The following is a 56,325-nucleotide window of genomic DNA, read 5'->3' as shown; positions in this document are numbered from 1 at the left end:
CAGGATGGCGGGGCGGGTCCGGTTGCGAGGGACGCCGTAAACCCGTCCATGGGGGCTTGGCCGCGGCTTGCTCGTGTGCGCTGTCCTGCGCACACGGCAAGACCGGGGTTGGGCGTCCTGCCCAACCCACCCGAGGCATGCCTCGGGCCCATGCGGCTCACGCCCCCGCAACCGGACCCACCCCGCCTTCGACAGATTCCTGCTGCTGTTGGTGGGTGTCGACCTTGGTCGACACGGGATCGGATCCCGTTGCTACGCAACGGGCTCTGACCCCGATTTACGCTCGATGGGGTCGGATCCGTTTTCCGTTGGAAAACGGATCCGACCCCGCGCGCCTCAGGCGCCGGTCGCCACCGGGCGGCTGCTGTCGCTGACCCAGCCGCTCCAGGAATCGGCGTAGATGCGTGCGCCGGACAGACCGGCCGCTTCCATCGCCAGCAACAGGTGGCAGGCGGTCACGCCGGAGCCGCACATCAGCACCACCTGCTGCGGATCACGGTTGCCGATCACGCCCTGCAGTTCGGCGCGCAGTTCCTGTGCATCACGCAGGCGGCCGTCGGCGACGTTCAACGCAAACGGACGGTTGACCGCGCCGGGCACGTGGCCGGCGACCGGGTCCAGCGGCTCCACTTCGCCGCGGAAGCGCTCGCCTGCGCGTGCGTCGACCAACCAGCCCGGCGCGTGCTTCAGGCGTGCGCTGATTTCCTCGGCATTGGCGATCTGGGTGGTGTCGAAACGGCCCGGGTAAACCGGCAGCGCGGTCACCTCATCCTGCCCCGTCGCCAAGGGATGCCCTGCGCCCTGCCATGCGGCGATGCCACCATCAAGCACGGCCACCTTGCTGTGCCCGAACAGGCGCAGCAGCCACCACAGGCGCGAGGCGGCCATGCTGCCATCGCTGCCGTCGTAGACCACCACCTGGGTGTCGGGACCGATGCCCCACTGGCCCAGTTTCGCGGCGAAGGCATCGCTGTCCGGCAGTGGGTGACGGCCGTGGCCGCTGCGGGTCAGATCCGACAGGTCCCGATTGAGGTCGGCATACACCGCGCCCGGAACATGCCCCGCCAGATACTGGCCGTTGCCCGCCTGCGGATCGGCCAGCGAGGAACGTGCATCGACCACGCGTACGGCGGTACTGGCAGTAGCACGTGCATCGACCACGCGCACACCTTCGCCCAACACTGCGGCCAGGGTGGCGACATCGACAAGCGTGGTCCACGGCGGATCAATCGGCTTCATTGCACTTGCTCCAGGCGGCGACGCAGGTTGTAGAGGATGGCGGCGGTGGCGCCCCAGATGCGCTGGCCGGGCCAGCCATATTCGAGGACGTGGCGGACGCGGCCGCGATGATTGATTTCGACCTGGTGCAGGTTGTCGGCTGCCATCAGGTAATCGAGCGGCACTTCGAACACTTCGGCCACTTCACTGGGCTGTGGCACCGGCACGAAATCCGGATCGACCACGGCCACCACCGGCGTGACGCGGTAGCCGGTGATTGTCACAAAGGGATCGAGATAACCCAGCGCCTGCACCTGGCCCGGCGCCAGTGCGATTTCTTCCTGGCTCTCGCGCAGCGCGGCCGCCAGTGCATCGCGGTCATCGGGTTCGGTGCGGCCACCGGGGAAACCTACCTGGCCACCATGGGTGCGCAGGGTTTCGGTGCGACGGGTGAGAATGACCTGTGCGCCGTTGGCGCGCGGCACGATGCCGGCCAGTACGGCGGCTTCCACCGGGGGCCCGGGCGGCAGCAGATCGATCAGTTCACTGCGGTTCCAGCCGTCGCCGGCCGGCGGCTCGGCCAGTGGATGCAGCGCGCGCATCAGGCGCTCGTGATCAGCCAGCGAGCCGCGCAGTGATTGCTGCAGCTGTTCACGCAGAGGTTGCACGCGATGCAGGATGCGGCTGCGTTCCTCGTTGCTCATCGACGACCACCGCGCGATCTCATCGATATGCCGCCCGCAGCCGGTGCATTGCCGGTGCGGATCCAGCGTGCACACTCCGATGCAGGGACTTGCGACAACACGCGCCGTTTTTTCCATTGTTTGCACCCGGCAACAGTAGCGCGATTACGCTGGATTTGCGCGGGGTCAATATGCAGTGCACGGAAGCGTCGCGCTCCGCGCAAACAAAAACGCGCCGGTGGGATCACCGGCGCGTTTCGTTTACCGCTTCGATTTACTTGACGCTGACCAGCTTGATCTCGAACTGCACAGCCACGTTCGGCGGGAACGGGGTGCGCGGGTCGGCACCGTAGGCCTGGTCCGGCGGCAGGGTGACTTCCCACTTCGAGCCAGCCGGCATCTGCAGCAGGGTCTCGCGCATGGCCTTCATTTCGACTTCGCTGACCTTGATCGACGGAATCTGCTGGGCCGGGCGGGCTTCGGTCGGGCGCTGGCCGTACGGGAACGGACCGGCCACTTCCAGCTGCACGGTGCTGGCCTGGGTCGGCTTGGCGCCCTTGCCGGCTTCAATCACGCGGTACTGGACGCCGCTCGGCAGGGACTGCACGCCGGCCTTGGCCTTGTTCGCCGCGATGAACTGATCGCTCTTGGTCTTGTTTTCGGCAGCAGCCTTTTCGTACTCGGCCTTGGCAGCCTGGGCACGGCCCTGCTCGCGCTTCTGGAACGCTTCAACGGCCGGCTTCAGCTGGTCGGCGGTGATCGCCGGCTGCTTCTTGGCGTAGGCGTCCTGCAGACCCTTCACCACCGAGTTGATGTCCAGCTGCTCACCACGACCGGTCAGCTCCGCCAGGTTGTTGCCGTAGTCGTAACCGAAGTAGTAGCTCAGCTTGCCCTTTTCGGACGAGACGTCCTGGGCGAAGGCATTGCCCGTCAGGGCCAGGGCCGCGACGGCGACCGCGATAGAACGCAACTTCATCAAACAGTTCTCCAGGGGTGGTAACTCAGGGACGTTCTGCGCCGCCCTGAGGCGACGGGTTAGGATAACGGGCACAACGTGTAACCGCTACTCACGATGCAGGCTAAGACCCGTCTGCGTTGGCGGAGTTCAATCTCACTTTTTTTTAACGTTTCAGGAGTTTCCCCGTGGCCGATGCCCTGATCGCTGTCGCCGACGACGGCGCCATCCGCACCGTGACCGTCCAGCGCCCGGACAAGCTCAACGCCTTGAATGCCGCGACCCTGCAGGCGCTGACCGAGGCTTTCAGCGCCGCCGCAGCCGACCCGGACGTGCGCGTGGTGGTGCTGACCGGTGCCGGTCCGAAGGCTTTCGTGGCCGGGGCCGACATCGCCGAGATGAACACACTCAGTGCGGTTCAGGGACGTGATTTCTCCCTGCTCGGCCAGGCCCTGATGCGCCAGATCGAGCGCATGCCCAAGCCGGTGATCGCACGCGTGAACGGCTTCGCCCTGGGCGGCGGGCTGGAGCTGGCCATGGCCTGCCACCTGCGCATCGCTGCCGATACGGCCAAGGTCGGGCAGCCGGAGATCAACCTCGGCCTGATTCCCGGCTTCGGCGGCAGCCAGCGCCTGCTGCGCCTGTGCGGCCGCGCCGCCACCCTGGAGCTGTGCCTGCTGGGTGCACCGATCAACGCCGCGCGTGCGCTGGAACTGGGCATCGTCAACGAGGTGGTGCCCGCCGATGCGCTGGACAACCGTGTACAGGACATCGCGCGCCAGCTGGCACGCTCGGCCCCGCTGGCCCTGCGTGGCCTGCTCGACGCGGTACACGTGGGTGGCGAATGCAGCCTGGAGGCTGGGCTGGAGTACGAAAGCGCGCAGTTCGGCCTGCTGTTCGCCACCGAAGACATGCGCGAAGGCACCAGCGCCTTCCTGCAGCGCCGCCCGCCGGCCTTCCAGAACCGCTGACGCCATGGCATCCCGACCCAACCCCGCGCAGCTGTTCGCCCGGGTCCAGGCAGACGATCTCGATGGCGCCCTGCAGGCCGGTCTCATGGACTACGTCGCCCGTGCCGGCGACGAACAGCTGCTGCCCGGCCACCCGGACCTTCCACGACGCCTGCAGCAGGCCCAGCAGCAGCTGCACGCGGCCTGGGCCGCACGCGAACGCTACCGTGCCCGTGCCGTGCGCCTGGCGCGCCGCGAGGCCGAACGCGATGCGCGACGAACGCCAGCCCCGGCGCCGGACGTGAAGCCCGCCCTGCCCCCGGCCGCCGCCGCGATTCTCGCCCGGGCCAAGGCCCGCGCCACCGGCAAGGAGCAGTAATGGCCGCTGCGAAGAAGACCCCGCGCGCGCCGGCGCGACGCGGTGGCAGCATGCCGCGCGCCGACGTGGTGGAGATGTTCACCCGCCTGCGCGAACTCAATCCGCACCCGAAGACCGAACTGGAGTACAGCTCACCGTTCGAACTGCTGGTGGCGGTCGCGCTGTCGGCGCAGGCCACCGACGTGGGCGTCAACAAGGCCACGCGCCGCCTGTTCCCGGTGGCCAATACCCCGGCAAAGATCCTCGCGCTTGGCGAGGACGGGCTGAAGCAGTACATCGCCACCATCGGTCTGTTCAACGCCAAGGCGAAGAACGTGATCGCCACCTGCGCGATCCTGCTGGAGAAGCACGGCGGTGAAGTGCCGCGCGATCGCGATGAACTGGAAGCGCTGCCGGGCGTGGGCCGCAAGACCGCCAACGTGGTGCTCAACACTGCGTTCGGTGAGCCGGTGATGGCGGTGGACACGCATATCTTCCGCGTCTCCAACCGCACCGGCCTGGCCCCGGGCAAGAACGTGCGCGAAGTGGAAGACAAACTGGTGAAGGTGATTCCGGCCGAGTTCCTGCTCGACGCGCATCACTGGCTGATCCTGCACGGACGTTATGTGTGCAAGGCGCGCAAGCCGGATTGCCCGGGCTGCGTGATCGCCGACCTGTGCCGGTTCAAGGAAAAGACCACGGCCGAGGCGTGAACGCGTTCGTGGTGTGACAAAACAAGGACGGCGGGCACAGGGCCCGCCGTCTTTGCTTGTAGACAAGAGTGCTTCAGGAAATCAGAACGACAGGTCGCCCCAGACGCCGAACTCCTTGGTCTTGTCGTTCTTCTTGTCGCTGGCGTTGGCCAGGTGCGTGTACTTGTACACGGTCGACAGCTTGAGGTTCTTCATGACCGGGAACTCGACGCCGACGTTCCAGTACTTGTCGCTCAGGGTCGGGTCCAGCGTCTTGCTGACGTCGGTGTCATCGTAACGACCGAACACGTTGATGCCGCCGTCGGTGACGCGCACGCTGCCCCACACCGACCAGCCGCTGGTCTTGTCGGTGGCAACGGTCATCACGTTGTTGAGGTTCTTGGCCTGGAAGTACTCGCCACCGACGCGGAAGTCGCTGCTGGCGTAGGCCACCATCGCATTGGCGCGGGTGTAGGTGTTCTCGGCGCTCTGGATGTCGGTTTCCTTGCCCAGCTTGCCACTGTAGCCACCGACGGCAACCACGAAGTTCTCGTTCGGGGTATAGGCCGCGCGGCCTTCCACGTCCATGCCCTTGCTGCGGGTCGGGTTCTTGTAGCCGGCGCCGGACACAACCGAGACCGCGTAGTTGAAGTTGTTGCCCAGGTTGCCGAAGCCATGCAGGCCCCAGTCGGACGAGTTGCCGTACTTCAGGCGGTCGGTCAGGGTGTTCTCGACATAACGCATGCCGTAGAACTTCTCGACGTACGGAATCCACGGCATGTCGGCGGCACCGACGCGCAGGTTGAAGGCCGGGTCGAAGCTACCCTGCACGTAGGCCTTCTTGACGAACAGTTCGGTGTTGCCGATGGCCGAGCTGTACTGGAAGTCGGTGGTCAGGTTGGCCGACCAGATGTCGTTGAACTTGTGGTCGACGGTCAGGTAGAAGCGCTTGACGTCCAGACCGGTGCCGCTGGCGGCGGTGTCCTTGCCGTTGCTGGTCTTGTCGATGTTGGTCAGGTCGAAGAACATGCGACCGCCGATCTTGTTGTCATTGACCAGCTTGGCCAGCTTGTCGACGCTGGTCTGGGTCTTCTGTGCACCTTCCAGGGCCTGGGCCTGGGTGATGTTCACTTCGGACTGCGCATCGGACTGTGCCTGCAGCGCCTGCGAATCGTTCTGCAACTGCTGGACCTGGGCCTGCAGGGCAGCGATCTGCGCCTGCAGCTGCTGCAGCTGTGCCTGGGATACGCCCGTGCTGGCGGGAGCTGCGAAGGCGTCGGCGGAAACCAGACCGAGGCTTGCAACGACCGCGGCGGCGAGCAAATGGGAACGCATTTTGGATTTCTCCAGAGGGTTGGAATGGCTTGGGCAGAACGCCACGCCGGCAGGCCGGTCAAGCGTTTTGCGAACATTCCGTTAAAACCATGACAGCCGAATGACAACCTGAGCACCAACCACAGATTTCTTCGTGCGGTCATGCGTACGACTCATTTGCCGCCACATGCTTGTCGATCCCTTGCGGCATATGGCGTCACGTATCAGCGTCCCGGCCCGGGCCGACCGCCGCGCAGCGCTCACCTGCATTGATGGTTTCGTGTGGATGACGCGGCATCACTGCGGAATGCCAGGCCGGGATGGCATTGACGACCACAGCGGGCAGTCCATCAGCGACATATAGAACGTGATCGCAACCGGGCCACGTCCGTCTCCGGCGCATGGTCATCACGTTGCCCGCAGCACTCAGAACCTTCACGCCCCTGGCTGTGCGGGCGCCGGGCAGCGCTGTAACGGTTGCGTCATACAACGGTCCCTGCGCTGTCATCGAACCGTTATGGAATGTGCGCCGGGCGGGTAACCCCGCATCCCAATCAACCCAGGAGCCACCCCGTGATCCACGCCTTCAAGTCGCGCGTTGCCGTTGCCGTCTTCGCAGCGTCGTCCGTGTTCGCCGCCAACGCCGCTGAAATCACCGGCGCGGGCGCCTCGTTCATCTACCCGGTGATGTCGAAGTGGTCGGCCGACTACAACGCCGCCACCAGCAACAAGGTCAACTACCAGTCGATCGGTTCCGGCGGTGGTATCGCCCAGATCAAGGCCAAGACCGTTGATTTCGGCTCCTCCGATGCTCCGCTGAAGCCGGAAGAACTGGCTGCTGCGGGCCTGGCGCAGTTCCCGTCGGTGATCGGCGGCGTGGTGCCGGTGGTCAACGTTGCCGGCATCGCCCCGGGCGCGCTGAAGCTGGACGGCACCGTGCTGGCCAACATCTTCCTGGGCAAGATCAAGACCTGGAACGACCCGGCCATCGCCGCGCTGAACCCGGGCGTGACCCTGCCGAGCGCCAAGATCACCGTCGTGCACCGCTCGGATGGCTCGGGCACCACCTTCAACTTCGTCAACTACCTGTCCAAGGTCAGCCCGGAGTGGAAGAGCTCGGTCGGTGAAGGCACCTCGGTCCAGTGGCCGGCCGGCATCGGCGGCAAGGGCAACGAGGGCGTTGCTGCCTACGTGAAGCAGATCAAGGGCGGCATCGGCTACGTCGAACTGTCCTACGCGCTGCAGAACAAGCTGTCGTACACCGCGATGAAGAATGCCGCCGGCCGCTTCGTGCAGCCGAGCGACGCCTCGTTCGCCGCCGCTGCCGCCAGCGCTGACTGGGCCAGCGCCAAGGACTTCTACCTGGTGATGACCAACGCCCCGGGCGCCGAGTCCTGGCCGATCACCGCCACCAACTTCATCCTGGTGCACAAGAAGCCGAAGAATGCTGCCAACGGCAAGGCCACCCAGGAGTTCTTCCGCTGGGTCTACAAGAGCGGCGACGCCCAGGCCCGCCAGCTGGATTACGTGCCGCTGCCGGACAGCCTGGTCCGCCAGATCGAGACCTACTGGTCGCAGAACCTGAAGTAAGCAAGCGCGTTCCCCCGCAGGAACGGGATCGGCGGGTCCTCTCTCCCCCGCCGATCCCACCCGGGCGCGAGATCCTCGAGATCTCGCGCTCTTCTTGTTTTTGGGGGTTGGTCGTGAAGAGCGCTGCGCCTTCGCTGATCCGTGGGGAAGTCGGTGGGCCAGGGCGTGCAGGACACGCCGTAAACCCGTCCCTGGGGGCTCGGCCACGGCATCCATGCCGTGGACGGTCCTGCACGCCCTGGCCCACCGCCTCTGGACGGATTCAACGGGGGCGCGGTGGGGTCATGAAAGGCAGGAGCAAAGGCAGGAGTGTTTGTAGAGCCGAGCCCATGCTCGGCTGCTTCTGGCCTGGCCTCGCGCGCAGCTGAGCATGGGCTCGGCTCTACCTTGCGCCTGCCGTCATACCGGTGCGCAGATCGGGGGTCTCCCGGCTCCTGCCGGGTCGGCGCCAACCCCGTGAAACCCTTGTCAGAACGTGATCCAGGACACCTCTGTCATGGTCGTAATACGGCTGTAACAAAAACATCATTTCATAGCCGCATCCGCCGACGACGTCGGCTCTTCCCCGCTATGGAGTGACCATGAAACTGCACTCGGCCGGCCTTGCCGCCCTTTCCCTGGCCATCGCCCTGGGCCTGTCGGCCTGCGGTGGCGACAAGCAGGCCGCGCAGCAGCCGGCTGCCGACGGTGCCGCCGCCCCGGCCGCTGCCGGTGCCAAGGTGACCGCCGAAGTGTCCGGCGCGGGCGCGTCCTTCATCTTCCCGCTGGTCTCCAAGTGGTCGGCTGACTACAACGCCAGCACCGGTGCCAAGATCAACTACCAGTCGATCGGCTCCGGTGGCGGTATCGCCCAGATCAAGGCCGGCACCGTCGACTTCGGTTCCTCCGACAAGCCGCTGAGCAGCGAAGAGCTGGCCCAGGCCGGCCTGGCCCAGTTCCCGTCCGCCATCGGCGGCGTGGTGCCGGTGGTCAACATCGAAGGCCTGGAAACCGGCAAGCTGCGCCTCAGCGGCGCCCTGCTGGCCGACATCTTCCTCGGCAAGGTCAAGACCTGGAACGACCCGGCCATCGTCGCCGCCAACCCGGGCGTGAAGCTGCCGGACGGCAAGATCACCCTGGTCCACCGTTCGGACGGTTCGGGCACCACCTTCAACTTCTCCAACTACCTGTCCAAGGTCAGCCCGGAGTGGAAGAGCAAGGTCGGCGAAGGCACCTCGGTGCAGTGGCCGGACGGCGTCGGTGGCAAGGGCAATGAAGGCGTCGCTTCCTACGTGAAGCAGATCAAGGGCTCGATCGGCTACGTCGAACTGGCCTACGCGCTGCAGAACGGCATGCCGTACACCGCCATGCAGAACGCCGCCGGCAACTGGGTCGAGCCGAGCGCGGAAACCTTCGCCGCTGCGGCTGCCAGCGCCGACTGGGCCAGCGCCAAGGACTTCAACCTGGTCATCACCAACGCCCCGGGCGAGCAGGCGTGGCCGATCACCGCCACCAACTTCATGCTGATGCAGAAGCAGCCGAAGGACGCCAAGCGCAACCAGGACACCCTGGCCTTCTTCAAGTGGGCCTTCGAGAACGGCCAGGCCCAGGCCAACGAGCTGCACTACGTGCCGCTGCCGGCCGAACTGGTCAAGCAGATCGAGGCCTACTGGGCGACCGACCTGAAGTGATGGACACGACGGTGCCCGCCCCGAGCGGGCACCGCTTCTTCCACGCCGTGCCGCCCCGCCCCTTCCTGGCCCTGCCGTCCCCATGAATGCCATCGCCCAGCCTGTAGCCGCCCCGTCCACGCGTGATGCGCGTGATGCCCGCAACGACAAACTGTTCCGATGGGTGCTGGTCGGCACCGTCATCTTCGTCCTGATCGCGCTGGCCTGCGCCGCGCTGTCGATGCTGTGGGGCGGCCGCCATGCCCTGCAGATGCAGGGCCTGAGCTTCTTCTTCTCCGCCGACTGGAATCCGGTCGAAAACAAGTTCGGCGCCCTCGCTCCGATCTACGGCACCCTGGTCACCGCGGTCATCGCGATGGTCATCGCCGTGCCGGTCAGCTTCGGCATCGCCTTCTTCCTCACCGAAGTCGCGCCGCGCTGGCTGCGTGGCCCGGTCGGTACCGCCATCGAACTGCTGGCCGGCATTCCCTCGATCATCTACGGCATGTGGGGCCTGTTCGTGCTGGTGCCGGTGATGACCGAGTACGTCACCCCGTTCCTCAACGAGACGCTGGGCGAATGGCCGATCATCGGCCCGATGTTCCAGGGTCCGCCGCTGGGCATCGGCATGCTCACCGCCGGTTTCGTGCTGGCCATCATGGTCATTCCGTTCATCTCCTCGGTGATGCGCGAAGTGTTCCTGACCGTGCCGACCCGCCTGAAGGAATCGGCCTACGCGCTGGGCTCCACCAAGTGGGAAGTGAGCTGGGACATCGTCCTGCCCTACACCCGCTCGGCAGTGATCGGCGGCATCTTCCTCGGCCTCGGCCGCGCCCTCGGCGAGACGATGGCAGTGGCCTTCGTGATCGGCAACAGCGTGCGCCTGTCGCCGTCGCTGCTGGAACCGGGCACCACCATCGCCGCGCTGATCGCCAACGATTTCGGCGAAGCCACTGAAACCTACCGCTCGGCCCTGCTGCTGCTCGGCTTCGTCCTCTTCATCGTCACCTTCGTGGTGCTGGCCATCGCCCGCCTGATGCTGATGCGCCTGTCCCGCAAGGAGGGCAACTGATGTCCACCACCGCTGATTCGCTGTACCTGCGCCGTCGCATCGGCAACGTCGTTGCGATCACCGCCTCCTGCGCCACCGCCCTGTTCGGCCTGTTCTTCCTGGGCTGGATCCTGTTCACCCTGGCCTCCAAGGGCCTGGCCGGCATCAACTGGGATCTGTTCACCAAGATGACGCCGCCGCCGATGCAGGAAGGCGGTCTCGCCAACGCCTTCTTCGGCAGTGCGGTGATGTGTGCGCTGGCGATCGGCATCGGCACCCCGCTGGGCGTGCTGGCCGGCACCTGGCTGGCCGAGTACGGCAACGCCCGCAAGGCCGGCACCGTGGTCCGCTTCGTCAACGACATCCTGCTGTCGGCCCCATCCATCGTGCTTGGCCTGTTCGTCTACACGCTGTACGTGATGCAGACCGGCGGCAACTTCTCGGCGTTCGCCGGTGCACTGTCGCTGGCCTTCATCGTGCTGCCGGTGGTGGTGCGCACCACCGACGAAATGCTGCGCCTGGTGCCCTCGCAGATGCGCGAAGCGGCCCTGTCGCTGGGCATCCCGCAGTGGAAGGTGATCGTGCAGGTGCTGTATCGCAGTGCGTCGGCCGGCATCATCACCGGCATCCTGCTGGCGCTGGCCCGCATCTCCGGCGAGACCGCACCGCTGCTGTTCACTGCCTTCGGCAACCAGTACTGGAACAACAACATCTTCCAGCCGATGGCCTCGGTGCCGGTGGTGATGAACCAGTTCGCCGGCAGCCCGTATGAATCCTGGCAGGTGCTGGCCTGGGCCGGTGCCCTGGTGCTGACTGTCTTCGTGTTGCTGGTCAGCCTTGCCGCCCGCGGCATCCTGCTGCGCAACCGTATCTCCCATGACTGACCTTTCCGTGGATAACGCCATGAACGACCTTTCCAACGCCGTGCCGATGCAGCGCATCGCCGTGCCGTCCTCGCACGAGAGCCTGCACACGCCGTCGCCGGTGAAGCTGGCTGCGCGTGGACTGGACTTCTACTACGACAAGTTCCATGCCCTGAAGGGCATCAACCTGGAGATCCCGGAAAAGCGCGTGACCGCGCTGATCGGTCCCTCCGGCTGCGGCAAGTCGACCCTGCTGCGCATCTTCAACCGCATCTACGCGCTGTACCCGAAGCTGGAGGCGCGTGGTGAAGTGCTGCTGGACGGCGAGAACATCCTGTCGCCGAAGTACCCGATGAACCGCCTGCGCAGCAAGGTCGGCATGGTGTTCCAGAAGCCGGTGCCGTTCCCGATGACCATCTTCGAGAACGTGGCCTACGGCATCCGCCACCACGAGAAGCTGAGCAAGGCCGACATGGCCGACCGCGTCGAGCAGGCACTGCGCCAGGGCGCACTGTGGGACGAAGTGAAGGACAAGCTGGGGCAGAGCGCACTGGGCCTGTCCGGTGGCCAGCAGCAGCGCCTGTGCATCGCCCGTGCCGTGGCCCTGCGCCCGTCGGTGCTGCTGCTGGACGAGCCGACCTCGGCGCTGGATCCGATCTCGACCAGCCGCATCGAGCAGCTGGTGGAAGAGCTCAAGCACGAGTACACCATCGTCATCGTCACCCACAACATGCAGCAGGCCGCGCGCGTGTCCGACTACACCGCCTTCATGTACCTGGGCGACCTGATCGAGCACGACCGCACCGAAGTGATCTTCTCGCAGCCGTCGCAGCGGCAGACCGAGGATTACATCACCGGTCGCTTCGGCTGAAACGTCAGTCGACAGACAGACAATGTCAGTCGAGCATGGCTCGACTCTACAAATCACGCCAGCCAGGCATGGCCTGGCTCTACCCGGATTGCAGACCATGAATCTTCCCAACGACCACATCGTCAAGAGCTACGACGAAGAACAGCAGCGGCTGGTGGCCGAAATCGTGCGCATGGGCGAGATGGCCGTCGCTCAGCTCGAAGCGGCGATGGACGTGATCGAGAAGCGCGACGAGAACGCCGCCCATCGCATCATCGCCAACGACGAAGCGATCGATGCGCTGGAGCAGCAGATCAGCCATGACGTGATGCGCCTGGCGCTGCGTGGGCCGATGGCGCGCGACCTGCGCGAGATCCTGGCCGGCCTGCGCATCCCGGCCGACATCGAGCGCATCGGCGACTATGCGGCCAACGTTGCCAAGCGTTCGATCGCGCTGGGCAAAGTGCCGCCGCTGCCACAGATCCAGGGCCTGCGGGCGCTCGGCCGCCTGGCCGCGCAGCAGGTGCGCCGCGCCATTGCCGCCTACCGCGACAACGATGCCGACGCTGCGCTGGCGCTGCGCGAGGACGACGCCCGCCTGGACGCGCAGTACACCGCGCTGTTCCGCGAGCTGCTGACCTACATGATGGAAGACCCGCGCAACATCACCCCGTGCACCCACCTGCTGTTCATGGCCAAGAACCTGGAGCGCGTGGGCGACCACGCCACCAACATCGCCGAGAACGTGTGGTTCCTGGTGCACGGTGAGCAGCCGCTGCCGCCGCGTGAAAAACGCGACGAGACCTCCAGCACCGGCCAGCCCTGACGCTGCACTGCAACACCGTAGTTGACTCCAAGGTGGCCGCTGTCCTGGTGACAGCGGCCTTCTTGTTTCTGGGCATTCCGGCAATTCATCCACGCATGGCGTGGATCTACCGGAAACCGTGTTCCCCTTCTGTAACAAACCTCACGAAAATTTGAGGTCTTGGCGAGGATTCGTTGAGTAGGATCGCTGCACCATCGCTTCCACCGGCAACCCTGCCGGCGACCCGGGCAACCGCCCACACCACCCAGGAGCACCACCGATGAGCAGTTCCAACAAGACCCTGTCCCTGCTGACTGCTACCGCCCTGGCCGCCGGCCTGGGCATGACCGCCAGTGCCTCGGCCCTGAGCATGAGCGACCTGGCCCAGGGCTATCTGGTCGCTGGTCAGGCCGCCAAGGCCAGCACCGATGCCAAGGCAGCGGACACCAAGATGGCCGCGGACGCGACCAAGCACGCCGAAGGCAAATGTGGTGCCGACGGCAAGAGTGCCGAAGGCAAATGCGGCGCCGACAAGGGCAAGGCCGCCGGTGCTGCGGCAGGCGCCAAGGCCAAGAGCGGCGACAAGAAGTCGGCCGAGGGCAAGTGCGGCGAAGGCAAGTGCGGTGCCAAGCACTGACGTCCGCGCCAGCGCCGTCCACCTGCGGTCGCCGCTTCGTGCGGCGGCCGCCGGGTTGGGGCTGCGCCGGGCGCTGCTGCAGGATCTGCGCGATGCGCCGGCCGGTGACTTCGACTTCCTCGAATGCGCGCCGGAGAACTGGATCCATGTCGGTGGTCCCGCCGGGGATGCACTGGCCGAACTGGCGCAGCGCCACCCGTTGAGCTGCCACGGCCTGTCGTTGTCGCTGGGCGGCAGCGCGCCACTGGATACGCAGCTGCTGGAACAGGTCGGCCAGTTCCTGGAAAAACACCGCGTGCCGCTGTACAGCGAGCACCTGAGCTACTGCAGCGACGACGGGCACCTGTACGACCTGCTGCCGATTCCGTTCACCGACGAAGCCGTGCGCCATACCGCCGCACGCATCACCCACGTGCAGGACCTGCTGGGTCGCCGCATCGCGGTGGAGAACGTGTCCTACTACCTGGCGCCGGAGCCGGCGATGGACGAACTGGCCTTCACCAATGCCGTGCTCGCCGAAGCCGACTGCGACCTGTTGCTCGACGTCAACAATGTCTACGTCAACGCCTGCAACCACGGCTACGATGCCGACAGCTTCATTGCCGGGCTGCCCGCAGAGCGCATCGTCTGCCTGCACGTGGCCGGGCACCTGGACGAGGCACCGGACCTGAAGATCGACACCCATGGCAGCGCGGTGATCGACCCGGTCTGGGAGCTGCTGGCGCGTACCTACGCGCGCATCGGCCCACGCCCCACCCTGCTCGAACGCGATTTCAACTTCCCCCCGTACGCCGAGCTGCAGGGCGAACTGCAGACCATCCGCCGCCTGCAGTCCAGCCATGCCGGTATCGCCCATGGCTGATACCTCCCACACTCTGCGCGCACAGCAGCATGCGTTCACCGCACACCTGCGCGATCCGCAGGGTGTGCCACCGCCGGTCGGGCTGGAGCCACGCCGGGTCGCGGTGTACCAACGGCTGCTGTTCAACAACCTGCTCGGCCTGTTGAGCAACGGCTTCCCGGTCTGCGTGCGCCTGCTCGGCGAACCGGCCTGGAGCGACCTGGTGCGCCACTACTTCGCCACCCATCGCTGCCAGACGCCGCTGTTCACCGAACTGGCCGCCGAATTCGTGCAGTGGCTGCAGGCACAGCCGCAGCTGCCGCACCCGGCGTTGGCCGAGCTGGCCCACTACGAGTGGGTGGAAACCGCGCTGTACCAGCTTCCTGCCAAGCCGCTGCCGGCGCCGGGCAACATCGATCCGCTGCAGGTACCACTGCAACGCTCGCCGCTGGCGTGGCCGCTGCTGTACCAGTGGCCGGTGCACCGGCTGGGCGCCGAGGATGCACCGACGCAGCCGCCCACCGAGCCGACCGGCCTGCTGGTGCGCCGTGAGGCTGACGGCGAAGTGCGCTTCGCCGCACTCAGCCCGCTGGCGGTATACCTGCTGTCCAGCATCGGCGAACAACCCGGCCTCGATGGACATGCCTATCTGCGGCAATTGGCCGCCGCGCACGGCCTGGCTGAGGAGGCGCTGGCCGAACCCGGTGCTGCACTGCTGCAGCAGTTCCTGCAGGCCGGCGTGATCGGCCCGCTCACAGCCCCTGGCTGACGCCCCTTCCCCCCGGAGAACCACCGATGAACCTTCCGACCCTGGCCGCCGCGCGCGGCCAGCTGGACCGTCTCGCCCCCTGGTTGGCCCCGCTCGGCCTGCGCCTGCTGCTGGCCTGGGAATACTTCGAATCCGGCCGCGAAAAGCTGCACGGCCAGAACTGGTTCGCCGACCTGCAGGACGCTTTCCCGTTCCCGTTCGACCAGCTGCCGGCCACCCTGAACTGGCAGCTTGCCACCTGGTTCGAGCTGATTGGCGCGGCCTGCCTGCTGGTTGGCTTCGGCACCCGGTTTGCCGCCGCCAGCCTGCTGGTGCTGACCGTAGTGGCCACCTATGCGGTGCATTGGCCGATGGAGTGGAACTCGCTGGCCGACCTGGCCATGGGCTACGCGATCACTGACCAGGGCTTCGGCAACTTCAAGCTGCCAGTACTGTTCATGGCGATGCTGCTGCCGCTGATCTTCACCGGCGCCGGCAGGCTGAGCGTGGATGCGTGGTTGGCGCGGTGGTCTCCCTCGGCCACGCCTGCACGGCCAGCAGTCCGGTAATCGCCAAACCTGGTCGGCGCACCGTGTGCCAACCAGGGTTGGCACCTACCGGAATCCTGAGCGCGCGGTGTCCCGGTAGGTGTCGACCTTGGTCGACACACGCCCGCGCAGGGAACGCATGCACCGAGGGCTGGCCGGGCGCTCAGGGTTGCTCTGCTAGAATTCACGCATGACTGACCCCACCCCCGCACCTGCCGCCGCTCCCGATTCCGCAGTCCCCCAGGCGCAGCGCGCGATGTCACAACGCTTCCGCGGCTTCCTGCCGGTGGTGGTGGACGTGGAAACCGGCGGCTTCGACAGCCAGCGCAACGCGCTGCTGGAAATCGCCGCCGTGCCGATCGAGATGGACGAGAACGGCCTGCTCTACCCCGGCCAAACCGCCAGTGCCCACGTGGTGCCGGCCGAGGGCCTGGAGATCGACCCGAAGTCGCTGGAAGTGACCGGCATCATCCTCGACCACCCGTTCCGGCTGGCCAAGGAAGAGAAGGCGGCACTGGACCACATCTTCACCCCGGTACGCGCGGCCATGAAGAAGTACGGCTGCCAGCGCGCGATCCTGGTCGGCCACAACGCGCATTTCGACCTCGGCTTCGTCAATGCCGCCGTGGCGCGCACCGGCCACAAGCGCAATCCGTTCCATCCCTTCAGCGTGTTCGATACGGTGACCCTGGCCGGCATCGCCTACGGGCAGACCGTGCTGGCGCGTGCGGCCACCGCCGCCGGGCTGGGTTGGGATGCCAACGAGGCGCACAGCGCGGTATACGACACCGAGCAGACCGCGCGGTTGTTCTGCACCATCGCCAACGCCTGGCCGCGGTAAGCCAGCCAACGGCGCAACCGCATCCACGCAGTGCGGACCAACGGTCCGCACCCACCACTCACCGGACGGTAGATCCACGCCATGCGTGGATGCAATCAACCGATGCTCGTTCGATCCCGGCCATCGCTCTTGGCGCGGTACAGCGCGCGGTCGGCACGCTGGTACAGCAGCGCCGGGGTGCGGTCATCGTTCGCCAGTTCCACCAGGCCCGCGCTGAAGGTCACGCGCAGGCCGTCCACGCCAGCCCAGTCGGGGTGGTCATGGAACAGGCCGCGCAGGCGCGCGCATAGCTGTGCGGCTTCCTCCAGGCGGGTGTCGTTGAGCAGCAGCGCAAACTCTTCGCCGCCAGTCCGCGCCGGCAGGTCCGAATCGCGGCTAGCGGCGGCGATCAACCGCGCCACCTGCACCAGCACCGCATCACCGATGCTGTGGCTGTGACGGTCGTTGACGTCCTTGAAGTGGTCGATATCCAGCACCACCAGGCACAGCGGATGACCGCTGCGCTGCGAACGGGCGAAGTCACGCGCCAGCGTTTCATCGAAGGCACGGCGGTTGGCCAGGCCGGTCAGCGCATCCTCGCGGGCCTGCCGTTCGAATGCCTCGGCCTGGCGTGCGAGGCGCTCGGCCAGCTCGGTCTTTTCCTGGTTCAGCGCCTGCAGGTGCACGGTCTTGGCCTGCAGGTCGAAGGTCGCCTCGTCCACGCGCCGTGCCAGGCGCAGGTTGCTGGCCTTCAGCTGCTGCAGCAGCAGCCGGTACAGCGCCACCAGCCCGGCCAGCAGCAACAGGCCACCCAGCACCTGCACGCTGCGTCGCTGCCACCAGAACGGCTCCACGGTGAAGCTCCATACCGCTTCCTGCTGGCCCCAGCTGCCACTCGGATGGGCAGCGGCCACGTGCAGGGTGTAGTCGCCCGGCGGCAGGCCAACGAACTCCACGCTGCGCTGCGGGCCGCGTTCGACCCATCCCGTATCCAGGCCGTCCAACCGCGTGCGGTAGCGGATCCGGTCAGACATCAGGTAGCTCAGGCCGACATAACTCACCGCCAAGCGGCGGCCGCCGGGAATGTAGTTGCGGTCCGGGCCTTCCCAATGCACCGGTGCGCCATCCACCTGCACGCTTTCAATCGCTGCCGGCGGTGAAAGACGCTCGCGGAAACGCTGCAGGCGTTGCGGATCGACGGTGCTCAGGCCTCCGGCGGTGACCACCCAGAACGTGCCGTCCTGGCGCAGGATCGCCGATGGCCCGGAGCTGCCGTTGGCCTGCGCGTTGGCCATGCCGTCAATCTCGTTGTAGCGCTCCACCACCACCCGCGGCGCGCGCCCGTCGGCAACCGCATTGAGCGTGGCCATGTCGGTGCGCAGCACGCCGCGGTTGCTGCTGATCCACACGTTGCCAAGGCGATCCGGCACCAGTTGGAACACCGCATCCACCGGCATGCCCTGCTCCAACCCCACCCGTGCCAGCGTGCCGTTGCGCCAGCGGTACAGGCCACGGTCGCTGCTGATCCACATCGCGTCACCCAGCTGATGGAAGCCGAACACGCTGCGGCCACCGCCCATCGGCGCGAGGTCGATCGACTGCACGTGATCGCCGCGCAGTACGCGGATGCCCTCGATGGTGCCGATCCACAGGTTGCCCTGGTGATCGTGCTCAAGCGCGGTGATCAGGCCGCTGGGCATGCCCGCAACGCTTGATACCTGCACGCGGTCGCCGTCGATGCGGACCACGCCCTTCTGGGTGCCGGCCCAGACCACACCCTGCGGGTCCACGCTGATCGCGCGGATGTTGCCGCCCGGCATGCCATCGGCGGCGGCATAGTTGTGCCGCAGCCGGCCATCGGGGCCAAGACGGTAGACGCCATCACCGAACGTTCCGACCCACAGGTCACCGTCCGGGCCCTGCGCCAGGCTGAGCACCGAAGGTGCCTTGCCGCCGCGGTTGTGCAGCGGCATCGCGCGGAAGCGGCCATCAGCAGCCTGCAGGTCGAGGCCGCTGGCACTGCCGACCCACAGCTGGCGATCGCGGTCCTCGAACACGGTGCGCACATAGTCGCCACTGAGGCCATCGCGCTCGGTGTAGCTGCTGAACAGTGTTTCGCGCAGGCGGTACAGGCCACCGTTGGCTCCCACCCAGATGCTGCCCTCGGCATCCTCGCGCAGGCTGACCACGCGCCCACCCGGCAGGTTCAGGCCCGCCGGCAGGCGCTCCAGGCCATGCGCTGAGATCCGCAGCAGGCCCTGGTTCTCGGTGCCCAGCCACAGGTCGCCATGGCGATCCTGCAGCATCGAGGTCAGGTGCAGCTGCCCCGGCAGGCGGTGCATCAGCACCAGCTGATCATCCTCCACCCGGTACAGGCGCTCGCCGGCGACGATCCACAGCGCGCCATCCGGAGCGCGGTACGGCCACGACAGGCCACTGCCGGCGCCCAGCCCCCACGCCGCGGGCGCCCGCTTGAGCACGCCATCGTTGTCGCGCAGCACCAGTCCATCCAACGTGCCGGCCCAGACCCGGTCCTGCGCGTCGACCACCAGCTTGGTGAAGCTCATCGCCATCGGCAGGTCGGCGGCCGGAGCCTGGTAGACGATGCCGGTGTCCGGCGTCAGATAGCCGATGCCCTTGCCTTCATACAGCAGCCACAGGCGGCCTTGGCTGTCCATTTGCATGGACTGGATCAGGACCTGCGGGGTATCGGCCTGGTGCTCCCAGACCCGCCACTGGCCGTCATTGCCGCGATGGCTGACATTGCCCCGCGAATCACTGATCCACAGCCCACCCTGGCGGTCGACGAACAGCGCGCCGATGCCGTTGTCGCGCAGGCCCGGGCGGGTACTGCGGTCGAACACGGTGAAATCCAACCCGTTGTAACGCACCAGGCCTTCCCAGGTGGCGAACCAGAGGTGGCCTTCGGGGGTCTGCGCGATGTCGCGCAGCGAGTTGTGCGGCAGGCCGTTGCGCGACGTCCATACATCAATGGCGTAGTCGCGCAGTGGCGGAGCCCCCTCCTGCGCTGCCACCGGCAGTGCAAGGGCCAGCAGCAGCCACAGCAGGCCCTGTCGCAGCCATCGACCGATATCTGATCCGCAGCGCTCCACCCAGCGCCCGATGTCCCCCTGTCCGGCCATCAGTGCAGCGGCGGCGGCCAGGCAGGGCTGCCGGGCCTGGCAGCATGCGGGAACTGCCGGGCAGCGCGGGACGGCATGCCGGCGGGAACGGGCTGGCTCATCGGGGGGGAACTGGGAAGATGCGCAGATGATAGGCCAAACCCGGCCCAGGGCGTCACCATCGCCAGCCGCGAAGGCTCAGCCCGCGCGGCCCGGCGGCGTCACCTGTGCACTGGCCGGCCACTGCACTACCGCCTCCAGCCCGCCTTCGACGCGGTTGCGCAGCCACAGCCGCGCCCCGTCTTTCTCAGCCAGGGCGCGGGCGATGGTCAGGCCCAGACCCGCGCCGCCGGTTTCGCGCGAACGCGAGGTTTCCACCCGCACGAACGGGTCGAACACGGCTTCCAGCTGATCCTCGGCCAGGCCCGGGCCGTCATCGGCCACCACCACGGTGATCGCGCCACCACTACGCTCGACCCGTACCCGCACCCGGTAGGCATACATCACCGCGTTGTCCACCAGGTTGGAAAACAGGCGGTGCATGGCCAGCGGACGCAACATCAACACCGCTCCGCTGCCACCTTCGAAGACAACGTCGCCGCCGCCCTCGGCCGTGTCTTCGACAATGCTTTCCAGCAGCGAATCCAGGTCCAGTGCGGCGCGCTGCTCGGCGCTCTCAGCGCTGCGGGCCAGCTCCAGGCCTTCGCGCACCAGCGCCTGCATTGCCGCCAGATCGCCGATCAGGCGCTCGCGCAGCGCTTCATCGCTGACGTTCTCCAGGCGCAGGCGCAGGCGGGTCAGCGGGGTCTGCAGGTCATGGGTGATCGCCGCCAGCATCTGCGTACGCTCGGCCAGGTGCCGCTGCAGGCGGTGCTGCATGGCATTGAAGGCTTCGGCGGCACGCTGCACCTCGCGCGGCCCGCGCAGTGGCAAGGGATCACGCTGCAGGTCATCGCCGAGATCCTCGGCAGCGGCCGCCAGTTCCTGCAGCGGCGCGCTGGCCATGCGCGCGACGATGTAGGCCAGCACCGCGATCGCCAGCACCAGCAGGGTCAGGAACCACGGGTCCACGGCCAGGATGCCGTTGTGTGCCACCGCAGGCGAATCCAGCGCCAGCTTCAGCAGCGTGCCGTCGTTGAGGGTCACGTCGACCGCACGGCACTTGGGCGGGATGAATGCCGGATCACGTTCGCGCGGATGCTTGCGATGCCCCGGTGGCGGCGGGGGCAGCAGGTCCTGCAGCTTGGGAATGCAGGAGCGGAACGAAGCAAAATGCACATGCGCGCGTGCGACCGGGCCCGGCCGGTCATCCAGCACTTCCATCAACGCCGTATCGGCCCGCCCCAGGCGTGCACCTGGCTGCAGCGCGCGCACGCTCGGCCCGCCAACCTCCAGCAGGCGCTCGCGCAGTTCGGGATTGCCGTCGAGCAGGTTGACGTAACCCTGCAGGCGGTCGGCGATGCGGTTCAGGTTCTGCCGCTCGAACTCCTGCTGGCGTTTGGAGGTAGCCAGCATGGTCGCGCCGATCGCGGCCACGCTCATGCCCAGCAGCAGGATCACGAACAACCGCCCGACCATCGAGGACAGGAAATGGCGCAGGCGCTTCATCGCGGCTTATTCCAGGTCCACCGAAGAGGCCAGTACATAGCCTTCGTTGCGCACGGTCTTGATCAGTCCGTCCGGGCCACCGTCGTCGCCCAGCTTGTTGCGCAGCCGGCTGACCTGCAGATCGATGGCGCGATCCTGCGCCTCGTAGTTGCGGCCGCTGCTGAGCGCGACCAGCTGCTCGCGCGACAGCACCTTGTTGGCATGGGCGATGAACACCCGCAGCAGGCGGAACTCGGCGCCGGACAGCACCACCACGCGATCGTCCGGGTCCACCAGGTGGCGATGCTCCAGATCGAACACCCAGCGCGAGAAGCGCGCACGGCGCACCGCCAGCGGCTCCAGGTTCGCCGGCAGCGCCTCGGTCCGGCGCAGCACGTTGCGGATGCGTGCCAGCAGCTCGCGCGGTTCGAACGGCTTGGCCAGGTAGTCGTCGGCGCCCATTTCCAGGCCCAGCACGCGGTCGATCGGCTCGGCACGCGCGGTCAGCATGATCACCGGCGTGTTCGAGCGCGCGCGCAGGTCGCGGCACAGGGTCAGGCCATCCTCGCGCGGCAGGTTGAGGTCGAGCACGATCAGGTCCACGTGTTCGCGGTCCAGCAGCTGGCGCATGGCGGTGCCGTCTGCGGCCGTGCTCACCTGGTAGCCGGCCCGGCCGAGCTGTTCGGCCAGCAGGGTGCGGATGTCGTTGTCGTCGTCGACGATCAGCAGTCGATGCATCGTGTTTTCAGTCTCCATGTCGCGATCATCCCGTGTCGGCAGCTGAACCGCATCCGGGGCAATGCGTACCAGTGTATCCAGCCATGGGCGGGATACCTGTGGTTACGCGTATTCACCGACAGTGTTACATAGAGACATACCCCGAGGATTGAGCCGCCCATCGCCCGGTCTTCACAATGCCCACCAACGCCGCCACCGCGGCCCCGAGAGTGAAGCCACGACGTGACGTTCCGCCTGCTGCCCGCGACCCGCCGGGGTCGCCTGATACTGATCGCCCTGCTCGCCCTTGCCGTTGCCGCAGCCGCCTGGTGGCTGCTGCGCAAGCCCGCCGCCCCGGCGGTGGCGACCACGCCCGCCAGCCGTGGTGACATCGAGCAGACGGTGGAAGCCACCGGCGTGATCGACGCCTACAAGCTGGTCAGCGTCGGTGCCCAGGCCTCGGGCCAGATCAAATCGCTGAAGGTGCAGCTGGGCGACACCGTGAAGGAAGGCGACCTGATCGCCGAGATCGACGCCACCACCCAGCAGAACCAGGTGCTCAATGCGCAGGCCTCGCTGGACCAGGTCACCGCCCAGCGCGCCGTGCAGCAGGCCACCCTGCGCCAGGCCGAACTGGAATTCGCGCGCCAGCAGCAGATGCTGGCCGCCGAGGCCACCTCGCGGCAGGAATACGATGCCGCCGAGGCGCAGCTGAAGACCGCCCGTGCCCAGCTGCAGTCCTACGAGGCGCAGATCAAGGGCCGCGAAACCGAGCTGGGCACCGCCCGCGCCAACCTGGCCTACACCCGCATTACCGCGCCGATGGACGGCACCGTGGTGGCGGTGGTGGCCGAGGAAGGTCGCACCGTGAACGCCAACCAGACCGCACCGACCATCGTCATGCTGGCACGGCTGGACGTGGTCACCGTCAATGCCGAGATCTCCGAAGCCGACGTGGTCAAGATCAAGGCCGGCATGCCGGTGTACTTCACCACGCTGGGCGACCCGGATCGCAAGTACCACGCCACGCTGCGCCAGATCAATCCGGCGCCGGCCTCGATCGCCAACGAGAGTTCGTCCAGTTCCAGCAGCTCGTCCAGTTCCAGCTCCAGCAGCGCGGTGTACTACAACGCGCTGTTCGACGTGGAGAATCCGGATGGCACCCTGCGCATCGACATGACCGCGCAGGTCTCGGTACTGCTGAAGCAGGCCAAGGGCGTGCTGATGGTGCCGGCGGTGGCACTGGGGCCGAAGCGCCGTGGCGACGAGCGCATGGTGCGGGTGCTGGACGACAAGGGCCAGCCGCAGCCGCGCAAGGTTACCGTGGGCATCAACAACGGCGCCTCGGCCGAGATCCTGTCCGGGCTGGAGGAAGGCGAGCGCGTGGTGGTCGGCGAAGCCGGTGCGGCCGGTGCCAGCGCCGGCGGTGGCAACCGCGGCGGCATGCAGATGCGGGTCGGCGGCCCGGGCATGGGGCGCCGATGAGCACGACGGCGCCGCTGCTGCGCCTGCGTGACCTGCGACGCGAATTCCCGGCCGGCGACGATGTGATCGCCGTGCTGCGTGACGTCAACCTCGACATCCACGCCGGTGAGATGGTGGCCATCGTCGGCCAGTCCGGCTCAGGCAAGTCAACGCTGATGAACATCCTCGGCTGCCTCGATCGTCCCACCCGTGGCAGCTACCAGGTGGCCGGCCGCGAAACCGGGAAGATGGAGCCGGACGAGCTGGCCGAACTGCGCCGCGAGCATTTCGGCTTCATCTTCCAGCGCTACCACCTGCTGGGCGACCTCGATGCGCGCGGCAACGTGGAAGTGCCGGCGGTGTACGCCGGCAGCCCCGGCCCGGTGCGCAACGCGCGTGCCGAACAACTGCTGCAGCGGCTGGGCCTGAGCGACCGCATGCACCACAAGCCGGGCCAGCTGTCCGGCGGCCAGCAGCAGCGCGTGTCGATCGCCCGTGCCCTGATGAACGGCGGCGAGGTGATCCTGGCCGACGAACCGACCGGCGCGCTCGACACGAAATCCGGCGAGGAAGTGATGGCGATCCTCGGCGAGCTGCACGCCGAAGGCCACACCATCATCATCGTCACCCACGACATGAGCGTGGCCGAACACGCGCAGCGCATCATCGAGATCCGCGACGGCGAGATCATCGCCGACCGCGCCAATCCGAATGCACCGACCTACCGCGCGCAGCGCGAGGCCAGCACCGGCGTCGCCCGCGGCAACAGCTGGCGGGCCGCGCGCGACCGCTTCACCGAAGCATTCCGCATGGCGTTGCTGGCGATGAATGCACATCGGCTGCGCACCTTCCTGACCATGCTCGGCATCATCATCGGTATCGCCTCGGTGGTCTCGGTGGTGGCGCTGGGCAACGGCTCGCAGCAGCAGATCCTGCAGAACATCAGCGCGCTCGGCACCAACACCATCGATGTCTACCCCGGCCGTGGTTTCGGCGACATGCGCTCGGCCCGCGTGCAGACGCTCAAAGCCAGTGATGCCGATGCGCTGGCCCGGCAGAGCTACGTCGACAGCTCCACGCCCAGCGTGTCGACCTCGGTCACCGCGCGTTACCGCAACCAGTCCTCCACCGCCCAGGTCAGCGGCGTCGGCGAGCAGTTCTTCCGGGTCAAGGGCGTGACCCTGCTCAGCGGCAGCTTCTTCGATGCCGATGCGGTGAAGGGCCTCGGCCAGGTGGCGGTGATCGACGAGAACACCCAGACCCAGTTCTTCCCCGATGTCGATCCGATCGGCCAGGTGATCCTGCTCGGCAACGTGCCGGCGCGCGTGGTCGGCGTGGCCAAGCGCCAGAGCTTCGGGTTCGGCGGCAGCACCAGCCTGAGCGTGTGGCTGCCGTACACCACGGTGATGTCGCGCATGCTCGGCCAGAGCCACGTGTCCAGCATCACCGTGCGCGTGGACGACGCCACGCCGATGGATGCGGCACAGGAAGCAATCACCCGCCTGTTGACGATGCGCCATGGCACCGAGGACTTCTTCCTCAGCAACAGCGCCGAGATCCGCCAGACCATCGAGCAGACCACGCGCACGATGACCCTGCTGATCGGCGCCATCGCCGCCATCGCGCTGCTGGTCGGTGGTATCGGTGTGATGAACATCATGCTGGTGTCGGTGACCGAGCGTACCCGTGAGATCGGCGTGCGCATGGCCGTCGGTGCACGGCAGAGTGATATCCGCCAGCAGTTCCTGATCGAAGCAGTGCTGGTGTGCCTGCTCGGCGGCGTGCTCGGCATCGGCCTGGCCCTGCTGCTGGGCTCGATGATCGGCCGCTTCGCCAGCGACTTCCAGGTGCTGTTCTCCACCGCCTCGATCGTCGCCGCCTTTGCCTGCTCGACCCTGATCGGCGTGGCGTTCGGCTTCCTGCCCGCGCGTAACGCCGCGCAGCTCGACCCGGTGGAGGCCCTGGCCCGCGAATGAAGATGATGACCCGACTGCCCTTCCCTGCCCCCTCCCGCCTGCTGCTGGCGGGCGCTGTACTGCTCGCCCTGTCCGGCTGCGCATCGATGGGCCGCTATCCGGTGCAGGCCCCCGACGTGGCGGCGACTTACGGTCGTGGCGACGCCACCCTCAATGCGCCCGCCGACGATCCGCGCAGCAGCCTGGATACTCCGGGCCGCGACATCCGCCAGGACACCTGGTGGACCGGTTTCGGCGATGAACGTCTCGACCGTCTGGTGGCGCAGGCGCTGGCCGCCAACAGCGATCTTGCCGCCGCTGGCCTGGCCGTGCAGCGTTCGCGCCTGCAGGCTGGCCTGGCCAGCAACGCGTTGTGGCCGCAGCCTTCGTCTTCAGGTGTGAGTGGTAGCGCCAGCCGCGCCACCGACCAGGCCGACGACTGGCGCCGCAGCTATTCCACCGGCGTCTCGCTGGGCTGGGAAGTGGACCTGTGGGGCCGCCTGCGCACCCAGCGCGACATCGCCCGCTGGGAAGCCGAGGCCAGCGAGGAAGACCGGCAGAACACCGCGCTGCTGGTGATCAGCGACACCATCAACCAATACTGGAACCTGGCCTATCTCAACCAGTCCATCGCCACCGGCCAGGCCAACCTGGAGCGGCTGGAACGTACCCGCGAACTGGTCCAGGCCCGCTTCGACGCCGGTGCAGTATCGCGCCTGGAAGTACGCCAGGCACTGCAGAACCTGCAGTCGCAGCGTTCCTCGCAGAGTGCGCTGGAACAGCAGCGGGTGGAGGCCCGCAATGCACTGACCGTGCTGCTGGACGGCACGCCCTGGCCGCAGCAGGACGAACCGCAGGACCTGCTCGGCGCACGCAGCCCCAGCATCGCGGAGGGCCTGCCGACCGACCTGCTCGGTCGCCGTCCCGACCTGCGCGCGGCCGAACTGCGCCTGCGCAACAGCCTGAAGACCATCAAGGTGACCGCTACCCAGTACTACCCGGCGCTGAGCCTGACCGGCAGCCTCGGTTCCAGCGCGACCTCGCTGGGCGATGTGCTGCGCAACCCGGTCGCCACGCTGGGCGCCGGCCTGTCGTTGCCATTCCTCAACCTGCAGCGCGCGCAGCTGGATACCGATATCGCCGGCACCGGCTACCAGATCGCCGCGACCAATTTCCGCAAGACGCTGTATACCGCGCTCTCGGAAGTGGACAACGCGCTGTCGGCACGCGAGCAGCTGGCGCGCCAGGTGGCGGCCTCGCAGGCTTCGTACGACGAAGCGGTGGAAGTGGAACGGGCGCAGGAAGTGCGCTACCGCGTGGGTGCCACCGACCTGCGCACCTGGCTGGAAGCGCAGCAGACCCGGCGCGATGCCGAGCTGTCGCTGGCGCGCGTGCGCCAGGGCCAGCTGAACAACGACGTCACCTTGTTCAAGGCACTGGGCGGCAGCGCGGGGTGAGGCGGCAAGAGCGCCAACCAAGGTTGGCGACTACCTGGTGGGTGTCGACCTTGGTCGACACGGCCGCTGCTGCCGATCAACCGCGCTGGCGCACGGCCTCGAACAGGCTGACACCGGCCGCGACGGAGACGTTCAGGCTCTCGATCTCGCCCGGCATCGGGATCTTGACCAGGCCATCGCAGTTCTCGCGGGTCAGGCGGCGCAGGCCATCGGCTTCACCGCCCAGCACCAGGGCGATGTTGCCCTTCAGGTCCAGCTGGTACAGCGAGGCGGTGGCTTCGCCGGCCAGGCCGTAGATCCACACGCCCTGCTTCTGCAGGTCCTTCAGGCAGCGCGACAGGTTGGTCACCGCCACCACCGGGATCAGATCGGCGGCACCCGCCGAGGTCTTGCGCACGGTGGCATTGACCGTGGCCGACTTGTCCTTGGGGATGATCACTGCAGTGGCGCCGGCGGCAGCGGCCGAGCGCAGGCAGGCGCCCAGGTTGTGCGGGTCCTGCACCTCGTCCAGCACCAGCAGCAGGGCCTTGCCCTCGGCTGCAGTGACCAGGCCTTCCAGCTCGTTCTCGCTGTAGGTGCGGGCGGCGGCATAGCGCGCGGCCACGCCCTGGTGGCGTACCGAACCGCCGACACCGTCCAGCGCCTGGCTGTTCACCTTGCGCACGTCGATGCCCTTGCGGCGGGCGTTTTCCTCGATCTCGGTCAGGCGCGGGTTCTTCGCACCGGCCTCGACCAGCACTTCGCGGACGTTCTCGGCGTCGTTCTCGATGGAGGAGGCAACGGCGTTGACGCCGACAATCCACTGGCTGTTCTTGCTCATGCGGGCGGGGACCGGAAAGGGGGTGGCTATGGTAGAGCATCGGCGCCGACCGCGCTGCGCGCTCGCCGGGCACGGCCCGGCGCTACCCGCCGCTCAGCCTTCGGCGGAGCGGCTGCGTGGCGGCCAGTGCGGGGTGTCGTGGTCCGGATGCTGGTGGGACACGATGGTGGCCAGGAAATCCAGCGCCGCGATGTCCTCCTCGGTACGCCGCGCCGGCAGGCTGGCCAGGCTGTCGACGAAGGGCAGCTTGCGTTCGACTCCGTACTGGATGGTCGGTGGCAGGCGTTCGGGTTGGTCAAAGGCACCGGCGGCCACGGCCACGCCGTCCGGGGCTTCGTAGGTCAGGGGCGTTCCGCAGTCGGCGCAGAAGCCACGCCGCACCACGTTGGACGACTGGAAATAGCGTGGCTGGCCGCGGGTCCAGCTGAACTGCACGCCGCGCACCGACACCAGCGGCGCGTAATAGGCACCGAAGGCCTTCTGGCACATCCGGCAGTGGCAGATCGAGCTGTCGGTCAGCTCGCCTCGCGCCTGGAAGCGGATCGCGCCGCACTGGCAGCCGCCGCTGTATTCGGGTTGGCCCTGCATGCGATGTCTCCTGGTAGTGACGGCCGCTGGCCGGCAACCCGTCGGTGCCGAGGGTGCCATGGATGCCGGCCAGCGGCCGGCACTACCACGGTCATCAGTATTTCTCTTTCTTCCGCTTGGCCGGCTTGCCACGCTCGGGCAGCGGCGGCAGGCCATCGCCTTCATCCTCACCCTTGTGCTCGACCAGGCGGAAGTCGATCTTGCGCTCTTCCATGCTGGCCTTCAGCACCAGGATGCGCACGCGATCACCCAGCCGGTAGCTGCTGCCACGGCGTTCGCCGGTCAGCGTCTTGCGGGTCGCGTCGAACTTGTAATAATCCTGCGGCAGCTGGGTGACGTGGACCAGGCCCTGCACCTTCGACTCGTCAAGTTCAACGAACAGACCGAAGCTGGTCACGCCGCTGATCACGCCATCGAACTGGCCACCCACGTGCTTTTCCATCCACGCCGCGCGGTAACGCTCGTCGACCTCGCGCTCGGCTTCATCGGCACGGCGCTCGCGCTCGGAACACTGCAGCGCCAGGGTTGCCATTTCGCGTGCGTTGTAGGTGAACTTGTCCAGCGGCTTGCCGGACAACGCATGCTTGATCGCACGGTGCACCAGCAGGTCGGGGTAACGGCGGATCGGCGAGGTGAAATGCGCGTACGCCTCCAGCGCCAGGCCGAAGTGGCCGTGATTTTCCGGGCTGTAGATCGCCAGGCTCTGGCTGCGCAGCAGCACCGATTCCAGCAGCGTGGCATCGGGGCGGTCGCGGATCTTCTTCAGCAGCGTGGTGTAATCGCCCGGGCGTACCTTGGACCACGGCGGCAGGCTCAGCTTGAACTCCTTGAGGAATTCCAGCAGGTCGGCGTACTTGGTTTCCGGCGGCTTCTCATGGATGCGGTACGGGGCCGGCACGTGGCGCGACAGCAGGTACCTGGCCGCCTCGACGTTGGCCGCGATCATGCATTCCTCGATCAGCTTGTGTGCGTCGTTGCGCACCAGCATGCCGGCCTGGGTGACTTCACCGCGGTTGTCCAGCACGAAGCGCACTTCGCTGCTTTCGAACTCGATGGCGCCGCGCTTGGCACGTGCCTTGGACAGCACCTTGTACAGCTGGTGCAGGCGCTGCACCTGCGGCAGCAGGTCGCCCATCCAGGCCTTGGTATCGGCATCGTCCTCGCCCACCGCCTTCCACACCTGGGTGTAGGTCAGGCGCGCGTGCGAGTTCATCACCGCTTCGTAGAAGCGCGAATGCGTGACCAGGCCGTCGCGGTCGATCTGCATGTCGCAGACAAAGCACATGCGGTCGACCTTCGGCATCAGCGAGCAGATGCCGTTGGACAGCGTCTCCGGCAGCATCGGCACCACGAAGCCCGGGAAGTACACCGAGGTGGCGCGCTTCTGCGCCTCCTCATCCAGCGGCGTGCCGGGGCGCACGTAGTTCGAGACATCGGCGATCGCCACCACCAGGCGGAAACCCTCGGCATTCGGCTCGCAGTAGACCGCGTCGTCGAAGTCCTTGGCATCCTCGCCATCGATGGTGACCAGCGGCGTGCTGCGCAGGTCGACGCGGTCGCCGATCATCGCCGGCTCGACCACCAGCGGCACCGAGGCCGCTTCGTCCAGCACCTCCTGCGGGAACTCGAACGGTAGCTCGTGGCCGTGGATGGCGGTCTCCACCACCAGCGAGGCGGTCAGCTTGTCGCCGAGCACGGCGATGATGCGGCCGATCGGCGGGCGGCGGCTGTCCGGCGCCTGGGTCAGTTCACAGACCACCAGCTGGCCATCGCGCGCACCACCGGTCTGGTCCGGCGGCACCTGCACGTTGCGCTGCACGCGCTTGTCGTCGGGCACCACGTAATTGATGCCCATCTCGATGCTGAAGCGGCCGATCAGGCGGGTCATGCCGCGCTCGAGCACGCGGGCGATGCTGCCTTCGCGACGGCCACGATGGTCGATGCCGGTCACACGGGCCAGCACCTTGTCGCCGTGCATGACCTTGCGCATCTCATACGGCGGCAGGAACAGGTCGTCACCGCCCTCGACCGGGCGCAGGAAACCGAACCCTTCCGGGTTGGCGATCACCACGCCAGTGACCAGGTTCAGGGTCTGGATCGGGGCGAAACCGCCGCGGCGGTTCTGCACCAACTGGCCGTCGCGGACCATGGCACCGAGCCGGCGCGACAGCGCCTCGGCCCGGTCCGGCGCGGTCAAGCCCAGGCGCGCGCCCAGTTCTTCAGCGGTCTGCGGCCCTTCGCAGCGCTCCAGCAGGGCCAGGATGGCCTCGCGGCTGGCGATGGGCTGTTCGTACTTCTCGGCTTCGCGGGCGGCATAGGGATCGTCGATCACCTTGCCGGTCGGCGGCAGCTTGCGGCCCGGGGCCGGGCCCGGAGCGGCGGCACCGGCGCTGCGAACCTTGCGACCACGCGGTGGTGCGCCGCCTTCATTCAATTCGGGGAACCAGCCCGGCAACGGCTTGCCCGGCTTGGTGGTGCGGGCCGTGCCCGCCTTGGCGCCCTTCTTCGGGGCCTGGCTGCGGGAGGTGCTCCCGCCCTTGCTTGGTTTTTTGGTAGTCATCGCCCTACATGGTAGCCGCTGACGGCGTGCAGAACGGGTCAGCGGCTGTCTTGAAGGCCTTGCATGAAAAATATTCAGGAAGTCGTTGACAGCCTGCGGATTCATCTTCACAATTGCGCCTCTGGAACGCCCAGGTGGCGGAATTGGTAGACGCACTAGTTTCAGGTACTAGCGGGTAAAACCGTGGAGGTTCGAGTCCTCTCCTGGGCACCACTGATAAAGAACCCCTGAGCGATCAGGGGTTTTTTGTTGTCCGGCGCCTCCGCCTCATATCCAGACATCGTTCTGCGCAGTGCGCTCGCCGCGCGAATCGCCCGTATTGAGCACGCCTCGCGGCTCGACCAGCATCAACCACACTTCGTGATCGGCACAGGTTCTGTGCTCCACCCCTTTAGGCACGACGTACAGTTCGCCTCGTCGCAGCAGGATGTGCCCGTCGCGGAATTCGATGCGCAGCTCTCCTTCAACCACCAGGAACGCCTCATCAGTGTCGGCGTGCACGTGCCATACGAATACGCCCTCGATGCGTACGATCTTGAACTGGTAGTCATTCATCTCGGCGATGACCTTGGGTGCCCACTGCTCGGTAAACAGCGCAAATTTCCGGGCAAGCGAGACCGGCTGGGGCAGAGGAGAGGGATCAATGTGTGACATGCGGATGCTCCTGGCGACATGGAAGAGGAAGCATGGAAAACTCCGCCGCGGGGTTCTTGTACGATCGTGCAACGATCAACGGCGCCGGCCGCGCATGCCCATCCGCTTGAGCCACAGCGCAGGCGTGACCCCGTAGGCAAGCAGGAACTGCCGCGCCATGTGGCTCTGATCGAAGAAGCCCGTATCGAGTGCAGCCGAGGCGATTGATTGCCCGGCCAGCAGGGCCCTGCGCACCCTGTCGAGCCGCCGAAGCGTCAGGAACCGATAGGGGCTGGTACCCAGCAGCGCGCGAAAATCACGACTCAGCTGCCAGCGATCCATGTCGCTGACCTGCGCCAGCGCATCCAAGGTCACCTGCTGTCCGAGCCTGTCCATCAGGTAAGCGCGGGCCCGCTCCACCCCGGCCGCATCGGGCCTGCGCATGGCACGCGGGCGCCCGGCCACCGCGACAAGGCTGTGCGATAGATCATAGAGCGCGTCAGCCTCTTCCATAGGATCCAGGCAGGCCTGTAGGTGCGCCAGTAGAGGCAGAATCGCGGCCCTCAGGCGAGGGTCGCTGGATACCCCACCCTGCACGAAGGGAAGCGGCGCACCGCCAAGCACCTGTTGCACCTGCCAAGGTGAGACATAGGCCATCCTGTAGCGGAATCCGGCGGCCGTGCCCGCCTCACCATCGTGCAGTTCATCAGGATGCAGCACGAGCACCGATCCAGGCACGCCATGCCGCCGTGAGCGCTGGTACTGGAAACTCTGCACCCCAGCCAGCGTGAATCCGATGGCATAAGTGTCATGTCGATGAGGCGCGTAACCGTGGCCTTCGAAGAACGCCTCGATGCGCTCAATGCCACCGTCACCCTCCCCGTGCTTGACCCAGTCACCTGGCGAAGCCTTCTCAGTCATTTCCACGCTCCATCAGGCACCACCACTCCAGCATGGATGTCGACGGGGATTCTCTTACCAGCGTTCCGGCCGTCCGGGTTCAGCGATGCTCGATCAACATCACCGCGGTGACCTGTTCCGCCATCGCCTCCAGCACATGCGCGACATCGGCCGCATAGCTGATGTAGTCGCCCGCCCCCAGTTCGACGCACTGCCCCACTGGCCCCAGGCGCGCGCGGCCACTGCATAGCACCACGTGCTCCACCGTTCCCGGCGGATGCGGTGCGGATTCACGGATGGATGCAGGCTCGACCACGACCCGATAGATATCGCGGCGCGCCCCCGCGGGGCACGCGGCCAGCAGATGCACGACGTAATCAGCCTGCTCGGAGGCCAAACGAGCGCCCTCTCCAGCACGTATCACCTGCACCGGCTGCTGCGGCGGAGCGATCAGCTGCGATACCTGAACCTCCAGCGCCGAGGCCAGCGCCCACAGCGTTTCAAGGCTGGGATTGCCAATACCAGCCTCCAGCTGGGAAAGCGTGGATTTGGCAACGCCAGCGCGCTTGGCCAGCTCAGAAACAGACACCCCCAAATGCTCGCGCTCCCGCCTGAGGGCACGGGCGAGGACATCAATGGGCGCGAACGTGGATGAAGACATGAATACTCCATATCGAACGAATGTTCGACTTGACGAACACTAGTGGTCACTTCTATCTTAGCGGCCAATCGTTCGACATATCGAACACCGCTGGAGGTGGCATGCAGTCCATCCGTGTTGGCGCGTTGCAGATGGCGGCAGCGATGGTGATATCCGGCAGCGTGGGTTGGTTCGTGGTGGAAACCGGACTGCCCGCGCCGACCGTGGTGTTCTGGCGCTGCCTGCTGGGCGGACTGGCCATGCTGCTGGCCTGCGTCGCACTGCGCCTGCCGTTAGGGGATGCGCGCAAGCGGCGCTGCCTACCCTGGATTCTCGCTGGCGGTGCAGCCCTGACCCTCAACTGGATCTGCCTGTTCTCCGCCTACCCGTATGCGTCGATCGGCGTCGTGACCGTCACCTATCACACCCAACCGTTCCTGCTGGTGGCCCTTGGCGTGCTGGCCTTCGGCGAACGCCCACGCCCCGCTCAGTGGGGCTGGCTGCTGCTGGCCTTCGGCGGCGTGGTGATGATCGTTGTTGCCACCCCCTCAGGCACCACCCCTTCGGCCAACTACTTCACTGGCATTCTGCTGGCGCTGGCGGCCGCCCTCCTCTACGCCATTGCCGCAGCCATCGGCAAACGACTGGTGGACGTGCCCACGCCCGTGGTCGTAACGGTGCAGCTCCTGATGGGCAGCCTGTTGCTGCTGCCCTTCGCGCGCTGGCCGGGCGACGCTCCGTCGCATGGATGGGCACTGCTGCTGACGCTGGGCTTCGTGCATACTGGCATGATGTCGACGCTGTTGTACTCAGCCCTGAAGAAACTACCGACCCTGCTGGTTGGCGTCCTGTCCTTCCTCTACCCGGTCATCGCCATTGCCATCGATGCGGCGGCATTCGGCCATGTGCTGGGGCCGGCCCAATGGATGGGCAGCGCGGCGATCCTCGGCGCCGTCGCCGGCATGAACCTGCTGCGGGCGGGCGGAATGCAGGGCGGCACAGCGAGTGACGCCGAACACGACCAAAAGTGTTGACACCCCCGTAACAACACCCCATAATCTCGCTCCTCGACGCCCAGGTGGCGGAATTGGTAGACGCACTAGTTTCAGGTACTAGCGGGTAAAACCGTGGAGGTTCGAGTCCTCTCCTGGGCACCACGTCGAGAATGAGAATAACCCGCGAAAGCGGGTTTTTTCATGCCCGTGATTCGGCATCGCCGTGACCGGCGGCCGGCATCACAACAGCGGCCGCAGCACCAGCTCCAGCCCGAGCAGCAGCAGGAATCCCAGGAAGCAGGCGCGGAACACCCGCGCACTGATGCGCTGCCGGATCACCTGCCCCAGCCACATGCCCAGCAATGCCGGCAGCACCGCCAGCGTACTCAGCCCCAGCTGCTGGATGCCGAATGCGCCGTGCAGCACCAGGCCAGTGGTCAGCGAAATCGTCGACACAGTGAACGCAAGCCCCAGCGCCTGCACCAGCTCCTCGCGCTGCAACCCCAGCGACTGCAGGTACGGCACCGCCGGCATCACGAACACGCCGGTGGCGCCGGCCACCACACCCGACAACGCCCCCACCAGCGGCCCCAGCCATCGCTCGCGCCGCTGCGGCACGCGGAACACCGGCGCAAGCAGGGCATAGGCCGCATAAACCACCAGCGCAACGCCCAGCGCAACACGCGACCAGGTGCGATCGACCCGCACCAGCAGCGCTGCCGAACCCAGCGTCACCACCACCACGGCCAGCATCATCGGCCACAGGCGCCGCACGATGTGGCCCAGTGAGGGGCCGGACAACAGCTGCCACGCATTGGTGACGAAGGTGGGGATGAACAGCATCGATGCCGCCGCCACCGGCGACAGCGCGCCACCGAGCAGACCCATCGCCACCGTCGGCAAGCCCATGCCGGTCACGCCCTTGACCACACCGGCCAGCACGAACACCACCACCAGCAGCACGTAGAAGTACATCGATTCATTCATGCCTTCATTGGATCGGCCGGCCGCTCGGCGCACAATGCGGTCTTCCCGGCCTCGCCTTCGGCTGATCCGAAGGCGCAGGCGTTGCGATGAGGGCATCACATGCGGATGGATATCGCCGACCTGCGCCTGTTCCTGGCCATTGCCGAGGCGGGCAGCATCACGGCCGGTGCCGCGCAGGCAAACCTGGCACTGGGCTCAGCCAGTGAGCGCCTGCGCACGATCGAAGCCGATGCCGGTACCCCGCTGTTGAACCGGCACCCACGCGGCGTCAGCCTGACCGAAGCCGGTGCCGCGCTCGCCCACCATGCACGCTTGATCCTGCAGCAGCAGGCACAGCTGCGCGGTGAACTGCAGGCGTTCGCGCACGGTGCGCGCGGCACCCTGCATCTGTATGCCAACACCGCAGCGCTGACCAACTACCTGCCTTCGCGGCTCGCACCATGGCTGGCCGAACGCCCGCGCCTGCACGTGGAACTGCTGGAGCGCACCAGCCCTGAAGTCGTGCGTGCGATCAGTGCTGGCCAGGCCGAGGCCGGCATCATCAGCGATGCCGTCGACGCTGCCGGCCTGCAGCAGCATGTGGTCGCCGAAGATCCGCTGGTGATGCTGCTGCCCGCAGACCACCGCTTCGCATCGCGGCGCAGCGTGGCCTTCACCGATGTTGCCGGCGAGACCTTCGTCGCACTGGCCGATGGCAATGCACTGCAGACCTACATCGAGGACCAAGCGCGCGACATCGGGCGGCGCCTGGATGTACGCATCCGCATGAAGACCTTCGAAGGCGTATGCATCATGGTCGGCCACGGCATTGGTGTCGGCATCGTGCCGCGGACCATCGCCCGCCAGCATCGGCGCAGCACGCATACCGTCGCCGTACCGCTCGCCGATGCATGGGCACAGCGCCGCCTGTGCGCCTGTTTTGCCGAGTGGGCGCAGTTGTCATCGGCAATGCGCAGCCTGCTGCTTCACCTGGGCGTACAGCCGCAGAAAAAGGTGTGAAATGTTGTTGACACATCTTCTGTCGCTCCCCATAATTCATCTCCTGAGTCGCCCAGGTGGCGGAATTGGTAGACGCACTAGTTTCAGGTACTAGCGGGTAAAACCGTGGAGGTTCGAGTCCTCTCCTGGGCACCATGACTCAAGATGATCAAACCCGCGAAAGCGGGTTTTTTCGTTTCCGGGGTTTGCAGCGTCAACGCGATGTCGACGCCCATCCACGCATGGATGCACTCCGTCGACGCCTGAGCGCACAAACAAAAACCCCGCCTTGCGGCGGGGTCAAAATACAGCACGTGTTTCCAGGGAGTTTCAGTGTCCGCCACCGGCGGCCGCACCTGCGCCTGCGCCAAACGGCGGTTTGGCCAGCCACAGGAACGCGATGATCGCCAGGAAGATCCAGCCCAGCAGGAAGAAGATGTCGTTGAAGCCCATCTGCGATGCCTGGTGGTTGATCATGTTGTTCAGTACCGCTGCGCCATGTTGCAGGTCGCCCTGCCCCATCGCTGTCACCTGGTCCTGCATGCCCGGCTGATAGACCGAGATGTGCTCGGTCAGGTCGGCGTGGTGCACCTGGGTGCGCCGCGCCCACAGCCACGTCGTCAGCGACGCCGCGAAGCTGCCGCCCAGCGTACGCAGGAAGGTGGCCAGGCCTGAGCCCGCCGCGATCTCGCGCCCATCCAGGTCCGACAGCAGGATCTGCAGCACCGGCATGAAGAACAGCGCGACGCCGATGCCCATGATCAGCTGCACGCCCGCCACATGGTTGTAGTCCACCTGCAGGTTGAAGTTCGAACGCAGGAAGCTGGTCATCGACAACACAATGAACGCAATCGTAGCCAGCATGCGCATGTCGAAGCGCGATGCATACTTGCCCACGAACGGGGTCATGATCACCGGCAGGATGCCGATCGGCGCTGTCGCCAGGCCCGCCCAGATCGCGGTGTAGCCCATGTCACGCTGCAACCACTGTGGAATCAACAACGCCACGCTGAAGAACGCCGCGTAGGCCACCACCATCGCCAGCGTACCGGCGCGGAAGTTGCGATGCCGGAACAACTTCAGGTCGACGATCGGATCCTTGTCGGTCAGTTCCCAGATCAGGAACACCGTCAGCGTGACCACGGCCACGCACGCCAGCACCACGATCTTCATCGACGAGAACCAGTCCTCGTCGTTGCCCAGGTCGAGCACCAGCTGCAGCGCACCGACACCGATCACCAGGGTGACCAGGCCGACGTAGTCCATCTTCGGCTTCTCGATGTGCTCCGGGCGCCCCTTCAGCTGGTTGCCCACCACCAGCGCGGCGAAGATGCCCAGCGGCACGTTGATCAGGAAGATCCATTCCCAGCTGTAGTTGTCGGTGATCCAGCCACCGAGAATGGGGCCGCAGATCGGCGCCACCACCGTGATCATCGCCAGCAGCGCCAGTGCCTGCCCGCGTTTCTCCCGTGGATAGATCGAGACCAGCAACGACTGCGTGATCGGGTACATCGGGCCGGCCACGAAACCCTGCAGCGCACGCGACAGCACCAGCATGCCCATGCTCTGCGCCAGGCCGCACAGCAGCGAGGTGATGACGAAGGCCAGCGTGGCCCAGACGAACAGCTTGCGTTCGCCGAAGCGGCGGCTGAGCCAGCCGGTCAGCGGCAGCGCGATGGCCGTGCTGACCGCGAACGAGGTGATGACCCAGGTCGCCTGCTGCGAACTGGCGCCGAGGTTACCGGCGATGGTCGGCAGCGAGACGTTGGCGATGGTGGTGTCGAGCACCTGCATGAACGACGCCATCGCCAGGCCGACGGTGCACAGGGCGACGCTGGGCGGCAGGAACCCGGAGGCCGCACCCGGCGCCGCCGGGGCGCCCGGAGCACCGGGCGCGGCTGGAGCTTGTGCGGACATGGCGACCTCAGCCCACCTTCGCCTGTTGCGGCAGGTTGCCCTGGATGATCGTGTGGATCACCTCGTCGGCATCATGCAGCTGCTTGGCATACACGTCGGTGTCGAACACCGTGCCCTTGGCCGGGGTGCTCGGCAGCACTTCGCCCTTCTGGTCGCGCAGGCTCACTTCGGCCTTCATCGACAGGCCGATACGCAGCGGGTGTTCGGCCAGCTGCTTGGCATCGATGGCGATGCGTACCGGCACGCGCTGAACGATCTTGATCCAGTTGCCGCTGGCATTCTGCGCCGGCAGCAGCGAGAACGCCGAGCCGGTGCCCAGGCCCAGGCTCTGGACGCGGCCCTTGTACTTCACGTCACCGGCGTACAGGTCCGACTTCAGCTCAACTTCCTGGCCCAGGCGCATGTGGCGCAGCTGGGTTTCCTTGAAGTTGGCCTCGACCCACATCTGCTCGGTCGGCACCACCGCCATCAGGGCATTGCCCGGCTGCACGCGCTGGCCAACCTGCACCGAACGACGGGCGACGTAACCGGTGACCGGCGCGACGATGCCGGCGCGGGCATTGTTGAGGAAGGCCTGGCGCAGCTGCGCAGCAGCGGCCTGCACGTCCGGCTGGGTGGCGATCACGGTGTCGTCGACCAGTGCGCGGTTGCGCTCGACGGTCTCGCGCGAACCGGCCACGGCCGCTTCGGCGGCGGCCAGCTCATCGCGGGCATGGGCCAGTTCTTCATTGGAAATGGCGCCGGTGGCGGCCAGGTCCTTGCGGCGGGCGAAGTCGTCGCGCACGCGCTTCAGGGTCACCTGGCGGGCGTTCAAGTCCGCCTGCGCGCCTTCCACGCTGCGGTACAGGCCACGGGTCTGGCGCACGGTCTTGGCCAGGTTGGCTTCGGCCTGCTGCAGCGCCACCGACGTGTCGGACGGGTCCAGCTGCACCAGCAGCTGGCCGCGCTCCACGCGCATGCCGTCATCGGCGTTGATGGCGACCACGGTACCGGCCACCAGCGGGGTGATCTGCACCTGATTGCCCTGCACGTAGGCATCGTCGGTCTCTTCGAACCAACGGCCGAACATGAAGTACCACAGCGCCAGTGCGGCAAGCAGCAGCACGACGATCACGAACAGGCCGCGCAGCAGGTTGCCGCGGCGGTTGGGGGCGGCCGGGGCCGCAGTGTCTTGGGTCTGGCTCATGGCAGGGATCTTCAGGAATGCGAGGAATCGGAATGGGAGGCGAGCGGCGCGGCGCGGTCGGCATCACTGGGCTGGAAACCACCGCCCAGCGCCTTGCTCAGGCGCACCGAGGTCTGCACCTGCTGCGACTGCAGGCCGGCCAGCTGCTGCTGTGACTGCAGCAGGGTGGACTGCGCGGTCAGCACGTCCAGGTAGCTGCCGATGCCGGCGCGGTAGCGCTGCTGGGCCAGGTCGAAGGCCGAACGTGCGGTATCCACCGCCTGCTGCTGCGAATGCGCCTGCTGTGCCAGCGAACGCACCGCGTTGACCTGGTCGGCCACGTCGCGCAGTGCATCGAGCACGGTCTGGTTGTAGTTGGCCACCGCCAGGTCGTACTGCGCATCGGTGTTGGCCAGGTTGGCGCGCAGCTTGCCGCCTTCGAAGATCGGCAGGCTCAGCGCCGGTCCGATGTAGGCAAAGGTCGAACTGCTTTTCAGCAGATCGCCCACGTTCGGTGCGACGACGCCAGCCAGTGCGGTCAGGTTGAAGCTCGGGTAGAACTTGGTCCTGGCGACCTTGATCTGCTTGTCGGCCGCTTCCACGCGCCAGCGCGCGGCAACGATGTCCGGGCGACGACCCAACAGTTCGCTGGGCAGCACGCCCGGCAGCTGCAGCGCCATCGGATTCAACGCCTGCGGGCGCTGGATCGACAGGCCACGGTCCGGACCCTTGCCGACCAGCGCGGCCAGCGCGGTGCGGGCCGCATCGATGCGCTGCTGCGCGGCCTGCACCTGCTGCTGCGCGGCGGGCACGCGGGCCTCGGCCTGGCGCACCTGCAGATCACTGTCGATGCCGGCGCTGCGGCGCTGGCGGGTCAATTCCAGCGACTTCTGCGAGCGGCCCAGCTCTTCTTCGGCCACGTCATTGAGCTGCCATGCATACGCCAGGTCGGCATAGGCCTGGGTGATGCCGGTGGACAGGTTCAGGCGTGCAGCCTGGGCTTCGACAGTGGCGGCATGGGCGCCGTCCACGGCCGCTTCCCAGGCAGCGCGCTTGCCGCCCCACAGGTCCACGCCATAGCTGAAATCAAACGCGACCTGGCTGCTGCCAGCGTAATGGCCACCCATCTCGCTGCCGGCCATCGACTCGGGCAGGCGCAGACCGGTGTAACCACCGGACACCGACAGGCTCGGCAGGCGATCGGCACGCGCGGTACCGACCTGCGACTGCGCCTGGCGCAGGCGCGCATCGGCAGCGTCCAGGCTCGGGTGGCCAGCCAGGCCCTCGGCGACCAGCGCGTCCAGCTGCGCATCGCCCAGTGCCTTCCACCAGTCCTGCGCCGGGAAGCCGGTGGCGCTCAGGTCGGTGTCAGCCAGGGTGCGTTCGCTGTGCAGGCTGTCCACATCGAGCACGTGGCCCTGCGGGTTGAGGCCACGACTGCTGGCGCAGGCGGCCAGGGCCAGGGCCAGCGCTGATACCAGCAGCGCGCGCCCGGACCGGCGGAGAGTGGATTGCGGGATCGGGTTCATGGGGTCGTCAGGGAATCGCGGATTCGGGTGAGGAGGGACAGCAGCTGCGTGCGCTCATCGGCGGAAAGATCACGCAGGGCGTAATCCATCACCGCGTCGCCACGCAGCTTCAGCCGCGCCCACAGTGCGCGGCCTTCATCGGTCAGCACGATCTGCAGCGCACGCCGGTCCTGGGCATGCGGTTCGCGGCGGACGCAGCCCAGCGACTCCAGCTTGTCCAGCAGGCGGGTCACCGCACTGGGCACCTGGTCGATGGCCTGGGCCAGCTCGTTGGCCGTGCACGGAGCCATGTTGGAAAGCACCTTCAACCCGATGTAATGGGTGAAGCCGATACCCAGGTCTTCTTCAGCCATGGATGCGTCGAGTTGACGGACCAGGCCGTCGCGCACCTGGCGCAGCAGCAGGCCGAAGCTGGGGGGAGTGGTTGCAGGACAGATCATGGGGGAGCATTCTCTTCCAAAAAAAATATTTCTCAATGGAAATATTCGATCTGGCATCGAATGCTGTGTTGCAGCAGCGGGCTGGATCAACGAAGGCGCCTACCTTAATGATCTGGTCAGGTGGCCCGGTAGTACAATTCAGCCAATGGATGACACATTTCAGCCAGCGGATATGATGAACAAGGCAGAAATCCCCCCTCCCAAGCGGTTGCTGCGCGACGACGCCCTGGATTGGTTCGAGCGCAATGACGGGCCACCGGTTGTCGCCTTCCGCTTCGACAGCCCCTTGGGCCTGGTCCGTGAAGTGGACTGGCACCACCATCAGCGCGCGCAGCTGATCTGCGTCGAACGCGGCCTGTTGACCACCCGCACCTCGCACGGAACGTGGTCACTGGCGCCGGGCTCGGCCGGCTGGATGCCGCCGCTGGAGCCGCATACGGTCACCCTCGACGGCCCGCTGCGTGGCTGGGGCATGGCGCTGGCCGCACCGGCCTGCGCCACCCTGCCCGCCGATCCCTGCGTACTGGGCCTGTCCAAGCTGGCGCAGGCGCTGGCCGACCGCATCTGCGAATGGCCGCTGGGCTACGACACCACGCCCGAGCGCCAGCACATCATCGAGGTGCTGCTGGATGAGATCCGTACCGCGCCGCGCCAGCGCATGCACCTGCCGATGCCGCATGACCGGCGCCTGCTGAAGATCGCCTCGCAGCTGCTGGCCGACCCGTCCGACGAGCGCAGCCTGGCCGAATGGGCGCACTGGGCCGGGCTGTCGCCGCGCAGCCTGACCCGCCACTTCCGCGACGAGACCACGCTCAGCTTCGCCCAGTGGCGGCAGCAGGCCCGGCTGTCCGAAGCCCTGCGCCAGCTGACCGACGGCCGCAGCGTGGCCGATATCGCCCACGCGCTGGGCTTCAGCAGCGCCAGCGCCTTCGTCACCGTGTTCCGCCGCCACTTCGGGCTGCCACCGGGGCGCTACCTGGCACGGGCCGGACACGGCCTGGAAACCGGGTTGGACCCTGCGCGCGGCTTGGCATCCCCCGCCGCATCCGGATAATCACAGGATTGCGAGCGGCGACCGCCGTCGCCGCCTCCCGACAACAGGTAACAACGCCGCATGACCGAACTTGCCCGCCCCGTGTTCCACGGATTCGAACAACTGCCGCTGCGCGAGTACGCCGAACGCGCCTACCTCGACTACTCGATGTACGTGGTCCTGGACCGCGCCCTGCCGTTCATCGGCGACGGCCTGAAGCCGGTGCAGCGCCGCATCATCTATTCGATGAGCGAGCTGGGCCTGAATGCCGCGTCCAAGCCGAAGAAGTCCGCGCGCACCGTCGGTGACGTCATCGGTAAGTACCACCCGCATGGCGACAGCGCGTGCTACGAGGCGCTGGTGCTGATGGCACAGCCGTTCTCGTACCGCTACCCGCTGATCGAGGGCCAGGGCAACTTCGGCTCCAGCGACGACCCGAAGTCGTTCGCGGCGATGCGTTACACCGAATCCAAGCTGACCCCGATTGCCGAAGTGCTGCTGGGCGAACTGGGCCAGGGCACCACCGACTGGGCACCGAACTTCGACGGCACCCTGCAGGAACCGACCTGGATGCCGGCGCGGCTGCCGCACCTGCTGCTGAACGGCACCACCGGCATCGCCGTGGGCATGGCCACCGACGTGCCGCCGCACAATCTCAACGAGATCGTCAGCGCACTGCTGCACCTGCTGGACAACCCCGATGCCAGCGTGCGCGACCTGTGCGAGCACGTGCAGGGCCCGGACTATCCGTCCAGCGCCGAGATCATCACCGCGGCCAACGATCTGCGGAACATCTACGAAACCGGCAACGGCAGCGTGCGCGCACGTGCGACCTTCACCAAGGAAGCACACAACATCGTGGTCACCGCGCTGCCGTTCCAGGTGTCGCCGTCGAAGGTGATCGAGCAGATCGCCGCGCAGATGCGCGCCAAGAAGCTGCCGTGGCTGGAAGACATCCGCGATGAGTCCGACCACGCCAACCCGGTGCGCGTGGTGCTGGTGCCGCGTTCCAACCGCGTCGACGCCGAGCAGCTGATGGGCCACCTGTTCGCGACCACGGACATGGAACGCAGCTACCGCGTCAACCTCAACGTGATCGGGCTGGACGGCCGTCCGCAGGTGAAGAACCTGAAGATGCTGCTCAGCGAATGGCTGACCTTCCGCAGCAACACCGTCACCCGCCGCCTGCAGCACCGCCTGCAGAAGGTCGAGCGCCGCCTGCACCTGTTGGAAGGCCTGCTGGTCGCGTTCCTCAACCTGGACGAGGTGATCCACATCATCCGTACCGAGGACGAACCGAAGGCGGCGCTGATCGCGCGCTTCGGCCTGTCCGACGACCAGGCCGAGTACATCCTGGAAACCAAGCTGAAGCAGCTGGCCCGCCTGGAGGAGATGAAGATCCGTGGCGAGCAGGACGAGCTGGCCAAGGAGCGCGAGAAGATCCTCGGCATCCTCGACAGCAAGGCCAAGCTGAAGAAGCTGATCCGCGACGAACTGACCGCCGATGCCAAGAAATTCGGCGACGCGCGCCGTTCGCCGCTGGTGCAGCGCCAGGCCGCGCAGGCCATCGACGAGACCGAGCTGGTGCCGAGCGAGCCGATGACCGTCGTGCTGTCGGAGAAGGGCTGGATCCGCGCCGCCAAGGGCCACGACGTCGATGCGTCCGCCCTGTCCTACCGTGATGGTGACGCCCTGCAGGGCGCGGTGCGTGCGCGCAGCACGCAGCAGGTCGCGTTCCTCGACAGCGAGGGCCGCGCCTACTCGACGCCGGTGCACACCCTGCCTTCCGCGCGTGGCAACGGTGAACCGCTGACCGGCCGCTTCTCGCCGGCCGCGGGCACCAGCTTCGTGACCCTGGCCAGCGCCGAGCCGGACACCCGCTTCGTGCTGGCCTCCACCCACGGCTACGGCTTCGTCACCCGCTTCGAGAACCTGATCGGCCGCAACAAGGCCGGCAAGGCGATGCTGAACCTGTCAACCGGTTCGACCGTGCTGACCCCGTCGGTGGTGGCCAACGTCGCCACCGACCGCATCGTGGCGGTCACCAGTTCGGGCAACCTGCTGGCGATCGCCGCCAACGACCTGCCGGAACTGGACAAGGGCAAGGGCAACAAGATCATCGAGATCCCCAAGGCCAAGCTCGCCACCGAACGCGTGGTCGCCATCGTGGCAATCAGCCCGGGGCAGACCCTGCAGGTACGCAGCGGCCAGCGCACGATGGGGCTGAAGTTCAACGAGCTCGACGCCTACCTCGGCGCCCGCGCCACCCGCGGCCACCTGCTGCCGCGCGGCTGGCAGAAGGTGGAAGGGCTGTCGGTGGAATAAAGGCTGGGGCCTTGCTCCTGGTGGGTGTCAACCTTGGTTGACACGCCTTGCCGGAGACCAGACACGAAAAAGCCGGGGCATTCCCCGGCTTTTTCGTTGTCGGCTGGCGGGCGGTGGAGCGGCTGGCTGGCGAAAGCTGGCTGGCGATGCTCCGGTGCTGGCGGGCGACAGAACGCTGTGCTTCTTCTGGTAGAGCCGACCGCTGGTCGGCTGCTTTTTGCAGAGCAGCCGACCAACGATCGGCTCTACCCAAAGCGGGGCGCCGGCTCAGTGCGCCGGGGCGCCGTTGCCGTCGATCTTGCTCAGCTGGTACAGCTCCAGGCCGATGCGCTTGATCAGGCCCAGCTGCTGCTCCAGCCACCAGGCGTGGTCTTCCTCGGTGTCCTTCAGCTGCGCCAGCAGCATGTCGCGGCTCACGTAGTCACCCTTCTCTTCGCACAGCTTCATGCCGGCGGCGAGATTGTTCCGAACCGCGTATTCAGTATCCAGATCCTTCTGCAGCATCTCTTCCACGGTCTTGCCCGGCTCGGTGGCATGCGGGCGCATGTCCGGGTCGCCGCCGAGGAACAGGATCCGGCGCAGCAGCGCGTCGGCGTGCTGGGTTTCCTCTTCCATCTCGTGGTTCAGGCGTTCGTACAGCGCGAACAGGCCCTGGTCCTCATAGCGGCGGGAATGGATGAAGTACTGGTCGCGGGCAGCAAGCTCGCCGCGCAGCAGTTCCTTCAGGCAGGCGATGACGTCCGGGTTGCCTTTCATGGGGGGCTCCTGTGAATCGATGTGGCATAGGGTGCCGCATTTCAAAATACGGTGATCTAATCGGAATCAGTCGCAGTTGCGCCTGCGGCTACAATCAGCCCACGAGTTCGGAAAGGACGTGCGATGCGACGTACATGGCGTTGGGTGCTGGGTGTGTTGGTCGCCATCGTGCTGGTCACCGCACTGGCCCTGTGGCTGCTGCTGCGCGGCAGCCTGGCCGACCTGGACGGCGAGCATGCGCTGCCGGGCCTGGCCAAGCCGGTCACCATCGAGCGCGATGCGCTGGGGGTGGTCACCATCACTGCCGGCAGTCAGGCCGACGCGATGCGCGCACTCGGCCATGTGCATGCGCAGGAACGCTATTTCGAGATGGACCTGATGCGCCGCAGTGCCGCCGGCGAGCTGTCGGCATTGTTCGGGCCGAAGGCCATTGAAGCTGACAAGCGCATGCGCGTGCACCGCCTGCGCGCCCGCACCGAGGCGCATCTGGATACCGCGCTGGGCGACAACGGCGCGGTCGTGCGCGCCTATGTGGATGGCGTCAACGAAGGCCTTACCGATCTCTCCGTGCGGCCATGGGCCTACCTGCTGCTGCGGCAGTCACCGCAACCGTGGCAGGCCAGCGACAGCGTACTGACCGGGCTGGCCATGTACGCCGACCTGCAGGACCCGGACAACCAGACCGAGCTTGCGCTCAGCCGCATCCGCGCGGTGGTGCCGCCAGCGCTGTACGCACTGATCGCCCACGACGGCACTGAATGGGATGCACCGCTGTTCGGCGAAGCCACCGGCAATGCGATTCTGCCCGATGCCAGCCAGCTCGATCTGCGCACATTGAAGGGAAAGCCGGGCACCGAGCAGGAAGAGGCCGACGTCATCGGCAGCAACAACTTCGCGGTGGCCGGTGCACTCACCGCGGACGGCCGCGCGATCGTTGCCGACGACATGCACCTGGGCCTGCGCGCGCCTGGCCTGTGGTTCCGGGTGCGCCTGCGTTACCCCGACCCGCAGGCCGCCGGCGGCCAGGTCGACGTCACTGGCTTCTCGCTCCCTGGCCTGCCGGCGGTGATCGTCGGCAGCAACGGCCACGTCGCCTGGGGCTTCACCAACAGCTACATCGACACGGCGGACTACCGCACGGAACCGGCCAACGCCACGGTGACCGTGCACGAAGAACGCATTGCGGTGGCCGGCCAGGCCGACGTGCTGTTCCCGGTACGCGAAACCGCCTGGGGGCCGATCCTGCATACCCATGCCGATGGCAGTGGCGATGCCCTGCGCTGGGTCGCACACCTGCCCGGCGCGGTGCGCCTGGACTTCGGTAACCTGGCCCGTGCCGGTGACCTGGACGGTGCACTGCACTTCGCCGACCGCGCCGGCATTCCCGCGCAGAACCTGGTGGTCGGCGACCGCAGCGGCCGCATTGCCTGGCGGCTGATCGGCGCCCGCCCTGACCGCGGCCCCGGCTGTGCGCCGGCCGGCTTCACGGCCGCCAGCAACCAGGACTGCGCACCGTGGCCGATCCGCAGCGATGCCTCGCCTGCATTGATCGATCCCCCCAACCATCGCCTGTGGACCGCCAACGGACGCGTCCTCGACGGCGAGGCACTGGCCAGCGTCGGCAACGGTGGCTATGACCTCGGCGCGCGTGCGCAGCAGATCCGCGACCTGCTCGCCATCCAGGACCGCTTCGACGAACACGACCTGCTGGCGATCCAGCTCGATGATCGCGCCGTGTTCCTGCAGCGCTGGTGGGCGTTGCTGCATGACGTCATCGAACGCAGTGACGACCCTGCACTGAAGCGCTTGAAGGCGGTCAGCCATCAATGGGGCGGCCGGGCCTCGGCCAGCTCGGTCAGCTACCGGGTGGTGCGCGCGTTCCGCACGCAGGTGATGGATACCCTGTCCGAAGCACTGCTGGCACCGGCCAACGCGCAGCTGGGCGATGACTATCTGGACCCGCGCCTGGCACAACTGGAAGGCGTGGCCTGGCCGATGCTGCAGCAGCGCCCCGCCAACCTGCTGCCACCGGCCTACGACAGCTGGGACGCGCTGCTGCTTGATGCCGCACGCCGCACCGAGATCGAGCTGGCCAAGCAGGGCCCACTGGCCCAGCGCACCTGGGGAGAGCGCAACACCGCGGCGCTCTGCCATCCCATCGCGCGTGCATTGCCGGATATCGCCAAGCGCTGGCTGTGCATGCCCGCCGATCCCCTGCCCGGTGACCGTGACATGCCGCGTGTGCAGACGCCGAACTTCGGCGCCTCCGAACGCATGGTGGTCTCGCCCGGCCACGAGGCCGACGGCATCGTGCACATGCCCGGCGGCCAGAGCGGGCACCCGCTTTCGCCGTACTGGGGCGCCGGCCACGAAGACTGGGTGCATGGGCGGCCGACACCGTTCCTGCCCGGCAAAGCGCAGCACACGATGACGCTGGTACCGGCGCGGTAGCGGTCGTGCCGGCCGCTGGCCGGCATCCATGCAGGTGTGTCCAGCTTCATGAGGATGCCGGCCAGCGGCCGGCACGACCGTCCAGCGCTCAGCCCCGGCGCCGCTCGATCAGGTTCAGCAGCGGCCCGGTCATCGCCGTGGTCACCAACGCCATGATCACCAGCACCGCGAACAGCCGATCGCCAAGCAGGCCCAGCTCGTAGCCCAGGTTGAGCACGATCAGCTCCATCAGACCACGGGTGTTCATCAGCGCCCCCAACCGCCACGCTTCGCGCGTGGGCATGCCCGCGCTGCGAGCGGCACTGAATGTGCCCAGCAGCTTGCCGGCCGTGGCCACCGCGATCACCACCACGCACAACACGATATCGCTGGCCTGCAGCGCATCGGCGCGCATGCGCAGGCCGGTCATGGCGAAGAACAGTGGCAGCAGCAGGGTCACCGCGAACGGTTCGACGCGGGCCATCAACAGGTCGCGCAGCTGCGCGTTGGACGATACCGCGACGCCCGCAGCGAATGCACCGAACAACGCGTGGATGCCCAGCATCTCGGTGACCAGCGCACTCGCCAGTGACAGCAGCAGGATACCCAGCAACCAACGTCCCTCACGGCCCGGCGCGATCTGCTGGCGGGCAAACCACGGCTTCACCAGCCCCAGCATCAGCGCCACGAACACGACCACGCACAGCAGGTTGAGGCTGGCCGGCAACCAGCCGCTGGCCTGGGCGGCGGCGACGATCAAGGCCAGCAGGCACCAGGCGGTGGCATCGCCCAATGCCGCGCAGGCGATCGCGGTCTGGCCCAATGGCGTCTGTGTGATCCCACGATCGGCAAGGATGCGCAGCAACACGGGGAACGCGGTGATGCTCATCGAGATGCCGACGAACAATGCGAATGCAGTAAAGCCCACACCCTGCGGACCGTGCTGCGGATACAGCCAGATCGCCAGCGCCACGCCGAGCACGAACGGCACCGCGATGCCGGCATGACTGACCGTGAAGGCGAAGCGCCGGCGGCCACGCAGCGCAGCCAGGTCCAGCTCGGCACCGGCCACCAGCAGGAACATCAGCACGCCCAGCTGGCTGAGCATGCCCAGCGGACCCAGCGAGCTGGCCGGGAACAACGCACCATGCAGTTGCGGCAGCAGGCTGCCGAGCACCAGCGGCCCCATCATCAGGCCAGCGGCCATCTCGCCGATCACCGCCGGTTGTCCAAAGCGCTTGAGCAGCGCACCCGCGCCCTTGGCCACCAGCAGCAGCACCAGCAGCTGCAGCAGGAACAAGCCCAGCGGTGAGGCAAGGTGCTGCGCCCAGCTGCCTTCGGCGGCGGTGGCGCGGGCAACCGCCTCGGGCGCCGCCGGCCCGGCATACCGCGCCAGCAGTACGCCAGCCAGCAACGGCACCCCGGCCCAGGCCAGATAACGCCATCCCCATTTCGTGGGCGGCACGTCGCCACCTGCCTGTACGTCCATGAACATTCCCCAATGCGCAGGGGGCGATCATACAAAAAGGGGACGGAGGGGATTAAGTCGTTAGTGGCACAAACGACTTAATCCCCTCCGTCCCCTTTTTGAGGGCTTAGGCCAGTGCCTGTTCGTGCACGCCGGCGATCGCGCGGCCCGACGGATCTGCCGCCGCGGCGAAGCTGGCGTCCCAGGCAATGGCGGCCGGCGACGAACAGGCGATCGACTTGCCGCCCGGCACGGTCTCGGCCGCCGCGCGGCTCGGGAAGAACTGCTCGAACAGGTGGCGGTAGTAGTACGCCTCCTTGGTCTGCGGCGGGTTGTGCGGGAAGCGCTTGTCGGCCGCCGCCAGTACACGGTCGCTCACCTGTGCTTCGGCATGCGCCTTCAGCCCGTCGATCCAGCCGTAGCCAACGCCATCGCTGAACTGTTCCTTCTGCCGCCACAGGATGCTGTCCGGCAGGTAGCCGTCGAACGCCTCGCGCAGCACCGCCTTTTCGATGCGACGCCCGCCAAAGCCGGCGCCGACCATCTTGTGCGCGGCATCGAAGCGCATCGCCACATCAAGGAACTCACGATCGAGGAACGGCACGCGCGGCTCCACGCCCCAGGCCATCATCGACTTGTTGGCGCGCAGGCAGTCGTAGTTGTGCAGCGCGTCCAGCTTGCGCACCAGCTCGTCGTGGAATTCACGTGCATCCGGCGCCTTGTGGAAGTACAGGTAGCCACCAAAAATCTCATCGCTTCCCTCGCCGGACAGCACCATTTTCACGCCCATCGCCTTGATCCGCCGTGCCAGCAGGAACATCGGCGTCGAGGCGCGGATGGTGGTGACGTCGTAGGTTTCGATGTGGCGGATCACTTCCGGCAGCGCGTCGAGGCCTTCCTCGAAGGTGTATTCGAAGCCGTGATGCACGGTACCAAGTGCCTCGGCAGCGATCGCCGCGGCCGCCAGATCGGGCGAGCCCTTCAAGCCGATCGCGAACGAATGCAGGCGCGGCCACCAGGCTTCGGTCTGCCCGCCATCCTCGATGCGGCGACGCGCATAGCGTGCGGCAACGGCCGCCACCAGCGACGAGTCCAGGCCACCGGACAGCAGCACCCCATACGGCACGTCGCTCATCAGCTGGCGCTCCACCGCATGCTCGAAGGCCTGGCGCAGTTCGGCCAGGTCGGCCTGGCGGCCCTGCACGTCGGCGTAGTCGCGCCACGGCTGCTGGTAATAGCGCACCAGCTCACCGCTGGCACTGTCGAAGTAGTGACCCGGCGGGAACTGTGCGACGTCGGCACAGGTATCGACCAGCGCCTTCATTTCCGAGGCCACCCGCAGGCGCCCCTGGGCATCGTGGCCCCAGTACAGCGGCACCACGCCCACCGGGTCACGCGCCACCAGCACGCGCCCGCTGTCGCGGTCCCACAGCGCGAAGGCGAAGATGCCGTTGAGCTGTTCCAGCCACTGCGCCGGCGAACTGCCCTGGCGATACAGCGCGTTGATCACCTCGCAGTCCGAGCCGGTCTGGAAGTCGTAGGCGGTGGTCAGCGCCGCCTTCAAAGCCTGGTGGTTGTAGATCTCGCCGTTCACCGCCAGCGCCAGCTGGCCATCGGCCGACAGCAGCGGCTGCGAACCACCGGCCGGGTCGACGATGGCCAGCCGCTCATGGACCAGCAGCGCACCTTCGTCGAGGTACACGCCGCTCCAGTCGGGGCCACGGTGGCGCTGGCGCTGCGACAGTTCCAGCGCATGGCGGCGCAGGGCGGGAAGATCGTCACCGGCCTGCAGGCCGAAGATTCCGAAGATCGAACACATGGGAGAGCTCCTGTTGGGGGATTTCACGGGTGGGAGGGTGTTCGACCGGCCATCCAGGCCCGGGTGGGGCTGCGCCCGGGCACAAAAAAAACCCGCATCGGCTGATGCGGGTTTTCTGGTGTCCGGGCGTGTGTTGCTGTCTATCTACCCAGGGCGCAGTCCCGCATCGGCCGCGCACGATTATTCGCGCGCAGATTATTGCGGTTGTTGTTATTGACGGCGGTGGCCAGGCGGATCGACATGGCATCGACCCTACCCCGGTTTCCGGCACGGCGCAACCGTTGCGTTGGCAACCACTCCCCGGCGCGCATAATGGCCCGCCGTGAAACGTGTAATGGAAATGCAACACCGCACTGGACGCAACGCGGCGCTGGCCGCCCTGCTCTGCCTGGGCCTGGCCGCCTGCCAGACCCTGCCTCCGCCCTCCACGCTGCCGCTGGCGCAGCAGCAGGCACTGGAGCAACGCGGCACCGACGGCAGCTTCGACGGAGCCTGGGACACTGCGCAGACCTTCGAACGTTTCAACGATCCGCGCGCCGTCGCCTACTACGAGCGTGCTGCCGCGGTCACGCCCTGGACCTTCCACAACACCAAAGCGGAAGAGGCACTGGGCCGGATCTGGATCTCCGGCAGGCTGCAGCATGCCGACAGCCCCCACATCAACCCTGCACCTGTCCTGCGCGCGTCCTGGCGACGTGGCGAACGCGCCTATCTGGCGGCGGCCAACCACGGCAATCCCTATGCGTTCTACGGGCTCGCCAAGGCCTACCGCCAGCGAGGCGACGTACAGCAGGCGCTGCGCTGGGACCTGCGCGGAATGATCTACAAGCGCTACCGGAGTTCATCGTCGCGACTGCCGGATGCGGTGGCGGCACAGGGTGACACCGTGCATCCGCTGGTGGCGCAGATCCAGCGTCGTGCCGAGCACGGCGACGCCGAAGCGCAGGTCGACCTGGGCGCGCTGCTGGAGAAAGGCATGGGACTGCCGCGCGATCCGGCGCGTGCGCTGCAGCTGTACCAGCGCGCCGGTGAGAAGGGCAATGTGTTCGGCCAGTACTTCGCCGGTCTGCTGCTGGGCCGCAGTGCGCCGGGTGTGGAGAAAGACACCGACGCGGCGGCGCGCTGGTTCGCCAGAGCCGAGGCGCAACACTTCTACATGGCCGCGCCAAGTTACTGGAAGAAAGCGGTCGAGCCGCCGTTCTTCATTTTTTCAGAGTAGAGAAGCGGCCCCGGCGGGAGGCGTGCCGACCAACGGTCGGCACCCACCCTCGCGGGATTCATTCCGTCATGGGGTTCCCACCAGCAGCTGTTCCACCAGGCGCTGGTACAGCCCCGGCAACGCTTCCAGATCGTCCACGCGTACGTTCTCATCCACCTGGTGGATACTGGCGTTGACCGGCCCCACTTCGATGCACTGCGCACCCAGTGGCGCGATGAAGCGTGCATCTGACGTGCCGCCGCCGGTGCTTTCTTCCGGCGCACGGCCGATGTGCTCGGCCAGCACCGCACGCGCGGTGGCGCGCAGCGTGCCTTCCGGGGTGTAGAACGGCTCGCCGCTGCGGTGCCACTTCAGCGTGTACTGCAGGCCATGGCGGTCCAGCAATGCGGTGATCTCCGCCTCCAGCTTCGGTGCATCCCAGTGCGGGTTGTAGCGGATGTTGAAATCCACCTCCAGCTCGCCGGGAATCACGTTGTTGGCACCGGTGCCGGCATGGATGTTGGAGACCTGCAGGCTGGTCGGCGGGAAACTCTCGTAGCCGTCGTCCCAGCGCCGTGCGCTCAGTTCGGCCAGGGCCGGAGCAGCCTGGTGAATCGGGTTGCGCGCCTTATCCGGGTACGCCACGTGGCCCTGTACGCCCTGCACGCGCAGCTTGGCCGACAGGCTGCCACGACGCCCCACGCGCAGCAGGTCACCCAGGATAGCGGTCGACGACGGTTCACCGGTAATGCACCAGTCGATGCGTTGGCCGCGCTCGGCGAACAGCCGTGCAACGTGACGCACACCATCGATGGCATCGCCTTCCTCGTCGCTGGTCAGCAGTACCGCCAGCGTGCCAGGGTGATCGGGATGTGCGGCGACGAACTGCTCGGCGGCGACCACGAACGCCGCCACGCTGCCCTTCATGTCGGCGGCGCCACGGCCGTACAGCACGCCCTCACGGATCTGCGGCGTGAACGGGTCGCTGGCCCAGGCCTCGCGCGGGCCCGTCGGCACCACGTCGGTATGGCCCAGCAGCACCAGCACCGGCGCGCCCTGGCCATGGGTCGCCCACAGGTTGTCGACCTCGCCCAGGCGCAGGTGATCGCACTGGAACCCGGCCTGCTTCAGGCGTGCCGCCAGCAGTGTCTGGCAGCCAGCATCATCCGGCGTCACCGAGGGTCGTGCGATCAGTTCGCAGGTCAGGTCGAGGACCGCACTCATGCGTCACCCACGCCGAAGCGGGCCTTGAAACCGTTGTCGCTGAAGCCCTGGCTGACCGTGCCATCGGCCGTGACCACCAGCGGACGCTTGATCAGCTGCGGGTATTCACGCAGCAGCAGCTTCCATTCGGCCTCGGAGTCGGCGGCCTTGCGGTTGTCCGGCAACTGCCGCCAGGTGGTGGACGACTTGTTCACCATCGCGGCCAGCCCCCCCAGCTGCCCAGCCCACGCCAGCAGTGTTTCCGGGCTCGGCTTGTTCTCGCGGTAATCGACGAAGGTGTAAGGCACGCCGAAGCGGTCCAGCCACTTGGTCGCCTTCTTGCAGGTATCGCAGTTCTTCAAACCGTAGACAGTGGTGCTCATGGCCATCTGTGATGCTGGAAAACAGAGGGCCAGAATCTCACAACAGGCGCTCGGACACGACCCGGAACGGCACCCGTGGCAGCCGGAAGGCCAGCCCTTCCTGCAGCGCCAAGTCCATCGCCTGCAGCCGCGGACACTGCTGCTCACCGATCAGGCGCAGGGGCTGCAGGCTGTCGATCTCCACCGGCAGCGCGATGCGGGTGCTGGCCCAGCGGCCGTCGCAGGTACGGGCGATGGCCCCGTCCTGGCAGGTGAGGAAACGCAGCAGGGCCTGGTGGCCGTCGAAGGCCGCCGACCACGCCGCCCCATCCTCCCAGCCTGCAGCGGCCTGCCACTGCAGGTGCAACCTCGGCGCACTGCCCTGCCCGCCTTCGATCAGGGTGTGCCCATCGCCATCGGTGCGCACCACATGTTCGAAGCGGGTGGACAGATGCGGCTGCATGGCATCGCTGGAAACGCGCGCGCCGGCGACGAAGGCCAGCTGGTCCATCACGTTGCGGTCGAACAGCACCACCGGCGTCCCGTCCGGATCGTCGTCACGACGCAGGTACCAGCGCCAGTTGCTCTGCCGTGGCGACGGCATCAGGGAACGCAGCGGCCCAGCCAGCGCGGGCCCGAAGTGGCCGTGACGGTAGCTGAGGATGGTGTAAGGCGTGCGTCCGGCATGGACCACGTAATGATGGCCCGGCGGTGGCATTGGTGCGTGACGCACGTCGACCCACCAGCTCACGTAGACCACATCGCGCACGTCACTGACCAGCGCCGGCATCGGCCAGCGCCGCGACAGTGCACGGCGCAGCCGGGTCCAGCGCGGGGCGTGCAGCAGGCGCGGCAGCATCCGCCCGACCAGGGTGTCGGACGGATGCCGGTAGATCGCGGACTGCGCCAGATCCTCCGGCGCAGTCACCTTCAGTCGGCCAGGCCGCGCAGCAGGTCGTTGACGCTGGTCTTGCTGCGGGTCTTGGCATCAACCTGCTTGACGATCACCGCGCAGTACAGCGAATGGGTACCGTCCTTGCTCGGCAGCGAGCCGGACACCACCACGCTGTACGGCGGGATGTAACCGTAGGTGATTTCGCCGGTGGCACGGTTGTAGATGCGGGTGCTCTGGCTGAGGAACACGCCCATGCCGATCACGCTGTGGTGGCCGACCACCACGCCTTCCACCACTTCCGAGCGCGCACCGATGAAGCAGTGGTCCTCGATGATGGTCGGGCTGGCCTGCAGCGGTTCCAGCACGCCACCGATGCCGGCGCCGCCGGACAGGTGGCAGTGCTGGCCGATCTGCGCACAGGAGCCGACGGTGGCCCAGGTATCGACCATGGTGCCTTCGCCGACGTAGGCGCCGATGTTGGTGAAGCTCGGCATCAGCACCACGTCCTTGCCGAAGTAGGTGCCGCGGCGGGCGATCGCGCCCGGCACCACGCGCACGCCACCACGGCGGAACTTCGCTTCGTCATAGCCGGCGAAGCGCGATTCGACCTTGTCCCAGAACGGCGCCGGACGGGCGTCGACCACGGCCATGTCATTGACACGGAAGTACAACAGCACGGCCTTCTTCAGCCACTCGTTGACCTTCCAGCCACCCTGGCCGTCCGGCTCGGCAACACGGAACTCACCGCTCTCCAGGCCGTCAATCACGCGGTTGACCAGCGGCTTGGTCGAGCCTTCCAGCTCGTGCAGGGTCAAGGTAGCGCGGCGCTCGAAGGCACTCTCGATGCCGAACTTCAGCTCTTCCACGCCCGGGGCCGACGGCTTGCGCAGCGACTTGCGGGCGATGGTTTCGGCGCGGACCGCTTCGGCACTCTTGGCCGGCGCCGGCTTCTTCACAGCACGCTTCACCGCAGCCGCTTTCTTCGCCGGGGCCGTCACCGCAGCGGCCTTCTTCGGCGCTGGGGTCTTCTTCGCGGCCGGTGCGGCAGCAGCAGGTTTCCGGGCCGCTGCGCTCTTGGGGGTCGCGGCGGTCTTCTTGGCGGGCTTGGTGGCCATCAGGCGGGGTCTCCGGCGTTTCGATCAGGGTCCAGGCAGGCCAGCATCGCGTCATGCAGCTGCTGCCGGGCAGGTTCAGTCAGGGGGAGGTCGTGTTCGTCACTGATCACGAAGGTGTCTTCGGCGCGTTCGCCGAACGTGGCAATGCGCGCATCATGCACGCGCAGGCCCTGATTGCGCAGCACGAATGCCACATCGGCCAGCAGGCCGGGACGGTCGGGGGCGACCAGGGCGAAACGGGTTGCGCCCGGCTCATCGCGGAATTCGATGCGCGGGGCGAAGCGGAAGTGCCGCAGCTGCCGTGGCACCACCCGGCGTGACGGCCGCAGGCGCGACAGGTCACCACTGAGTGCCTCGCGCAGCGCCGCTTCCAGGTTGGCACTGCTGCCATCGGCGAAGGTATCGGCCGGGTTCACTTCGAAGGTATCGAAGATGGTATCGGCCGGACCGTCCAGCACGCGTGCGCGGTGGATGCCGTAGCCCTTGCGGTCCAGCGTCATCACGATCGCGGCGAACAGGCCGTCGCGGTCCGGCGAATGCACGAAGACTTCCAGCGCGGGATCGTCGACACTGATCCGGCGTACCTTCACCAGCGCCTGGCCCTGCTTCACCGGCACCAGCGCGGCAGCCTGCCAGGCCAGCTGCTCCGGGCGCAGGCGGATGAAGCCTTCGTCGGGCATCACCGCGAACTGGCG

The 56,325-nt window shown here is 67.0% G+C and carries 49 protein-coding genes and 3 tRNA genes (1 of these 52 cut by a window edge); 26 read left to right on the top strand and 26 right to left on the bottom strand.

What is annotated here, in order from left to right:
* Positions 1-336: 336 nt before the first annotated feature.
* The 3 genes from ACZK5G_RS07495 to ACZK5G_RS07485 all read right to left on the bottom strand — a co-directional run bounded on the left by ACZK5G_RS07495 (position 337) and on the right by ACZK5G_RS07485 (position 2,877).
* Complete coding sequence (locus ACZK5G_RS07495; protein WP_478465880.1) at positions 337-1,239, bottom strand: sulfurtransferase; 903 nt, start codon at positions 1,237-1,239, stop codon at positions 337-339.
* A complete protein-coding gene (locus ACZK5G_RS07490) occupies positions 1,236-2,039 on the bottom strand; it encodes a CoA pyrophosphatase (RefSeq protein ID WP_032127895.1) in 804 nt (267 codons plus the stop codon). The genes ACZK5G_RS07495 and ACZK5G_RS07490 overlap by 4 nt, the downstream gene beginning before the upstream one ends.
* Positions 2,040-2,175: 136 nt before the next feature.
* Positions 2,176-2,877, bottom strand: a complete 702-nt coding sequence (locus ACZK5G_RS07485) for an FKBP-type peptidyl-prolyl cis-trans isomerase N-terminal domain-containing protein (RefSeq protein WP_032127896.1) — start codon at positions 2,875-2,877, stop codon at positions 2,176-2,178.
* A 167-nt stretch (positions 2,878-3,044) separates the two neighbouring features.
* Here ACZK5G_RS07485 and ACZK5G_RS07480 point away from each other — a divergent pair, with 167 nt between their 5' ends.
* Genes ACZK5G_RS07480 through nth form a run of 3 tightly spaced genes read left to right on the top strand, consistent with a single transcriptional unit; the run spans position 3,045 to position 4,877 of the window.
* The gene (locus ACZK5G_RS07480; protein WP_032127897.1) at positions 3,045-3,827 is read left to right on the top strand and encodes an enoyl-CoA hydratase/isomerase family protein; all 783 of its coding nucleotides are present in this window, start codon (positions 3,045-3,047) and stop codon (positions 3,825-3,827) included.
* Between the two features lie 4 nt (positions 3,828-3,831).
* Complete coding sequence (locus tag ACZK5G_RS07475; protein WP_049399879.1) at positions 3,832-4,185, top strand: hypothetical protein; 354 nt, start codon at positions 3,832-3,834, stop codon at positions 4,183-4,185.
* Positions 4,185-4,877, top strand: a complete 693-nt coding sequence (gene nth / locus ACZK5G_RS07470) for an endonuclease III (RefSeq protein WP_049463598.1) — start codon at positions 4,185-4,187, stop codon at positions 4,875-4,877. The genes ACZK5G_RS07475 and nth overlap by 1 nt, the downstream gene beginning before the upstream one ends.
* A gap of 81 nt (positions 4,878-4,958) precedes the next feature.
* Here the strand turns inward: nth and ACZK5G_RS07465 are convergent, their stop codons facing one another.
* A complete protein-coding gene (locus ACZK5G_RS07465) occupies positions 4,959-6,191 on the bottom strand; it encodes a porin (RefSeq protein ID WP_032127900.1) in 1,233 nt (410 codons plus the stop codon).
* A gap of 552 nt (positions 6,192-6,743) precedes the next feature.
* Here ACZK5G_RS07465 and pstS (ACZK5G_RS07460) point away from each other — a divergent pair.
* The 11 genes from pstS (ACZK5G_RS07460) to rnt all read left to right on the top strand — a co-directional run bounded on the left by pstS (ACZK5G_RS07460) (position 6,744) and on the right by rnt (position 16,593).
* On the top strand, positions 6,744-7,760 hold the full coding sequence (gene pstS / locus ACZK5G_RS07460; protein WP_004151437.1) for a phosphate ABC transporter substrate-binding protein PstS: 1,017 nt from the start codon (positions 6,744-6,746) through the stop codon (positions 7,758-7,760).
* A 581-nt stretch (positions 7,761-8,341) separates the two neighbouring features.
* Positions 8,342-9,430, top strand: coding sequence for a phosphate ABC transporter substrate-binding protein PstS (gene pstS / locus ACZK5G_RS07455; protein WP_049399479.1), 1,089 nt, complete (start codon positions 8,342-8,344; stop codon positions 9,428-9,430).
* Between the two features lie 82 nt (positions 9,431-9,512).
* Complete coding sequence (gene pstC, locus ACZK5G_RS07450) at positions 9,513-10,481, top strand: phosphate ABC transporter permease subunit PstC (protein ID WP_005412771.1); 969 nt, start codon at positions 9,513-9,515, stop codon at positions 10,479-10,481.
* Complete coding sequence (pstA, locus tag ACZK5G_RS07445) at positions 10,481-11,344, top strand: phosphate ABC transporter permease PstA (protein WP_032127902.1); 864 nt, start codon at positions 10,481-10,483, stop codon at positions 11,342-11,344. Before pstC ends, pstA begins: the two co-directional genes overlap by 1 nt.
* 19 nt (positions 11,345-11,363) lie before the next feature.
* The gene (pstB, locus tag ACZK5G_RS07440; RefSeq protein ID WP_005408788.1) at positions 11,364-12,194 is read left to right on the top strand and encodes a phosphate ABC transporter ATP-binding protein PstB; all 831 of its coding nucleotides are present in this window, start codon (positions 11,364-11,366) and stop codon (positions 12,192-12,194) included.
* A gap of 97 nt (positions 12,195-12,291) precedes the next feature.
* Positions 12,292-12,999: a phosphate signaling complex protein PhoU gene (gene phoU, locus ACZK5G_RS07435; RefSeq protein ID WP_008265615.1), complete on the top strand. Its 708-nt coding sequence runs from the start codon at positions 12,292-12,294 to the stop codon at positions 12,997-12,999.
* A 259-nt stretch (positions 13,000-13,258) separates the two neighbouring features.
* Positions 13,259-13,615, top strand: coding sequence for an HvfA family oxazolone/thioamide-modified RiPP metallophore (locus ACZK5G_RS07430; protein ID WP_032127903.1), 357 nt, complete (start codon positions 13,259-13,261; stop codon positions 13,613-13,615).
* Positions 13,602-14,477: an HvfB family MNIO-type RiPP peptide maturase gene (locus ACZK5G_RS07425; RefSeq protein WP_121503827.1), complete on the top strand. Its 876-nt coding sequence runs from the start codon at positions 13,602-13,604 to the stop codon at positions 14,475-14,477. Before ACZK5G_RS07430 ends, ACZK5G_RS07425 begins: the two co-directional genes overlap by 14 nt.
* Positions 14,470-15,225, top strand: coding sequence for an HvfC family RiPP maturation protein (locus ACZK5G_RS07420; protein ID WP_478465877.1), 756 nt, complete (start codon positions 14,470-14,472; stop codon positions 15,223-15,225). Before ACZK5G_RS07425 ends, ACZK5G_RS07420 begins: the two co-directional genes overlap by 8 nt.
* Positions 15,226-15,251: 26 nt before the next feature.
* Positions 15,252-15,773 carry an HvfX family Cu-binding RiPP maturation protein gene (locus ACZK5G_RS07415; protein ID WP_121503829.1) on the top strand — a complete coding sequence of 174 codons (522 nt, stop codon included), beginning with the start codon at positions 15,252-15,254 and terminating at the stop codon, positions 15,771-15,773.
* Positions 15,774-15,942: 169 nt separating this feature from the next.
* A complete protein-coding gene (rnt, locus tag ACZK5G_RS07410) occupies positions 15,943-16,593 on the top strand; it encodes a ribonuclease T (RefSeq protein WP_014036542.1) in 651 nt (216 codons plus the stop codon).
* A gap of 95 nt (positions 16,594-16,688) precedes the next feature.
* Here rnt and ACZK5G_RS07405 read toward each other — a convergent pair whose 3' ends face one another.
* The 3 genes from ACZK5G_RS07405 to ACZK5G_RS07395 all read right to left on the bottom strand — a co-directional run bounded on the left by ACZK5G_RS07405 (position 16,689) and on the right by ACZK5G_RS07395 (position 22,037).
* Positions 16,689-19,715: a two-component regulator propeller domain-containing protein gene (locus tag ACZK5G_RS07405; RefSeq protein ID WP_478465875.1), complete on the bottom strand. Its 3,027-nt coding sequence runs from the start codon at positions 19,713-19,715 to the stop codon at positions 16,689-16,691.
* Positions 19,716-19,892: 177 nt separating this feature from the next.
* Positions 19,893-21,302, bottom strand: coding sequence for an ATP-binding protein (locus ACZK5G_RS07400; RefSeq protein WP_478465874.1), 1,410 nt, complete (start codon positions 21,300-21,302; stop codon positions 19,893-19,895).
* Positions 21,303-21,308: 6 nt separating this feature from the next.
* On the bottom strand, positions 21,309-22,037 hold the full coding sequence (locus ACZK5G_RS07395; RefSeq protein ID WP_478465872.1) for a response regulator: 729 nt from the start codon (positions 22,035-22,037) through the stop codon (positions 21,309-21,311).
* 204 nt (positions 22,038-22,241) lie between these two features.
* Between ACZK5G_RS07395 and ACZK5G_RS07390 the strand changes: the two genes are divergently transcribed.
* Genes ACZK5G_RS07390 through ACZK5G_RS07380 form a run of 3 tightly spaced genes read left to right on the top strand, consistent with a single transcriptional unit; the run spans position 22,242 to position 26,874 of the window.
* Positions 22,242-23,483, top strand: coding sequence for an efflux RND transporter periplasmic adaptor subunit (locus tag ACZK5G_RS07390; protein ID WP_478465870.1), 1,242 nt, complete (start codon positions 22,242-22,244; stop codon positions 23,481-23,483).
* Positions 23,480-25,438 (top strand): MacB family efflux pump subunit, encoded by a 1,959-nt coding sequence (locus ACZK5G_RS07385; RefSeq protein ID WP_032127910.1) that lies wholly within the window; start codon positions 23,480-23,482, stop codon positions 25,436-25,438. Before ACZK5G_RS07390 ends, ACZK5G_RS07385 begins: the two co-directional genes overlap by 4 nt.
* Complete coding sequence (locus ACZK5G_RS07380) at positions 25,435-26,874, top strand: efflux transporter outer membrane subunit (RefSeq protein ID WP_279913003.1); 1,440 nt, start codon at positions 25,435-25,437, stop codon at positions 26,872-26,874. The genes ACZK5G_RS07385 and ACZK5G_RS07380 overlap by 4 nt, the downstream gene beginning before the upstream one ends.
* A 76-nt stretch (positions 26,875-26,950) precedes the next feature.
* Here ACZK5G_RS07380 and rlmB read toward each other — a convergent pair whose 3' ends face one another.
* The 3 genes from rlmB to rnr all read right to left on the bottom strand — a co-directional run bounded on the left by rlmB (position 26,951) and on the right by rnr (position 30,842).
* Complete coding sequence (gene rlmB, locus ACZK5G_RS07375) at positions 26,951-27,694, bottom strand: 23S rRNA (guanosine(2251)-2'-O)-methyltransferase RlmB (protein ID WP_005408775.1); 744 nt, start codon at positions 27,692-27,694, stop codon at positions 26,951-26,953.
* Positions 27,695-27,787: 93 nt separating this feature from the next.
* Entirely contained in the window at positions 27,788-28,282 is a 495-nt protein-coding gene (locus ACZK5G_RS07370; protein ID WP_164080700.1) for a GFA family protein, read from the bottom strand.
* 94 nt (positions 28,283-28,376) lie between these two features.
* Entirely contained in the window at positions 28,377-30,842 is a 2,466-nt protein-coding gene (gene rnr / locus ACZK5G_RS07365) for a ribonuclease R (RefSeq protein ID WP_478465868.1), read from the bottom strand.
* A gap of 128 nt (positions 30,843-30,970) precedes the next feature.
* On the opposite strand from rnr, the gene ACZK5G_RS07360 reads away from it, so the two are divergent.
* A tRNA-Leu gene (locus tag ACZK5G_RS07360) sits at positions 30,971-31,055 on the top strand.
* Positions 31,056-31,109: 54 nt separating this feature from the next.
* On the opposite strand, the gene ACZK5G_RS07355 is transcribed toward ACZK5G_RS07360, so the two are convergent.
* The 3 genes from ACZK5G_RS07355 to ACZK5G_RS07345 form a co-directional block, all read right to left on the bottom strand.
* Positions 31,110-31,496 carry a cupin domain-containing protein gene (locus ACZK5G_RS07355; protein WP_478465867.1) on the bottom strand — a complete coding sequence of 129 codons (387 nt, stop codon included), beginning with the start codon at positions 31,494-31,496 and terminating at the stop codon, positions 31,110-31,112.
* Between the two features lie 75 nt (positions 31,497-31,571).
* Positions 31,572-32,396, bottom strand: coding sequence for an AraC family transcriptional regulator (locus ACZK5G_RS07350; protein WP_478465865.1), 825 nt, complete (start codon positions 32,394-32,396; stop codon positions 31,572-31,574).
* A 79-nt stretch (positions 32,397-32,475) separates the two neighbouring features.
* Positions 32,476-33,036 carry a helix-turn-helix domain-containing protein gene (locus ACZK5G_RS07345; RefSeq protein ID WP_478465863.1) on the bottom strand — a complete coding sequence of 187 codons (561 nt, stop codon included), beginning with the start codon at positions 33,034-33,036 and terminating at the stop codon, positions 32,476-32,478.
* A 20-nt stretch (positions 33,037-33,056) separates the two neighbouring features.
* On the opposite strand from ACZK5G_RS07345, the gene ACZK5G_RS07340 reads away from it, so the two are divergent.
* Positions 33,057-34,049 (top strand): DMT family transporter, encoded by a 993-nt coding sequence (locus ACZK5G_RS07340; RefSeq protein ID WP_478465862.1) that lies wholly within the window; start codon positions 33,057-33,059, stop codon positions 34,047-34,049.
* A 38-nt stretch (positions 34,050-34,087) separates the two neighbouring features.
* A tRNA-Leu gene (locus tag ACZK5G_RS07335) sits at positions 34,088-34,172 on the top strand.
* 78 nt (positions 34,173-34,250) lie between these two features.
* Here the strand turns inward: ACZK5G_RS07335 and ACZK5G_RS07330 are convergent.
* Positions 34,251-34,997: a sulfite exporter TauE/SafE family protein gene (locus ACZK5G_RS07330; protein ID WP_478465860.1), complete on the bottom strand. Its 747-nt coding sequence runs from the start codon at positions 34,995-34,997 to the stop codon at positions 34,251-34,253.
* 99 nt (positions 34,998-35,096) lie between these two features.
* On the opposite strand from ACZK5G_RS07330, the gene ACZK5G_RS07325 reads away from it, so the two are divergent.
* Both ACZK5G_RS07325 and ACZK5G_RS07320 read left to right on the top strand, forming a co-directional pair.
* Positions 35,097-35,996, top strand: a complete 900-nt coding sequence (locus ACZK5G_RS07325; RefSeq protein WP_121503834.1) for a LysR family transcriptional regulator — start codon at positions 35,097-35,099, stop codon at positions 35,994-35,996.
* 50 nt (positions 35,997-36,046) lie between these two features.
* Positions 36,047-36,131: transfer RNA gene (locus ACZK5G_RS07320), tRNA-Leu, on the top strand.
* Between the two features lie 174 nt (positions 36,132-36,305).
* Here ACZK5G_RS07320 and emrB read toward each other — a convergent pair.
* The 4 genes from emrB to emrR are packed head-to-tail and all read right to left on the bottom strand — an operon-like array spanning position 36,306 to position 41,026.
* Complete coding sequence (gene emrB / locus ACZK5G_RS07315) at positions 36,306-37,892, bottom strand: multidrug efflux MFS transporter permease subunit EmrB (RefSeq protein ID WP_032127920.1); 1,587 nt, start codon at positions 37,890-37,892, stop codon at positions 36,306-36,308.
* Positions 37,893-37,899: 7 nt separating this feature from the next.
* On the bottom strand, positions 37,900-39,078 hold the full coding sequence (gene emrA / locus ACZK5G_RS07310; RefSeq protein ID WP_049399501.1) for a multidrug efflux MFS transporter periplasmic adaptor subunit EmrA: 1,179 nt from the start codon (positions 39,076-39,078) through the stop codon (positions 37,900-37,902).
* A gap of 11 nt (positions 39,079-39,089) precedes the next feature.
* On the bottom strand, positions 39,090-40,586 hold the full coding sequence (gene emrC, locus ACZK5G_RS07305; RefSeq protein ID WP_478465859.1) for a multidrug efflux transporter outer membrane subunit EmrC: 1,497 nt from the start codon (positions 40,584-40,586) through the stop codon (positions 39,090-39,092).
* Positions 40,583-41,026, bottom strand: a complete 444-nt coding sequence (gene emrR / locus ACZK5G_RS07300; protein ID WP_032127923.1) for a multidrug efflux system transcriptional regulator EmrR — start codon at positions 41,024-41,026, stop codon at positions 40,583-40,585. Before emrR ends, emrC begins: the two co-directional genes overlap by 4 nt.
* Positions 41,027-41,198: 172 nt before the next feature.
* On the opposite strand from emrR, the gene ACZK5G_RS07295 reads away from it, so the two are divergent.
* Entirely contained in the window at positions 41,199-42,080 is an 882-nt protein-coding gene (locus tag ACZK5G_RS07295) for a helix-turn-helix domain-containing protein (protein ID WP_049399506.1), read from the top strand.
* A 60-nt stretch (positions 42,081-42,140) separates the two neighbouring features.
* Positions 42,141-44,384: a DNA topoisomerase IV subunit A gene (gene parC, locus ACZK5G_RS07290; RefSeq protein ID WP_478465857.1), complete on the top strand. Its 2,244-nt coding sequence runs from the start codon at positions 42,141-42,143 to the stop codon at positions 44,382-44,384.
* A 267-nt stretch (positions 44,385-44,651) separates the two neighbouring features.
* Here parC and bfr read toward each other — a convergent pair whose 3' ends face one another.
* Positions 44,652-45,140 (bottom strand): bacterioferritin, encoded by a 489-nt coding sequence (bfr, locus tag ACZK5G_RS07285; protein WP_004151115.1) that lies wholly within the window; start codon positions 45,138-45,140, stop codon positions 44,652-44,654.
* Positions 45,141-45,263: 123 nt separating this feature from the next.
* On the opposite strand from bfr, the gene ACZK5G_RS07280 reads away from it, so the two are divergent.
* Positions 45,264-47,591 carry a penicillin acylase family protein gene (locus tag ACZK5G_RS07280; protein WP_478465856.1) on the top strand — a complete coding sequence of 776 codons (2,328 nt, stop codon included), beginning with the start codon at positions 45,264-45,266 and terminating at the stop codon, positions 47,589-47,591.
* Between the two features lie 88 nt (positions 47,592-47,679).
* Here ACZK5G_RS07280 and ACZK5G_RS07275 read toward each other — a convergent pair whose 3' ends face one another.
* Together ACZK5G_RS07275 and asnB are read right to left on the bottom strand one after the other, a co-directional pair.
* Entirely contained in the window at positions 47,680-49,065 is a 1,386-nt protein-coding gene (locus tag ACZK5G_RS07275) for a cation:proton antiporter domain-containing protein (protein ID WP_197655694.1), read from the bottom strand.
* 100 nt (positions 49,066-49,165) lie between these two features.
* Complete coding sequence (asnB, locus tag ACZK5G_RS07270) at positions 49,166-50,857, bottom strand: asparagine synthase B (protein WP_049399515.1); 1,692 nt, start codon at positions 50,855-50,857, stop codon at positions 49,166-49,168.
* A 340-nt stretch (positions 50,858-51,197) separates the two neighbouring features.
* Here asnB and ACZK5G_RS07265 point away from each other — a divergent pair, with 340 nt between their 5' ends.
* Positions 51,198-52,076: a tetratricopeptide repeat protein gene (locus tag ACZK5G_RS07265; protein WP_478466501.1), complete on the top strand. Its 879-nt coding sequence runs from the start codon at positions 51,198-51,200 to the stop codon at positions 52,074-52,076.
* A 66-nt stretch (positions 52,077-52,142) separates the two neighbouring features.
* Here the strand turns inward: ACZK5G_RS07265 and dapE are convergent, their stop codons facing one another.
* The 5 genes in view from dapE to ACZK5G_RS07240 are tightly spaced (at most 31 nt apart) and all read right to left on the bottom strand, a layout consistent with a single transcriptional unit that may run on beyond the window.
* Positions 52,143-53,279 (bottom strand): succinyl-diaminopimelate desuccinylase, encoded by a 1,137-nt coding sequence (gene dapE, locus ACZK5G_RS07260; protein ID WP_478465854.1) that lies wholly within the window; start codon positions 53,277-53,279, stop codon positions 52,143-52,145.
* Entirely contained in the window at positions 53,276-53,647 is a 372-nt protein-coding gene (locus ACZK5G_RS07255; RefSeq protein ID WP_180838119.1) for an arsenate reductase, read from the bottom strand. Before ACZK5G_RS07255 ends, dapE begins: the two co-directional genes overlap by 4 nt.
* A 31-nt stretch (positions 53,648-53,678) precedes the next feature.
* Complete coding sequence (locus tag ACZK5G_RS07250; protein WP_478465852.1) at positions 53,679-54,548, bottom strand: hypothetical protein; 870 nt, start codon at positions 54,546-54,548, stop codon at positions 53,679-53,681.
* Positions 54,549-54,550: 2 nt separating this feature from the next.
* Positions 54,551-55,630: a 2,3,4,5-tetrahydropyridine-2,6-dicarboxylate N-succinyltransferase gene (dapD, locus tag ACZK5G_RS07245; protein WP_032127931.1), complete on the bottom strand. Its 1,080-nt coding sequence runs from the start codon at positions 55,628-55,630 to the stop codon at positions 54,551-54,553.
* A protein-coding gene (locus tag ACZK5G_RS07240; RefSeq protein ID WP_478057913.1) for a [protein-PII] uridylyltransferase crosses the window boundary here: on the bottom strand, positions 55,630-56,325 show its final stretch. 1,914 nt of this gene lie beyond the right edge of the window; only the last 696 of its 2,610 coding nucleotides appear in the window; the start codon falls outside the window, past its right edge; the stop codon is at positions 55,630-55,632. The genes dapD and ACZK5G_RS07240 overlap by 1 nt, the downstream gene beginning before the upstream one ends.

The sequence above is a fragment of the Stenotrophomonas sp. 62841_Sma genome (genome assembly GCF_056482945.1).
This window is presented reverse-complemented; position numbering and strand designations above follow the sequence as displayed.

What these genes read in the sequence shown, in the direction of transcription:
- ACZK5G_RS07340 (WP_478465862.1), top strand. Translation starts at nt 33,057, where the DNA reads ATGTTCGACTTGACGAACACTAGTGGTCACTTCTATCTTAGCGGCCAA.
- emrB (WP_032127920.1), bottom strand. Translation starts at nt 37,892, where the DNA reads ATGTCCGCACAAGCTCCAGCCGCGCCCGGTGCTCCGGGCGCCCCGGCG.
- pstB (WP_005408788.1), top strand. Translation starts at nt 11,364, where the DNA reads ATGAACGACCTTTCCAACGCCGTGCCGATGCAGCGCATCGCCGTGCCG.
- ACZK5G_RS07490 (WP_032127895.1), bottom strand. Translation starts at nt 2,039, where the DNA reads ATGGAAAAAACGGCGCGTGTTGTCGCAAGTCCCTGCATCGGAGTGTGC.
- ACZK5G_RS07330 (WP_478465860.1), bottom strand. Translation starts at nt 34,997, where the DNA reads ATGAATGAATCGATGTACTTCTACGTGCTGCTGGTGGTGGTGTTCGTG.
- ACZK5G_RS07345 (WP_478465863.1), bottom strand. Translation starts at nt 33,036, where the DNA reads ATGTCTTCATCCACGTTCGCGCCCATTGATGTCCTCGCCCGTGCCCTC.
- ACZK5G_RS07430 (WP_032127903.1), top strand. Translation starts at nt 13,259, where the DNA reads ATGAGCAGTTCCAACAAGACCCTGTCCCTGCTGACTGCTACCGCCCTG.
- ACZK5G_RS07280 (WP_478465856.1), top strand. Translation starts at nt 45,264, where the DNA reads ATGCGACGTACATGGCGTTGGGTGCTGGGTGTGTTGGTCGCCATCGTG.
- nth (WP_049463598.1), top strand. Translation starts at nt 4,185, where the DNA reads ATGGCCGCTGCGAAGAAGACCCCGCGCGCGCCGGCGCGACGCGGTGGC.
- pstS (WP_049399479.1), top strand. Translation starts at nt 8,342, where the DNA reads ATGAAACTGCACTCGGCCGGCCTTGCCGCCCTTTCCCTGGCCATCGCC.
- ACZK5G_RS07380 (WP_279913003.1), top strand. Translation starts at nt 25,435, where the DNA reads ATGAAGATGATGACCCGACTGCCCTTCCCTGCCCCCTCCCGCCTGCTG.
- rlmB (WP_005408775.1), bottom strand. Translation starts at nt 27,694, where the DNA reads ATGAGCAAGAACAGCCAGTGGATTGTCGGCGTCAACGCCGTTGCCTCC.
- ACZK5G_RS07325 (WP_121503834.1), top strand. Translation starts at nt 35,097, where the DNA reads ATGCGGATGGATATCGCCGACCTGCGCCTGTTCCTGGCCATTGCCGAG.
- ACZK5G_RS07415 (WP_121503829.1), top strand. Translation starts at nt 15,252, where the DNA reads ATGAACCTTCCGACCCTGGCCGCCGCGCGCGGCCAGCTGGACCGTCTC.
- emrA (WP_049399501.1), bottom strand. Translation starts at nt 39,078, where the DNA reads ATGAGCCAGACCCAAGACACTGCGGCCCCGGCCGCCCCCAACCGCCGC.
- rnt (WP_014036542.1), top strand. Translation starts at nt 15,943, where the DNA reads ATGACTGACCCCACCCCCGCACCTGCCGCCGCTCCCGATTCCGCAGTC.
- asnB (WP_049399515.1), bottom strand. Translation starts at nt 50,857, where the DNA reads ATGTGTTCGATCTTCGGAATCTTCGGCCTGCAGGCCGGTGACGATCTT.
- pstC (WP_005412771.1), top strand. Translation starts at nt 9,513, where the DNA reads ATGAATGCCATCGCCCAGCCTGTAGCCGCCCCGTCCACGCGTGATGCG.
- parC (WP_478465857.1), top strand. Translation starts at nt 42,141, where the DNA reads ATGACCGAACTTGCCCGCCCCGTGTTCCACGGATTCGAACAACTGCCG.
- ACZK5G_RS07495 (WP_478465880.1), bottom strand. Translation starts at nt 1,239, where the DNA reads ATGAAGCCGATTGATCCGCCGTGGACCACGCTTGTCGATGTCGCCACC.
- ACZK5G_RS07465 (WP_032127900.1), bottom strand. Translation starts at nt 6,191, where the DNA reads ATGCGTTCCCATTTGCTCGCCGCCGCGGTCGTTGCAAGCCTCGGTCTG.
- ACZK5G_RS07420 (WP_478465877.1), top strand. Translation starts at nt 14,470, where the DNA reads ATGGCTGATACCTCCCACACTCTGCGCGCACAGCAGCATGCGTTCACC.
- ACZK5G_RS07295 (WP_049399506.1), top strand. Translation starts at nt 41,199, where the DNA reads ATGATGAACAAGGCAGAAATCCCCCCTCCCAAGCGGTTGCTGCGCGAC.
- ACZK5G_RS07395 (WP_478465872.1), bottom strand. Translation starts at nt 22,037, where the DNA reads ATGGAGACTGAAAACACGATGCATCGACTGCTGATCGTCGACGACGAC.
- ACZK5G_RS07405 (WP_478465875.1), bottom strand. Translation starts at nt 19,715, where the DNA reads ATGGCCGGACAGGGGGACATCGGGCGCTGGGTGGAGCGCTGCGGATCA.
- ACZK5G_RS07400 (WP_478465874.1), bottom strand. Translation starts at nt 21,302, where the DNA reads ATGAAGCGCCTGCGCCATTTCCTGTCCTCGATGGTCGGGCGGTTGTTC.
- ACZK5G_RS07475 (WP_049399879.1), top strand. Translation starts at nt 3,832, where the DNA reads ATGGCATCCCGACCCAACCCCGCGCAGCTGTTCGCCCGGGTCCAGGCA.
- rnr (WP_478465868.1), bottom strand. Translation starts at nt 30,842, where the DNA reads ATGACTACCAAAAAACCAAGCAAGGGCGGGAGCACCTCCCGCAGCCAG.
- ACZK5G_RS07275 (WP_197655694.1), bottom strand. Translation starts at nt 49,065, where the DNA reads ATGTTCATGGACGTACAGGCAGGTGGCGACGTGCCGCCCACGAAATGG.
- phoU (WP_008265615.1), top strand. Translation starts at nt 12,292, where the DNA reads ATGAATCTTCCCAACGACCACATCGTCAAGAGCTACGACGAAGAACAG.
- ACZK5G_RS07350 (WP_478465865.1), bottom strand. Translation starts at nt 32,396, where the DNA reads ATGACTGAGAAGGCTTCGCCAGGTGACTGGGTCAAGCACGGGGAGGGT.
- emrR (WP_032127923.1), bottom strand. Translation starts at nt 41,026, where the DNA reads ATGATCTGTCCTGCAACCACTCCCCCCAGCTTCGGCCTGCTGCTGCGC.
- ACZK5G_RS07265 (WP_478466501.1), top strand. Translation starts at nt 51,198, where the DNA reads ATGCAACACCGCACTGGACGCAACGCGGCGCTGGCCGCCCTGCTCTGC.
- ACZK5G_RS07355 (WP_478465867.1), bottom strand. Translation starts at nt 31,496, where the DNA reads ATGTCACACATTGATCCCTCTCCTCTGCCCCAGCCGGTCTCGCTTGCC.
- dapE (WP_478465854.1), bottom strand. Translation starts at nt 53,279, where the DNA reads ATGAGTGCGGTCCTCGACCTGACCTGCGAACTGATCGCACGACCCTCG.
- ACZK5G_RS07370 (WP_164080700.1), bottom strand. Translation starts at nt 28,282, where the DNA reads ATGCAGGGCCAACCCGAATACAGCGGCGGCTGCCAGTGCGGCGCGATC.
- emrC (WP_478465859.1), bottom strand. Translation starts at nt 40,586, where the DNA reads ATGAACCCGATCCCGCAATCCACTCTCCGCCGGTCCGGGCGCGCGCTG.
- pstA (WP_032127902.1), top strand. Translation starts at nt 10,481, where the DNA reads ATGTCCACCACCGCTGATTCGCTGTACCTGCGCCGTCGCATCGGCAAC.
- bfr (WP_004151115.1), bottom strand. Translation starts at nt 45,140, where the DNA reads ATGAAAGGCAACCCGGACGTCATCGCCTGCCTGAAGGAACTGCTGCGC.
- ACZK5G_RS07385 (WP_032127910.1), top strand. Translation starts at nt 23,480, where the DNA reads ATGAGCACGACGGCGCCGCTGCTGCGCCTGCGTGACCTGCGACGCGAA.
- ACZK5G_RS07485 (WP_032127896.1), bottom strand. Translation starts at nt 2,877, where the DNA reads ATGAAGTTGCGTTCTATCGCGGTCGCCGTCGCGGCCCTGGCCCTGACG.
- dapD (WP_032127931.1), bottom strand. Translation starts at nt 55,630, where the DNA reads ATGGCCACCAAGCCCGCCAAGAAGACCGCCGCGACCCCCAAGAGCGCA.
- ACZK5G_RS07255 (WP_180838119.1), bottom strand. Translation starts at nt 53,647, where the DNA reads ATGGCCATGAGCACCACTGTCTACGGTTTGAAGAACTGCGATACCTGC.